Raw genomic sequence first — 57,671 nt, forward strand, 5'->3', positions numbered from 1 at the left:
TAGTGCCGCTTCTCCGTCTCGTACTCCACGTGGCTGATGTTGATCGTCAGCCCCCGCGCCTTCTCCTCCGGCGCATTGTCAATGTCGTAGTACCCCTTGGCCTCCGTCACCCCGATCCCCGCCAGCGCGTGCGTGATCGCCGCCGTCAGCGTCGTCTTCCCGTGGTCCACGTGCCCGATCGTCCCAATGTTCACGTGCGGCTTCGTCCGCTCAAACTTCGCCTTGGCCATTTCTGAAACTCCTCCACAGCCACCCGGCCGCTAGTCCAGGCTCTTCCACCCGGGGCGCCGGAGGCGATTTTCGCTGCCCGCGCTCACGTGCCAACCCACAGACGCGACCCCTCATGCCCTCGCCGCCGCGCCGGCCTTCATGCGGACCTCGTCCGCGATGCTGGTCGGCACCTCCTCGTAGTGGGACGGCTCCATGGTGTAGGTGGCCCGCCCCTGGGTGGCCGAGCGCAGGGCGGTGGCGTAGCCGAACATCTCGGCCAGCGGCACCAGGGCGCGGATCAGACGGGCGTTGCCCTGCTGCTCGATCCCCTCGATCCGGCCGCGCCGGGCGTTCAGGTCGCCGATGACGTCGCCCATGTACTGCTCGGGGGTGACCACTTCGACCTTCATCACCGGCTCCAGGAGCACCGGCTTGGCCCGCGCCGCCGCTTCCTTGAAGGCCAGCGATCCGGCGATCTTGAAGGCCATCTCCGAGCTGTCGACCTCGTGATAGCTGCCGTCCACCAGGCGAGCCCGGAAATCCACCACGGGATACCCGGCCAGGACGCCGGACTCCGCCGCCTCGCGAATGCCGGCCTCCACGGGCGGGATGAACTCCCGGGGAATGGCCCCGCCGGTGATCTCGTCGACAAACTCGATGCCGCTCCCGCGGGGCAGGGGCTCCAGGACGACCACGCAGTGGCCGTACTGACCGCGACCGCCGGTCTGGCGCACGTACCGTCCCACCGCCTCCGCGGCCTGACGGATCGTTTCCTTGTAGGCGACCTGAGGCCGACCGACGTTGGCCTGGACATTAAATTCGCGCAGCATGCGGTCGACGATGATCTCCAGATGCAGTTCACCCATCCCGGCGATCAGCGTCTGCCCCGTCTCCTGATCGAACCGCACTTTGAAGGTCGGGTCCTCCTCGGCGAGCTTGGCCAAGGCCGTGGCCAGCCGGTCCTCATCGGCCTTGGACTTAGGCTCCACGGCCACGGCGATCACGGGCTCGGGGAACTGCATCGCCTCCAGCACCAGGGGATGATCGGCATCGCACAGGGTGTCGCCGGTGGTCGTCTCGCGCAGCCCGACGCCGGCGACGACGTTTCCGGCCGTCACCTCCGGAATGTCTTCCCGGTGGTTGGCGTGCATTTGCAGGATGCGGCTGATCCGTTCCTTCCGGTCCTTGGTGGCGTTGTACAGGTAGGAGCCGGCGCGCAGCGTCCCGGAGTAGACCCGGAAGTAGGTGAGCTTCCCGACGTAGGGGTCGGTGACGATCTTGAACGCCAGGGCGGCGAAGGGCGCGGCCGGATCGGCCCGCCGCACCTCGCGGTCGCCGGTCCGGGGGTGCCGCCCCTCGACCGCCGGCACGTCCACCGGCGAGGGGAGGTAGTCCACCACCGCATCCAGCAACGGCTGCACCCCTTTGTTGCGGAAAGAGCTCCCGGCCAGCACCGGGACGATCCGGTAGGAGAGCGTGCCCAGACGCAGGCCCCGGCGGATCTCCTCTTCGCTCAGGGTGTGCCCCTCCAGGTACTTGTGCATCAGGTCGTCGTCCATCTCGGCCACGGCCTCGACCAGCGCCTCGCGCGCCGCCTCGGCCTGCTCCCGCAGGTCGGCGGGGATGTCGGTTTCGTCCGAGCGGGTGCCCAGGTCGTCCAGATAGATGATGGACTTCATCCGGATCAGGTCCACGACGCCCTGAAAATCGTCCTCCGCTCCGATAGGCAGTTGCACGGGCACGGCGTTGGCCCCCAGCCGCTCGCGGACCATGCGCACCGTGCGCATGAAGTCGGCGCCGGTCCGGTCCATCTTGTTCACATAGAGCAGCCGGGGGACGCGATAGCGGTCGGCCTGGCGCCAGACGGTCTCGGACTGGGGCTGCACGCCCTCCACCGCGCTGAGCAGAACCACGGCGCCGTCCAGGACGCGCAGGGACCGCTCTACCTCCACCGTAAAGTCCACGTGCCCGGGAGTGTCGATGATGTTGATGCGGTGCTGGCGCCAGAAGCAGGTGGTGGCGGCGGAGGTGATGGTGATCCCCCGCTCCCGCTCCTGCACCATCCAATCCATCGTCGCCGATCCTTCGTCCACCTCGCCGAGGCGGTGCACCCGTCCCGTGTAGAACAGGATGCGCTCGGTGGTCGTCGTCTTGCCCGCGTCGATGTGGGCGACGATCCCGATGTTCCGGATTGTCCGAAGATCAATCCCAGCCATCGCTACTCTCGCAACTCTCCCCGCCGGACGCGGGGCTTCGCCCCGCGCCAACATCGATGCGCCGCTGACTCACCACCGGTAGTGGGCGAAGGCCTTGTTGGCCTCGGCCATCCGGTGGGTGTCCTCCCGCTTCTTGACCGCGCCGCCCTGGCCGTTGCTAGCGTCGAGGATCTCCGCCACCAGCCGCTCCGTCATCGTGCGCTTGTCCTTGCGCTGGCGGGCGTAGTCCACGAGCCAGCGCAGGCCGAGGGAGAGGCGCCGCTCCGGCCGGACCTCGATGGGTACCTGATAGGTCGCACCGCCGACCCGCCGGGGGCGCACCTCCAGCAGCGGCATCACGTTGTGTAGCGCCTTGTCCAGGACCTTGACCGAATCCTGGCCGCTGCGCTCCCTGACCTGATCCAGGGCGCTGTAGACGATCCGTTCGGCCAGGCTCTTCTTGCCGCGCATCATCACCGTATTCACCAGCCGGTGCACGATGACGCTGTGGTAGAGCGGATCGGGGGGGATCTCCCGACGGCTGACGGGACCCTTCCTCGGCATCGCCGCTCCTCCGCTCCTACGCCTGCTTGGGCCGCTTGGCCCCGTACTTGGACCGCCCCTGGCGCCGGTCGGTCACGCCCGCGGCATCGATGGTGCCGCGGATGATGTGGTAGCGGATGCCGGGCAGGTCGGGCACGCGGCCGCCGCGGATCAGCACCACGGAGTGCTCCTGCAGGTTGTGACCGATGCCCGGGATGTAGGCGGTCACCTCGTGCTGGTTGGTGAGCCGGACGCGGGCGATCTTGCGCAGCGCCGAGTTGGGCTTCTTGGGCGTCATCGTGCGCACCTGAAGGCACACCCCCCGCTTCTGGGGGTTGTGCTCCAGATGCGGCGACTTGGTCTTCGCGCGCATCCGGCGCCGCCCGTACCGCACGAGCTGGTTGATGGTCGGCATGGCCGTCCTCCTCACATCCTCCGCGTACACGCTCTCCCCGGCTCAGGCACAGACCACCCCGGGAGCCCGCCGGGGCGGGCCGGGGCGTCGGCGCGATCCGCGGCGCCTCAGGCGCCGGGTGTCGCTACTGATCTCCGCTGTTCAGTTGCGCTGCGCCATACGCGACACCGGAGGGTCGGTGTCCTGCGGCGCATAGGAGGGTCGCTCCGGGCGACCCCGATTGGCGGAAGCTACCCGCCGGTCTCTTCCGGCGGCCGCAACACTGCCGCCGCCGCCGCGCCGACGGCGATCCCGCAGGCGCGGCCCAACTCTTTCATCGACCCGACCTCGATCAGTTCGAGGCCCCGTTCCCGGCCGGCCGCGATCACGTCCGCCACCACCCGGCGGTCGGCGTCGGCCGCCACGAACACCACCTGCGCCCGCCCCCGCTGGATCGCTTTTGCCGTCTGGTGGGCGCCCACGGCCCGGTACTCCGCGGTCCTGAGGCGCTCCAGCGCATCGGCCGGCTGCATCATCGAAAAAAGACCCCGAAGGCCGTCCCTTCGGGCACCGTTGCATTCTAGCACCCGGTCTTCAGGAGTGTCAACGGAATGCCCCGCCTCCGCCGATGGATGGGGCACCCCCGGCCTCCGGCGCGGCCCCCGGCCCGTCAGCCGCCGGGGTCGCCGTCCGTCGTCTCCAGCAGCCGGTACAACTCGTCCAGGCGCCGTTGCGCAGCCTCGAATCGGGCCCGTGCCCCCTTCACGCGCTCGGCGTGACGGTAGAGCTCGGGGTCGGCCAAGGCCCGACCGGCAACCTCGAGTTCGTGCTCGGCCGCCGCGATCTCGGCGGCCACCTCATCGAAGGTCGGCCCGGCCCGCCGCACGACTCGGCCGGGGGCGGGTGGGACTCCGGCGGGGGCCCTGGTCGCCGCCGGGGGAGGGAGGGGGGCACGGGCCCGGCGTCGCCGAAGTTCCTCGTACGATCCGGGAAAGTCGGTGACCATACCGTCCCGGATCGTCAGGATCCGCGTGGCGATCCGGTCCAGCAGGTAGCGGTCGTGGGTCGCCACGACGATGGTCCCCTCGAACTCCCGGAGGGCGGCTTCCAGCGCCTCGCGGGACGGAATATCCAGGTGATTCGTAGGCTCGTCCAGCAGCAGCAGGTTCGGCTCGTCGAGCAGCATCTTGGCCAGGCTGAGGCGCTGGCGCTCGCCGCCGGAGAGGACGGCAACCTGCTTGAAGACGTCCTCCCCGGTGAAGAGGAACCGGCCGAGGTAGGTGCGCACCGCCTCCGGCGTCATTGGACGATCGGCGAGCACCTCGTCGAGGACGCGCTTCTCAGGGTCGAGCGACGCCGTCGGTTCCTGGGCGAAGTATGCCGGGCGCACATTGGTCCCAAAGGTGACGCGACCGGTGGTGGGCGGTTCGAGGGCGGCCAGGATCCGGAGCAGGGTCGTCTTTCCCGCGCCGTTGGGGCCGAGCAGGCCGATGCGCTCGCCGCGAAAGATCACCAGGTCCAGCTCCCGGAGGACGGACCGGTCCCCATACCGCTTGCTCACGCCCTTCAGGGTGGCGACCGACCGGCCCGACGCGCTCCCCGCAGAGGGCCGGGCCGCCATCGTCCGGTGTCTGCGGGGGGCCTTGAGGAGATGGGCCTGCACACGGCTGAGCCGCTTCTCGCGACTCCTGGCCATGGTGGCGCGTTGGCCGGCCTTGTAGCGTCGGATGTAGGCCTCGAGTCTGGCGATCTCCTCTTGCTGCCGCCCGACGAGCTTGCGCTGTCGTTCCTCCCGCTCGGCCTTGAGGCGCGCGTAGACGGAGTACGCCCCGGGATACGACGTGATCCGCCGGTCCTCCAACTCCAGCGTGCGCGACGTCACCGCATCGATGAGGTGACGATCGTGACTCACGACGATCGCCGCACCCGGGTATCCCTGCAGGTAGTCCTCCAGCCACTCCAGCGCCTCGAGGTCCAGGTGGTTCGTCGGCTCATCCAGCAGCAGGAGGTCGGGCTCGGACAACAGGATGCGGGCCAGTTCGGCGCGCACGCGCCACCCGCCGCTCAGCGTTCCCAGCGGTTGCCGGCGATCGGCCTCGGAGAAGCCCAGGCCGGACAGCACCATCCCCGCGCGGGCTTCGAGGGTGAATCCGCCGGCATGCTCGAAGTGCGCGTGCACCGTGCCGTACTCGTCCATGACCGCCCGCAGGCGCGCCGGATCGTCGTGGATCTCAGGCCTGGCCATCTGCGCTTCGAGCACTCGCAGGCGTGCTTCGAGGGCCCGGACGTCGGCGGCTCCGGTGAGCACGTGCGCCCACACGGTCATGTCCCCAGACCCTTCCGGGATCTGTGCCAGGTAGGCGGCCCGGGCCCAGGAGGCCAGGCTGACCGCGCCGCGGTCGGCATCCAGCAGCCCGCCCGCGATGCGCAGCAGCGTGGTCTTACCCGTGCCGTTGCGGCCGACGAGCGCCACCTTCTCCTTCGGCTCGACGCTGAAGGTCACAGCGTCCAGTAGCACTTCGCCGCCGTAGGTCTTCGTTACGTCGGAAACGGTCAGGATCGGCATCCCGAGACAGTCTGCTGGATGGTCCCCTCAAAGTCGTGGGGCCGTGGCGGAGCCAGTCGTCCAGGGCAAGAGGAGCGGCCTCCGAACTGCGGAGCGGGGGACCGCCCGGGCGGTCCCCCGCGGACTAGACTTCGACGCTGATCTTGATCCCGCGGTACCGCTGCATCCCCGTGCCGGCAGGGATGAGCTTGCCGATGATCACGTTCTCCTTGAGGCCGATCAGCGGGTCGATCTTCCCCTTCGTCGCAGCGTCGGTGAGCACGCGCGCCGTCTCCTGGAAGGAGGCCGCGGACAGGAAGCTCTCCGTAGCCAGTGAGGCCTTGGTGATGCCGAGGAGCACCGGCCGGGCCTTGGCCGGTTCCAGCCCTTCGGCCAGGGCCTTGGCATTCTCCTCCTCGAACTGGAATTTGTCCACCAGTTCCCCCGGCAGGAACTCGGTGTCGCCCGGCTCCTCCACCTTCACCCGCCGCAGCATCTGGCGCACGATAATCTCGATGTGCTTGTCGTTGATGTCCACGCCCTGGGAGCGGTAGACGGACTGGATCTCCTCCACCAGGTACCGCTGCAGGGCATGGAGGCCGCGGATGCGCAGGATGTCGTGGGGGTTGACCGCGCCCTCGGTAAGTGGGTCGCCGGCGTTGACCCGGTCGCCGTCCTGCACGCGCAGGCGCAGCCCGGCCGGCACGGCCACGGGCACGTCCTCCCCGTCCCGGGCGACGATGAATACCTTGCGGGCGCCCTTCACGTCGGCGATCTTCACGCGGCCCGAGACCTCGGCAATGGCCGCGGTATGCCGGCTGCGCCGGGCCTCGAACAGCTCCTCCACCCGCGGCAGGCCCTGGGTGATGTCGAAGCCGGCCACGCCCCCGGTGTGGAAGGTCCGCATCGTCAGCTGCGTCCCGGGTTCGCCGATGGACTGGGCGGCGATGATCCCCACGGCCTCGCCGATCTCCACCGGCTTCCCCGTGGCCAGGTTCCGCCCGTAGCACTTGGCGCACACCCCGTAGCGGGTCTTGCAGTTGAGCACCGAGCGCACGAGCACCTCCTCGATGCCGGCCTGCTCGATGGCCTCGGCCGCCTCCTCCGTGATCTCCTGATCGGCCTCCACGATCACCTTGCGCGTGCGCGGGGCCACCACGTCCTCGGCCGCGGTCCGTCCGACGATGCGCTCCTTGAGCGGGACGACGACTTCGTTCCCTTCCTTGATCGCCCCGATCTCCACCCCCTCGGTGGTCTTGCAGTCCTCCTCGCGGATGATCACGTCCTGGGCCACATCCACCAGGCGGCGGGTCAGGTAGCCCGACTCCGAGGTCCGGATGGCCGTATCGGCCAGCCCTTTGCGCTGGCCGTGGGTGGAGATGAAGTACTCCAGCACGGTGAGCCCTTCGCGGAAGTTGGCCTTGATGGGCAGCTCGATAATGCTGCCCGACGGGTCGGTCATCAGCCCTCGCATCCCGGCCAGCTGGCGGATCTGCTGGATGTTGCCCCGCGCTCCGGACTGGGCCATCATGTACAGCGGGTTGAAGGCGTCGAAGTTCTGCAGCATGGCCTGGGTGATCTCCTCGGTGGCTTTGGTCCACACCGAGATCACCAGCGCCTTCTTCTCCTCGGGCGTGATCAGTCCGCGGCGGTACTGACTCTCGATCTCCTGCACCCGCTTCTCGGCCGCCCCGAGGATCTTCTCCTTCTGGTCCGGCACGGCGATGTCGTCGATGGCAATGCCGGAGCCGCTCTTCGTCGCGTATTTGAAGCCCAGATCCTTCAGGGCATCCAGCAGCTGCACCGTCTTCGTCGAGCCCAGCCGGTTGTAGGCCTCGGAGACGATCTGGGAGAGGACCTTGCGGTCGGCCACGTCGTTGATGAAGCGGAGCTCCTCGGGAATGGCCTCATTGAAGATGACGCGTCCGATAGTGGTCTCGATGGGCTCACCGTCATGGGTCAGGCGCACCTTGATCCTGGCGTGGAGCTCCACCGCGCCACTCTCGTAGGCCAGGATGGCCTCGTTGGGCGTGCTGAACACCTTCCCCTCCCCCTTGGCCCCGCTCTTCTCCTGAGTCAGGTAGTAGCAGCCGAGCACGATGTCGCGGGTGGGGCTGGTGATCGCCTTCCCGTAGGCCGGCGAGAGGATGTTGTAGGCGGAGAGCATCAAGAGGCGCGCCTCGGCCTGCGCCGCGGCGGAGAGGGGGACATGGGCGGCCATCTGATCGCCGTCGAAGTCGGCGTTGTAGGCGGTGCAGACCAGGGGGTGCACCTGGATCGCCTTACCCTCGATCAGCACCGGCTCGAAGGCCTGGATGCCCAGGCGATGCAGGGTCGGCGCGCGGTTCAGCAGCACCGGGTGCTCGCGGACCACCTCCTCCAACACGCTCCACACCTCGGGACGGACCCGCTCCACCATGCGCTTGGCGGACTTGATGTTCTGGGCCAGCTGCTTGTCCACCAGGCGCTTCATAACGAAGGGTTTGAACAGCTCCAGGGCCATCTCGCGCGGCAGACCGCACTGGTGGAGCTTCAGCTTCGGGCCGACGACGATCACGGAGCGGCCGGAGTAATCGACCCGCTTGCCCAGCAGGTTCTGGCGGAACCGCCCCTGCTTGCCCTTGAGCATGTCGGACAGCGACTTCAGCGGCCGGTTGTTGGGCCCGGTCACGGGACGGCCGCGGCGGCCGTTGTCGATCAGGGCGTCCACCGCCTCCTGCAGCATGCGCTTCTCGTTGCGCACGATGATCTCCGGCGCCCCCAGGTCCAGCAGGCGCTTCAGCCGGTTGTTGCGGTTGATCACCCGGCGGTAGAGGTCGTTGAGGTCGCTGGTGGCGAAGCGTCCGCCGTCCAGCTGGACCATGGGGCGCAGGTCGGGCGGGATGACCGGCACGACATCCAGGATCATCCACTCCGGCCGGTTCCCGCTCTTGCGGAAGGCCTCCACCACCTCCAGACGCTTCAGGATCTTCATCCGCTTCTGGCCCGAGGACTCGCGCAGTTCGGCGCGCAACTGCCGGCTGAGCTTCTCCAGGTCAATCTCCAGGAGCAGCTCCTTCACCGCCTCCGCGCCCATGCCGGCCCGAAATTGGGCCCCATACTTCTCCCGGTACTCGCGAAACTCGTTCTCGGTGAGCAGCTGCTTCTTGGTCAGCGGCGTGGCGCCCGGGTCGATCACGATGTAGGAGGCGAAGTAGACCACGCGCTCCAGAGCCCGCGGGGAGATGTCCAGGAGCAGGCCGATGCGGCTGGGCACGCCCTTCAGGTACCAGATATGGCAGACCGGGGCGGCCAGCTCGATGTGGCCCATCCGCTCGCGGCGGACTTTGGCCCGGGTGACCTCCACCCCGCAGCGGTCGCAAATGATGCCCTTGAAGCGGATGCGCTTGTACTTGCCGCAGTGGCACTCCCAGTCCTTCTGCGGACCGAAGATCCGCTCGCAGAACAGGCCGTCGCGCTCCGGCTTGAGCGTCCGATAGTTGATGGTTTCCGGCTTCTTGACCTCGCCGTGGGACCAGAGCCGGATCTGCTCCGGGGAGGCCAGGCCGATCTTCACCGCGTCGAAGTTGTTGACGTCCTGCATCAGTAGTCCTCCACCAGCGCTTCCTCACCCTCGAGGTTGATGCCCAGGGCCCGGGCCGTCTCGGCGATGTCCTCCTCGATCTCCTTGAGCTCGATCTCCTTCTTGTCCTCGCTGAGGACCTTGACATCCAGGCACAGGGACTGCAGTTCCTTGACCAGGACCTTGAAGGACTCGGGCACGCCGGGCTCCTGGATATTCTCCCCCTTGACGATCGCCTCGTAGGTCTTGACGCGACCCACCACGTCGTCGCTCTTGACGGTGAGCAACTCCTGCAGGGTGCTGGCGGCACCATAGGCCTCCAGGGCCCAGACCTCCATCTCGCCGAAGCGCTGCCCGCCGAACTGCGCCTTCCCCCCCAGCGGTTGCTGGGTGATCAGGCTGTAGGGCCCCGTGGAGCGGGCGTGGATCTTGTCCTCCACCAGATGCAGCAGCTTCATCATGTAGATCCACCCCACGGTGACCCTGGTGTCGAAGGGTTCGCCGGTCCGGCCGTCCCGCAGGGCGACCTTGCCGTCCTGGGGCAGCCCGGCCTCGGCCAGCATGCGCTTGATTTCATCCTCCTTGGGGCCGTCGAACACGGGCGCCTCCGCCCACAGGTTCATCTGGTTGGCGGCCCAGCCCAGGTGCGTCTCCAGGACCTGGCCGACGTTCATCCGGCTGGGGACCCCCAGCGGGTTCAGGATGAGGTCCACCGGGGTGCCGTCCGGCAGCATCGGCATGTCTTCCTCGGGGAGGATGACGGAGATGACGCCCTTGTTGCCGTGCCGGCCGGCCATCTTGTCCCCCACGGTGATCTTGCGCTTCTGCGCCACATAGACGCGCACCAGCGTATTCACGCCGGGGGGCAGCTCATCGCCGGTCTCGCGGCTGAACACCTTCACCGCGACGACCTTGCCCTTTTCTCCGTGGGGCACCTTGAGCGAGGTGTCGCGCACCTCCCGCGCCTTCTCGCCGAAGATCGCCCGCAGCAGGCGCTCCTCCGCGGTCAGCTCGGTCTCGCCCTTCGGGGTGACCTTGCCGACCAGGATGTCCCCCGCCCGGACCTCGGCGCCGATGCGGACGATCCCGCGGTCGTCGAGGTCGCGCAGGGCCTCCTCGCCGACGTTGGGGATATCGCGCGTGATCTCCTCGGGGCCCAGCTTGGTGTCGCGGGCCTCCACCTCGTACTCCTCGATGTGGATCGAGGTGAAGAGGTCCTCCTTCACCAGGCGCTCGCTGATGACGATGGCGTCCTCGTAGTTGTAGCCCTCCCAGGGCATAAAGGCCACCAGGACGTTGCGGCCCAGGGCCAGTTCGCCCTGGTCGGTGCAGGGACCGTCGGCGATGACCTCGCCCTCCTGGACCTGGTCTCCCGTGCGCACCAGCGGGATCTGGTTGATGCACGTCCCCTGGTTGCTGCGCTGGAACTTGGTCAACCGGTAGACGTCGCGCGTCCGGCCGGAGTTGACCACGATCTCGTCCCCCGTGACCGACTCCACCGTCCCCGCCCGGCGGGCCACGACCACCGCTCCGGAGTCCACGGCCGCGCGCAGCTCCATCCCCGTCCCGACCAGCGGCGCCTCCGAGGCCAGCAGGGGGACGGCCTGCCGCTGCATGTTGGACCCCATCAGGGCGCGGTTGGCGTCGTCGTGCTCCAGGAAGGGGATGAGCGCCGTGGCCACCGAGACGGTCTGCTTGGGCGAGACGTCCATGAAGTCCACCCGGTCGGGCGGGACCAGGACGATCTCCGACCCGTGGCGGGCGGAAACGCGCGGCTCGATCAACCGTCCCTCCGCGTCGGTCTTGGCGTTGGCCTGGGCGATGATGTACTGGTCCTCCTGGTCCGCGGTGAGGTACTCCACCCGGCGGGTGACCCTGCCGTCCCGCACCACCCGGTAGGGAGTCTCGATGAAGCCCAGGTCGTTGACGCGCGCGTAGGTGGCCAGGGAGGAGATCAGGCCGATGTTCGGTCCCTCCGGCGTCTCGATGGGGCACATCCGGCCGTAGTGGCTGGTGTGCACGTCCCGGACCTCGAACCCGGCCCGCTCCCGGGACAGCCCCCCGGGGCCGAGGGCGGAGAGGCGGCGTTTATGGGTCAGTTCGGCCAGGGGGTTGGTCTGGTCCATGAACTGGCTGAGCTGGGAACTGCCGAAGAACTCCTTGATCGCCGCCACCACGGGGCGGATGTTGATCAGGACCTGGGGCGTGATCTGTCCGGTCTCCTGAATCGTCATCCGCTCGCGGATCACCCGTTCCATGCGCAGCATGCCGATGCGGAACTGGTTCTGGAGCAGCTCCCCCACCGAGCGCACCCGGCGGTTGCCCAGGTGGTCGATGTCGTCCACCCCGAAGCCTGCCTCGCCATTGAACAACCCGATCAGATAGCGCACCACCTCGACGATGTCGTCGCGGACCTGCTGGCCGTGGCGCAGCCCCTCGCCAGCGACCAGGTAGAGGACCTCCTTGGTGGACGGGGTGAGGCCGAGCACGACGCGCGTGCCGCGGTCGATCTTCCGGATCTCGACCACCTCGCCGTCCACCTTGGCCAGGACGCGGGAGACCTGACCGGTGAACTCGCGCCCGTCCTTCAGGGTGAGGAGAAACTCCTTCTTGTCCTTCAGGAGCCTGACCTCATCCAGTTCTCCTCCGGTGGTCTGCACCAGGGTGCGGAACTCCAGCGGCACCTCCAGGCCGAGCTTGCGGTTCAGCTTGTAGCGGCCGACCTTGCCCAGATCGTAGCGCCGCGGATCGAAGAACAGGGTCTGCAGCAGTTGCCGGGCGCTGTCCACGGTCGGAGGGTCGCCCGGGCGAAGCCGGCGGTAGATTTCAATCAGCGCCTCCTCCACCGCTTTCTGCCCGCTGCGCTCCTTGACCGGATCCTTGGCCAGGGTGGCCTGAATGGCCTTGTCGTGGCCGTAGAGCTTGAGGATCTTCTCGTCGCTGTCGTACCCCAGGGCCCGCAGCAGCACCGTGACCGGGATCTTCCGGGTGCGGTCGATCCGCGTGGAGATCACGCCGTTGGCGTCCACCTCGAGTTCCAGCCAGGCCCCGCGGTGGGGGATGACCGTGGCCGCGGGCATGGGACGGCCCGAGGTATCGGGGACGTGGCTGTAGTAGACGCCGGGGGAGCGCACCAGCTGGCTCACCACCACCCGCTCCGCGCCGTTGATGATGAAGGTGCCGCGCCGGGTCATCAGCGGCAGGTCCCCCATGAAGACTTCCTGTTCCTTGATCTCGCCGGTCTCCTTGATCAGCAGGCGCACCTTAACCTTGAGGGCGGCGCTGTAGTTGTAGTCCCGGTCGCGGCACTCCTCCTCACTGTACTTCAGCCGCTCCAGACGGTAGCCGCCGAAGTCCAGCACAGGGTCGTCGTCAAAGACCGCCGGCATGGGGGGGCGCTTGCCGCGCCCTTCCACGGCAAAGTGGAGCTCGAGGTTCCCCGTGAAGTCCTGAATGGGGGAGACCTCCTCGAAGACCTCGCGGATGCCCTCCCGCAGGAACCACTCGTAGGATCGGCGCTGGACCTCGATAAGGTCGGGCACATCGAGAATCTCGGGAATCTTGGCGAAGCTGACCCGCGGCCGCCGCCCGCGGGTCACCAGCTGTCCGTTGACCGGGAGGCGGAACCGGGCGCCGCCCGTACGCCCCAGCGTCCTTCGGCTGCGCGTCTTCACGGGATGCACTTCACCTCCACTGAGGATTCAGGCGGGAAAAGCAACGAAAGCAAGGCGGTGACGGCCTCGCTTTCGAGTTGTCGGGTTCGGAGTCGTCAAACTCAGCGTCCTGACCCAAGATGCCGTAAAGACTATACTAGCGGGCTCAAAGCGGAGCGTCAAGCCCTCGGGGCAGGAATCCGGCTATTTGATCTCGACGGTCGCGCCTTCGGCCTCGAGCTTGCTCTTGATCTGCTCGGCCTCCTGCTTGCTCACCTTCTCCTTGACGGGCTTGGGGGCGCCGTCCACCAGATCCTTGGCCTCCTTCAGGCCGAGGCCGGTGAGCTCCCGGACGACCTTGATCACCTGGATCTTCTTCTCCCCGACGCTCTTGAGGATGACGTCGAACTCGGTCTGCTCCTCCACGGCGGCGGGCGCACCGGCGGCCGTCCCCCCCGCCATCGGCCCCGCCGCCACCGCCACCGGCGCCGCCGCGCTGACCCCGAACTTCTCCTCCAGGGCCTTCACCAGGTCGGCCAGTTCCAGGACGGTGAGGTTCCCGATGGCCTCGACGATTTCATCCTTCCCCAGTTTGGCTGCCACAGCCTCTCCCCCTTGTCCTGCGGCGGTCCGGCCCGCTGCTGACAGCGCTGGCCCTACGCCGCCGCTTCCTTCTGCTTCTGGATCTGGCTCAAGGCATACACCAGGTTCCGCTGGAGCCCGGTCAGCACTCCGACCAGACCGTACAGCGGCGCCTTCAGGGCGCCGACGGCGATCGCCCGCATCTGGGGCTTGGCCGGCATCTCGGCCAGGCTCTTGACCTCGTCCGCGGTGAGCACCCGGCCCTCGACGAAGGCGCCCTTCACCTCGAGCTTGCGCATCTGCCGGATGTACTCCTGGAGGACGCGGGCCGGGGTGACCGGATCGTCGGGACAGATCGCCACCGCCGTCGGTCCCTCCAGATAGGGCGCCAGGCCCGTGATCCCCAGGTCTTCCGCGGCCCGCGCCAGCAGGGTGTTCTTCACCACCTGGTACCGGGCGCCGGCGTCGCGCAGCCGGCCGCGCAACTGACCGATCTCCGCCACGTTCAGCCCGCGGTAGTCGGTGAGGATCACCCCGGCGGCCCGATGGAGCCACTCCCGGATGGCGGCCACCTGCGCGACCTTTTCGGGCCGGGCCTGTGTCCGCTCGCGATGTTCGTGCCTTCGGACCTGCGCCTCCATCGGTGGTGTGTCGCTCCTCGCCCCTGAAGCAAAATAGGCCCGCCGCTCGACAGGCCCACCTCGGTGAGCACCTCGGCAGGTGACCGATCCGGTCCTTCGGATCCCCGCGGGGATCGCCTGCGGTCTACGGCGCGGCGTATGCGATTGAGCGCCCGGACGATCCTGCCCGCCCGGGCGCGGTCAGTCTATCACGCGGTGGCGACCTTCGTCAACGCTTCGGCCTTCGAGGGATCGACCCGGACGCCCGGCCCCATGGTGGTGGAGAGGGTGATCGACCGCAGGTACTGCCCCTTGGCAGCGGCCGGCCGGGACCGCACCACGGCATCGACCAGGGCGGTGAAGTTCGCCAGCAACTGCTCCTCGGTGAAGGAGGCCTTGCCGATGGGGACGTGGATGATGCCGGCCTTCTCCGTCCGGTACTCGATCTTCCCCGCCTTGATCTCGCGCACCGCCCTGGCCAGGTCGAAGGTCACGGTCCCGGCCTTCGGATTCGGCATCAGCCCGCGGGGCCCGAGGATCCGCCCAAGGCGACCCACGGCGCCCATCATATCCGGGGTGGCCACGGCCACATCGAACTCCAGCCAGCCGCCTTGGATCTTTTCGATGTACTCCTCGGCGCCGACGTAATCCGCCCCGGCCGCCTCCGCCTCCTTGACCTTCTCGCCCTTGGCGAAGACCAGCACCCGCACCTGACGGCCGGTCCCGGCGGGGAGCGGCACCGTCCCCCGGACCTGCTGGTCGGCCTGCTTGGGATCGATCCCCAGGCGGATGGCGATCTCCACCGTTTCGTCGAACTTGGCCCGGGCCGTGGCCTTCACCAGGCGCACCGCCTCCCGGGGGTCGTACAGCGTCCCGGGGGCGACCATCTTCATCAGCTCACGGTACCGCCTGCCGCGGTTGCGCATCGGTCGCTCTCCGCCCTCTTCAGACGACCTGCAGGCCCATCGACCGCGCCGTCCCCTCGATCATGCGCATCGCCGCCTCGAGGTCGTTGGCGTTGAGATCCTTCATCTTCTGCTGGGCGATCTGCCGGATCTGCTCTCTGGTCACCTTGCCGACCTTGGTCTTGTTGGGCTCGCCCGACCCCTTCTCCACCCCCGCCGCCTGGCGCAGGAGCACCGCGGCCGGCGGGGTCTTGGTCACAAAGGTGAAGGTGCGGTCGGCGTAGACGGTGATCTCCACGGGCACGATGGTCCCCACCTGGGACGCCGTCCGCTCGTTGTAGGTCTTGCAGAACTCCATGATGTTCACGCCGTGCTGGCCCAGGGCCGGGCCCACCGGCGGGGCCGGGGTGGCCTTGCCCGCCGGGATCTGCAGCTTGACGACGGCGATGATCTTCTTGGCCATGACCTAGGTCTTCTCCACGTCTCCGAAGTTCAGCTCCACCGGCGTGGCCCGCCCGAAGATGGAGACGAGCACGCGCACCTTCTCCTTCTCCACCATCACCTCGTCCACGACGCCCGTGAAGTCGGCGAAGGGGCCGCTGGTGATCCGGACCGTGGAGCCCTTCTGGAAGGTGATGCGGTACTTGGGCGTCTCATCCCGCAGTTGCTTCAGCAGCTGACGGACCTCGGCGTCGTCCAGGGGGACGGGCCGCGCCCCGGAGCCGACGAACCCGGTCACGCCCGGCGTGTTCCGGACGACGTACCAGGAGTCGTCATCCATGATCATCTCGACCAGCACATAGCCGGGGTAGATCTTCCGATCGACTTCGCGCCGTTTCCCGCCTTTGATTTCCTTCTCTTTCTCCGTGGGCACCAGGACCTGCGCGATCTTGTCTCCGCCCTGAGCGCGCATGGACTGCCGGCGCCGCTCCAGATTGGACCGCACCTTGTTCTCGTACCCCGAGTAGGTGTGGATCACGTACCACTTGAGCCGGGGGTCTTTCGGCGCCTCCTCCGTCGGGGCCTCGGCCTCGGGAGCCTCCGTCGGCGCCGCCTCCTCCGTCCGGTCGGCGCGAGGCGCCTCCTCCTCGATGTCGGCGAAGATCGTCCGGGCCAGTTCCTCTTTCAGGCTCTCTTCCACCATGGCGACAGGTGTCAGCGGCCCAGGAGGCGCCGGAAGATCCAGGTAAAGAGGAGATCCCACAGCCCGAGGTACAACGCCATGGCCAGCAGGACCACCAGGACGACGATGGACATGGCCGTCAGCTCCTGCCGGCTGGGCCAATCTACCTTGGCCAGCTCGATCCGGACCTCCCGAAAGTACCGGGTGATGCGCTCGACGACGGGGAGACCTCCCCGCCGCACCGGCACCGCCCGGGCCATCGGCCGCTGGACTTTGGCGTCCGTCAGACGCGCCACAACTCCCCCAAAATAAAAAAGACTTTGAAGGCCGGACTCATTATAGGTTCGGCTCTGGGGAGTGTCAATCGCCGGGATCGACGGCGCCTTCCCCTGAGGGTCGCCCTCGGCGGAGAGAGCATCTCGTCGGGCTAACCGGCGTCGTGACGGTCAGAGTCGGCGGGAGGCAGGCGTTCGGCTCCGGCCAGTTTGCCGGCCAGTTGTTGTGGGTCGTGGATCAGAACCGGGAGGTGCTGCGAGCAGATCCAGAACGTCCGCCCGTGGTAGTGGACAGCCAGCAGCGGCACCGCATTGTCGTCACGGCCGCAGTGCACACAGCGCTCGGGGCTCCGGGTCATGCTCTGCCGCCCGCCCGGACCATCCTGGAGCGTCGCGCCCGGTCCACGGCGACCTCTTTCTACCGGCGCAACGGTGTCAATCGCAGGGGCCACCACATCAGCGTGATGTTCTTCTGACCGTTGCGATCCTCGTTCCCCCCGTCCCACACCGCGACGTTGAGGTGCGTGGTCTCCCCGGGCTGGAACTGCGCATCGGCTTCATCCGGCGTCCGCAGGGACCGGACCATGATCACCGTCCACCGGCCGGCCTTCCACCGGCCGACGGCCGCGACGTCCTGCCTGGGCTGCGTGGTAAGCGTCCCAAACCCCCACGCCACCAGGTCTTCAGCCGCGCTGGTGCGCGCCGTGGCGGATCGCAGGTTGCCGGCGGCGGCACCCGCGTTGAACCCCTGCCGGGCGCGCTCGGTCTTGGCCAGATGGACGTCATAGTAGTAGTCCACGGCCATCGCGGGATAGCTGCGACGGAGGTCGGCGGCGCGCGCCAGGTCCTCCTGCCAGGACGCCTTCCACTGCCAGATATTCACCGGATGCCGGGCATCGCCCATGAAGGGATTGGGCAGCGTCCCGGGCTGCACCGGAAACTGCAGCGCTACAGCGTCCGTGAACTCGCGCTGGCGCCGGTCGGCGGTATTCGCCGTCGCATCCGCCCAGGAAAGCTCGAGGAAGAGGGTCCTGCCGTCATGGAGGGCGCGGAGGCGGACCTCCTTCACCGTCCCGCCCCCGTGAGGGCGGATGATGGTCTGCGGCATCATCGGGATCGTGCGGGCCGGGGCCCGGGTGAAGACCGCGGCGGCGCGGTCCACATCGAGGGGCACCTTCGCCGCGGTGAACAGGACGTCGATGGGCGGCGGCTGAGGCTGGCCGGCGGCGGTGACCAGGTCCAACACGACCAGGAGGACACCCGCAACCACGGCCCCCGCGATCTGCCGCATCCTGCTCCCTCCCTCACGAACCGCTCAAGACTCCCTGCAGCGAGACGGCATAGCCCTCCACGCAGCGCGCGCACGCCTTAAGCCGGGGGTGCCAGTCCGGAAAGTCGGTGCGGATCCGCGCCGCCACCGCCTCCTCGATCGTCGTCGCCCACTCGTACGTGGGAAACCGGCACAGCGGGCAGCGCCCTCCGGCAGGCGGCGGAGGATCACCCTCCTCGACCGCCACCCCGGCAAAGGCCGCGAGTGCGGCCCGGTCGGACGCTAGGCGCAGCAGCATCGGGTACGTCGGTCGATCGCCGTCCCAGAGCCGGGTGACAATGGCCCGGGCGGCCGGGGCGGGCATCCAGGCGAATATCTGCACACCAGCCTCTTCGTACTCCGCCCGAGTGCGCCAGGGGGAGTTTCCGGCCCGAACGGCGCGGCCGTCGACGCTGCAGTCCCAGAGAAAGCGGAACTGCTCTCCCACGGGCCGCCCTGCGCCGGCGGGGTCGGGCAGCCCTTCCCCGTAGCCAAAGGTCTCATCGAGCACGTCGACGATGTGGCCGAACTCGTGGCGGAGGAACCGCGTCAGGTCGGCCGGAGCCTCGAAGCGCGCGGGGCGCAGACGCACCCCGACGGTCCGTCGGTCCCTGCCGAGGTCGGCCCCCTCCTCTGTCCGGCTCCAGGCACGCGACACGATGATCTCGTCGACCTGCGGAGGGAGCGCGCCCGCCGCGTCCGTCACCGGCCGGCCGCCGCCCAGGATCTCGAAGAAGCGGGCGGACAGCAGCCGGAACGCCTGGCGGCGATCCTCCGGTCGGACGTGCTGAACGTAGATGCGGTCGGCGGCGCGCCGGTACGGCTCGTAGAGTGCCGCGTCGCCGGCTTCCGCGCGCCGCCGCAGGAGCAGCTCGACCACCGCCTCCTGCAGGCCGGCCGTGTACCGGATGCGGGGAGCGGCATGGCTCATGGCGATGGCTCCAGGGGGCAGCGGTCGGCCCCGCACGGCGGCGTTGCCTCCCCGGGCTCCCCGAAGACTGGAAGCGCCGATTCGTCCTCTCCGTCGACGATGATGCCCAGCGCAGCGGCATCCGCTGTGATCACCGCCCGGGTGAGGTGCGCCAGCTCGCCGTAGAGGCCGTCATCCCTGGCGGTGACGAGGCGGGTGAAGGTGGGAACCCACCTGGCCACATGGTCCCGCAGGAAGGCCCGCCGGGCGTCCACGAAGGGCCAGACCTTCTCGGCCTCTTCGTGGACCGAGGCATGGGCTTCCCGAAACGCCAGCACGTGCAGAAACTCAAGCTCCAGGCTCAGGTGGTCGACGCGTTCACCTGCGCCGGCGGCCACTTCCAGACCGAAGGCCAGGTAGAACCCGGCGATATCCGCCAGCTGTTGCGCCTGCTGGAAGATGTGGCCGACCCCGTACTGCGTCTCGTGCAGCGGGCAGTCGCGGGAAATCTGGTGGCCGAAAAGTCGCCGGTAGGCGGCCTGCAGCCCGGCCGGCGCCGATGCCGTCAGCACCCCAACGACGCGCCGCGCCTGCTCCTGCGCCCGGACCCCGCCCATACGCTCCGCCGCCGCCGTCACCGCCTCCAGCACGGCCGGAGCGGTCCGCAGAGCGGCCAGCCCGTCCTCCGGCGGAGACCAGCCCAGTGAGAGGAACCGGTACAGCGTGCTGCGCGCCAGGGCGAGGGCGGGGTCGGGGATCTCGGTGACCGGGGGCGCCATGGCGGGCTCCTCAGATGGAGTTCAGGTGCTGGCGGGGCCGGGTGTAGATCGGTTCCTGGACGCTCAGGCGCACCACTTCTTTCCCGCTGCGGTCCAGCCCGATCACCGTGTCGTTGAACATCTCCCACTTCCGTCCGTTGATGGTCGTCTCGAACACCTTCGGCCCTTCCTCGATGCGATAGCCGAAGAGGATGCGCTGGGTGCTGCGGAACAGCTGGAGCACGGCGAGCAGCTCCCTGGGCGGCGCGGTGTACTGCTCGAGCGCATGGTCCACGCCGGGGCCGAACATCTGGCGCAGGTAGGCTCGGGGCACCCAGCGGGGGGGGATGTAGTAGATGTTGGGCTGCGTGCCAAACTGCGGGTACAGAGGTAGGGCCACCCGAGCCACCCGGACCAGGTAGTACAGGGGGTGCTGACGGTCCTCGGCCCACGAGCCGTCGGGAGCCAGGCGGATTAGCCCCTGCAAACGGATTTTCCCGACACAGGCCGCCATGCAGCGCGCCTCCATGGGACTGCCGCCGAACAGGGGGTCCCGGCCCTCGACGCGCGGGTAGCAGGCGATGCACTTCTCGCTCACCCGCGTGAAGGCGTTGAACATCGGCTTCTTGTAGGGGCAGGCTTCCACACACTTCCGATAGCCGCGGCAGCGCCGCTGGTCGATGAGGACGATGCCGTCTTCCGGCCGCTTGTAGATGGCGTTGCGGGGGCAGGCGGCCAGGCAGGCCGGATAGGTGCAGTGATTGCAGAGGCGCTGCAGGTGAAAGAACCAGGTCCGATGCTCCGGCAGCGTCTCCCCCGTCGGATGAAAGGTTCCCGGCGCACTGGGGTAAGGTGTCGAGGTGTCTTCGTAGAGGTTGGGCGCCCGCCACTCCTCATCGTCGGGGAGATAGCCCAATACCTCCTGGCCCGCGGCCGCCGCCTCGAAGATGGTCTTGCCCCGGAAGATCCCGTAGGGCGCCTTTTGGCCGTCGGGACTCTTTGCCTCCCAGACCTGACCGTCGGGGCTGGCCTGCTCCAGCAGTTGGAGCGTCTTGATATCCCAGAACTGCGGGTAGCCGCCGTAGGGTTTGGTCTCCACGTTGTTCCACCACATGAACTCCTGGCCCCGGCTGAAGGTCCAGGTACTCTTGCAGGCCATGGTGCAGGTCTGGCAGCCGATGCAGCGGTTGATGTTGAAGACCGCGGCGAACTGAAAGCGGGGATGCCGCTCGTCGAATCGATAGACCATCTTCCGGCCGAGCTGCCAGTTGTAGACCTCAGGCATCGCCGCTCTCCTCCCGGATCCAGCATCCCCTCCACCGGGCCGCTGTCTCGGTGACGAGCCGCCGCACGCAGTCCTCGCCCAGCTGTCGATGGATGACGTGGAGGGTCCGGTAGAAGGGGTTGCGGAACAGGGCCAGCAGCCGGTCCGCCTCCCATCCGGCGCGCACGTATTCCTCAACCAGACAGCGGGCCATCTCCTCCAGCGCCCCCGCGCCGGCAACCACCCCCACCCCGACCAGAACCATGGGGTCGTCCGGCTCGTAGGGCTTCGCCCTGCTCACCGCGTTCTGACCCGGACCAGCGCCCCGGCCAGGTAGCGCTTCATGAACTCGTTTTCCCGGCCGGGAGTGAAGCCCGTGCGGGCCGGCTCCCACAGCCCCTTCCCCCCGATGCCGCCGTCCTCGGCCTTGGTGATTTTCACCAGGGTCTCCTTGGGCACGGTGTTCACAGCGTGGTTGTCCGCTTCCCCGCCGAAGAGGAAGGCCACCGTCGCCTTCGCCTTGTGAAACAGCGTGTCGGTCTGATGCATCGGCATGAGCCAGTCGCGGGTCAGCGACTGCTGGCCGCCGTAGCGCAGGTTGGCCTGATAGCCGGTGTCCTCGGAGCGGGCCAGGCCGTCGGGACGGGTTTCGTGGGCCCGCACGGATTTCTCCGTGGCGATGAACGGCGCGTGTTTCATCATCAGCACGTTGTAGGGGTAGGCCGGATTGTATTTCACCCGCACCATGCAACGGGCCACCCGGTAGAAGGGATCGCCGGGCTTCCATCCGATGTACGGGCGGTCGGCGGCGTAGGCGTCCACGTACACGTAATCGCCGTCGTTGATGCCGAGATCCCTGGCCGCTTGGGGGTTGATGTGCATCTGGTGCTCGCCGACCCCCGGGGCCCGCCGGTCCAGCCGGTACGGATCGCCGAAGTTGCTGTCCCAGATCAGGTTCCAGTCCACAGCGCTCCAGCTCGAGTGCACCCGGTGACGGGTCTTGGGCGTGAGGAAGTAGAACCGGTAGCCCTGCGCCCACAGCGGGTTGGTCGTCCGCTTCACCTCCCGCCACGGGAGCTTCACATTGCGGACGGTGCGCTGGTCCCAGTGCAGCGCGTCCTGCGGGATGCCGTAGTCCTCGGGCCGCACCAGCGGGTTGCTGGTGACGATGACGTTGGGCAGGTACGGGGTGGCCTCCGGGCCTTCCCGGTGCACGATGAAGTTCTCACCGTACTCGATCGCCTCGGGCAGGTCGCAGTAACTGTTCAACCGGCCGGTGTCGGTGTAGAAGGGCTCGCTGTCATGAACCTGCTCGTAGAACGGCACGCGCGGATAGGTCCGGAAGAGCATCAGGGCCGCGCCGGGTTCGCCGTAGGCGCCCGCGAGGATCTCCTCCACCCGGTACCCGACCGTGGAGGTGGAGCTGTCCAGCAGCCGCTGGATGTAGACCTCGGGCCGCCGCTCCAGCAGGAACTTGAAGTACTCCCTGAACCGCCGGTCCTTGGTGAGGTCGGCCAGCTTGGCCGCCACCTCGGCGATGATCAGCCCGTCGTCCTTGGTGTCGTAGAGCGGGGTGATCCCGCCCTTCCAGATCTGCAGGAAGGGGTTGCTGCAGGACGCCGTGAGCTCGTAGGTCTCGAACTCAGCCCAGGAGTTCGCGGGGAGGATGACGTCCGCGTACTCGGCGCTGGCGGTCATTTCGATGTCCTGGTTGATGATCAGCTCCACGTTGGGGTTGACGTTCTTGATCACGCCGTAGGCCCACTTGGCGTTGTTGATCAGGTTGACGTTGTTGTACCAGATGACCTTGGTCGGGGTCGGCATGTGGGTCTGGCCGGTAAAGACCTTGCGACCGGTCTTGGGGGTGGTCACGATCAGCGGCATGTCGCCGTGGTCCCAGTACGCCGGTTCCTCATCCTTAACATACTTCTTCACCTTAATGTCCCGGCCGGAGACGTGAGGGTCGACCGCCGGATGGAACGGATCTTCAAAAAACCACCCCAGGATGCCCGGGCCGGTCCAGGGGGAGCCCTGGAAGAGGGCGGCTTTGTAGTTCCCTGCCCAGGTATGGCAGCCACCGCCGGGGATGCCGATATTCCCGGTGAGCATGAGGGGCAGGTAGAAGGCGCGGTTGGCCAGGGTGGCATGGAACCAGTGGTTGATCCCTTCGCCGATGTGGATGGCCGCCGGTTTGATCGTGGCGATGTCCCGGGCCAGGCGCGTAATCATCGCCTTGGGCACGTGGGTGATCTCGGCCACGGTGTCCAGGTCGTAGTCGCGCAGGTGGTCGCGATAGGCCTCCCAGATCGTGAGGCACTCCACTTCGGCGCCGTCCACGAGTTTCACCCTGCCCCGCCACCGCAGCTCCGGCTCCAGTCCGGCCCGGGCGAGACGGTCGCCCACGTCGTCCCGGGTAAGGGGCTTCAGCTGCCGGCTCTTCCGGTCGAAGATCACGAAATCTCCGAGTTTCCGGTACTGGTCCGGGGTGAGGTTCTGGCGGGTGAAGCTGGGGCCAGCAGGATCGAGCCCGGGCCTGTAGTGGGGAAAAACTTCCGCGGCCCGCAGCCGCTGCAGCGTGTCGGTCCTGATGAGCAGGGGGAAGTCGGTAAACCGCGTCACGAAGGCCGCATCGTACCAGCGGCGGTCCATCATCAGCCGGGTGATGCCCAAGAACAGCGCCGCATCGGTCTGGGGCCGGATCGGCATCCAGTAGTCGGCCTTCACCGCGGGCGGACCGTACTCGGGGGTGATGACGACGATGCGGGCCCCGCGTTCCATGAGCTCATTGAAGAAGTGGCTCTCCGGCATCTTGTTTTCGATCAGGTTCTTGCCGACCTGAATGTGCAGCCGGGCATGCCGCAGTTCATTGAAGTCCACGTCGGACGCCTGCAGGCCGTGCACAAAGGGCTGCCCCGGCGCCTGGTCGCCGTGCCAGGTGTAGTTGCTCCAGATGCGCGCCCCCAGGGCCTGATCGGAGGGCACCCGGCGCACGTGGACATCCAGCAGGGCCATGGCGTTGGCCATGCGGTAGAGGCCGTACTTGCCGATCACCCCGGTCAGCCCCATCCCGCCGCGGAACTTGAAGGTGCGCACGCCCGCCCCGTGCATCGCCTCCACCATCTCCGGTGCATAGCCCTGGGCCAGCAGACGCCTCGCACCCGCCTCGCCGCTATAGCGTCGGGCGACGGCGAGGAAGGCCTGCGCGATGTAGGTGTAGGCCTGCTCCCAGCTGATCCGCTCGAAGGTATCCAGGCCGCGGCGGTCAAAGCGATACCGGCTCTTCACCTCGGGCGTCAGCTCGGGGAAGCCGGCGTCGGCCCACTGCTTCCACCCCAGGCGGACCATGGGGTACTTCAGGCGGTACGGTCCATAGACCCGGCGGTGGAAGGTGTACCCTTTCAGGCACCCCCGGGGGTTCCAGTGGGGGGTGGCCCGATTCCCGTACAGGTCCCTGTAGCGATGGACGTCATAGTTCTGCTCGATGCGCATGATCACGCCGTTGCGCGCATAGGCCCGCAGCCGGCAGTGGTGGGTGTCGTTGGGCGAGCAGACGAAGGTGAAGGTGCGGTCGTAGCGGTACTGGTCGCGGTAGACCTTTTCCCAGTCCCTGGCCGGATAGAAACCCAGCGGGTTCTCGATCGTGGCCAGGGGTCTCAGCAGCCGCAGCGGGAGCGCCTGAGCCAGGAGGAGCCCGCCGACACTCAGGCCGGCCGTCTCGAGAAACTCCCGGCGGGTCAGCCGGAGGGCATCGGGAAGCTCGGTCTCCCCAGCCGTCGGACCGTCCAGGCCGTCGCTCACGCCGCCGCCCTCCCTTCTCTGCCCTGTCCGTCTTCCTGACCCGTTGCTGCAGAGGGAACCCCGGATGGACGGCGTTCCGGAGCGGCCAGCACAAACACACAGCGGGGATCGCCCCGCAGGACGGACTCCCGCTGCACCACCTCCGTGCCCACCAGCAGGGCCAGCAGGCCCCGGGCGATGGCGCAGATCTCGCGGAAATCCCGAGCAAGGTCAGCAAGCCGGCAGCCGCCAAGGCTCACCTCGTACCCTCCATTCATCCGCCGCAGTTCGGCCGGCGGCAAGGCGTCGAACAAGACACCAAGCGCCGCTCTGATCCGCACCTCGGGGTCCGGAATCTGCGCAACCTCCGGGTGCTCCGCCGCCAGGCGCTCGGCCGCCGCCTGAATGGTCCGCCGCATCTGGTCCGGCCCCTGCGTCCTGATCCCCCTGAGGAGAGAGGCCAGCAGGGTCGCGTAGGTCTCAGGGGTCGGCGGCTCAGGGACCGGCGGCCTCTGCGGCGTGGCAGCGTAGACGATGGGGGGGCGACCGGGCCGGCCCCTGATCACCTGTCTGGAGATGAGACCGTCCCGCTCCAGGAGCATCAGGTGCTGACGCAGGGCAGACGGTGACAGGCCCGTGGCGGCTACGAGGTCCTTCAGGGTGGAGGGCCCGGAAGCGGTCAGGTAGCGGAGCATCTCGGTGCGGGCGGGGTAGGCGCGAGAGATCCTGGAACCCGGCTCCCGCTCGGGGGAGGAACCAGCGGCCGGTTTCAACGGTTTCAACGCCTCCTCCGATTACTCTGCACGGTAGCGGGAGATCGCGTGGGCGACAATCGGGCGGGGAGAGTATTTTTCAGCCCGACCGGCCAGCCCCCTACGCCCGGAGATATCAACTACATCGCATTGGACCTGCACAACAACACCCGATGTCGCGGCGGTGCCGATGGCCTGTGTCAGTTGCAGGCAAGGTGGCAGGGGCGGAGGGATTCGAACCCCCAACATCCGGTTTTGGAGACCGGCGCTCTGCCCGTTAGAGCTACGCCCCTGGGAACGGCTGGACGGCGAAGGCCACGGCCGCCGCGGTGCCCTCCAGGAACTCATCGGGAGGCAGAGGTAGCAAGCCGCGGAGGTCGTTCTAGCGCGAGGTGCCACCAGTCCCTCATATCGGAGACATCGAGGCGGCCCGGCAGTCCTGGCAGTACCGGGCGATGACATCCCGCGCCCTGGCATGCTGATCGCCCAGCAGGACCCCGATCCGCTGCAGCATCGTTTCGGGAGCGATCGGAGCGCCGCACGCCGCGCACCGACGCTGGCGGCTCCGCCGCACCTCGGTCCGCCCGGCGGCGAGGCGACCGAGATCCGCCACCTGCCCCAGGTGTAGCACGTCAGGCTCTGGGCAGGCCGGCAGGCACTGCCCGCAGGCGACGCACCTGGCGGGATCGACGATCAAAATCTCGTCTTCGTCACGCTGCAGTGCGAGCGCCCCCGTGGGGCAGACGGCGGCACAGGCGCCGCAGAGGGTACACCCGTCGCGGACGTCGAGAACCCCGAACGGGGAGAAAGGGTGGGACACCGCAACGGTCTCCGCATCATAGGCGCGGGCCAGGTGCTGGAGCAGCTGCGCGGCAGCGCCCGCGGCGAAGGCGCCGGGCAACGCCGGATCGCCCGGGCCTGGACCGGGCAGGGGCTGCCGGAGAACCCGGGCGAGGGCTGCCGGCTCCGCGGGAAGCGTTAGGATCCGCGGCTCCGACTCCCCCATGCGCGCCAGCAGCTGCCGGCAGAAGGCCACCCGCCCCTCGATCCGCCCCGGCCCACCGGTCCGGCAGCCGTTCGGACAGGGCACAACTCCCACCGCCGCCGCGCCGCGGGCCAGAAAGGCGAGAAGCCATCGGGCAGGAACCATCTCGGCGCACGGGACTTCCAAGGGCAGCCAGGATGCCGGGATCGGGTGAATCCCTCCGGCCAGGGCAGGTAGAGCAGGACTCCCGGCGCAGCTCAAGAGGATCGCCCGGGGCTGAAGCGGGCTGATCAACGGGTCCAGGAGCGCCCGTGTCCGCGCGTCCATCTCCGCGGCCGTAAATCCGGGAAACTCCATGGCATCGTGCGGACAGGCGGTGACGCATACGGCACAGCTCGTGCAGCGGAGTTTGAGCAGCCGAATCTCGCCGCCTGTGGCTTCCAGGGCCTGGTGGGGGCAGGCCAGCACACACAGCGCACACCCGGCGTCCGCCCGGCACCGGTCTGCCCGGGCCGCCGGCACCACCTGGTATTCGAGCCACGAGAGGGCAAACAGTGACCTGCGGCTGACGGCCGGGGGCAGGACGGGGCGAAGATGCTGCGGCCGGCTGCCGGAGAAGGCCTCGACTCGCGCCGCCGCCGCGGCCGTCAGGATCACGGCCCTCTCGACCGCCAGAGAGGCGGGGACCGCCCGGGCAAGAAGGCCCAGAGCAACAATCTCGACGCCCAGGGGATCGAGCCCGGCCCGGCGCATCGCCGCCTGGAGCGGCGCCAGCGACGTCATCGGGCGGCACAGGCCCAGCACCGCTGCCGACCCTCTACCCGTGAGGTGACGGGCAGTCCGCTCGGTGCGCGTGCACAGGTCGGGAACCACCTGGACGGAGGCGGAAGGCATGTACGCCGCGAGCCGTCGGGCCACGGCCTGCGGGTCGATCCCGGCAGGGGAGGACGCCAGATCTCCGCACAACAGCACCCACGTGCCCCCGGGAACGCCGGCATGAGGGACCGGACCCGCCGGCATCACCGATCCCTCGCGCGGGCAGCCTCTCCGCCGGAGCCGACGGCAATCAGCCGGGACAGCAGGTCGATGAGATCCTGATCGTGGTGGACGAAGCCGTCCGCCGCAGCCGTCGCCTGCGCGTAGAACCCGCTCTGAGCAGCCGCACCGACCGCCCGGGCGAGGGAGGGAAACCACCGGCCGAGATGCCGGCTGAGGAATTGCCGCTCCCGGGACAGGATCGACACCCCCGCCTCTGACGAAACCTGAAGCCAGGCCGCAGCCTCCAGGCCGCAGAGCGCGGACATGAACTCCAGCTCCACGGCCGCATGGTCGGGCGGCTCCCCCGATGGTCCCGCGGCGGCAAGCCCCTGCGCCGCATACTCCCGCTCGACGGCCAGGACGACCGCTGCCGCCAGTCTGGGGTCTTCCACGAGGAAGGCGGACTCGGTCGGCGCGGGACCGCCAGCACCGTCCAGGCCGAACAGGCGAACGTACTCCGTCTGCAGCCCTTCGCCCTGGTGGTGCGGCAGACGCCGCAGGGTGTCCAGGAACGCCCACCACGGGAGACCCACAGCCAGCCCGGACAGCAGTGCGCGCTGCCGCAACAGCCCGGAGGCCATCGTCTGGAGAGAGCGCACCCTCCGCGGCTCGGGATACAGGAACACCTGGGACAGCAACCGATAGGCCCCGGCCCGGAACCGGGCCAGGCGGGCGAGTGTCTGTTCAGGCACGGTGTCGCCTACCGCGGCCGCAGTTCGCGTCTGCCGGAGGGGCCCTGGCGACTCGCCGGGTCGGGCAGGAGTTCGTACACCGCGGCCGCGGTGAACATCAGCATGATGCCTGCGATGAAGGCCACGGGCAGGTAGGGGATCGGCTGTCCCAGGGCCAGCGCAAGACCACTGCGCACCGGCAGGCCGGGAATCCTCAGCGGCAGGGCCAGGCTGAAGCTCGCCGCCGCGAGCGCGAATCCCGCCATGATGATCAGCCTCGTCACCGCCGTGCGCGCGGACATCAACCATCGCCTCCGTCTTCCTCTGGCAACTCGATAATCGGAAAGACCTTGACGAACAGGACGTAGAGGAGGATGCCCAGAGATACCAGGCCCCCGATGATGCTGTATTCCACCCACGTCGGGCTGTAGGTGCCCGGCGGGTATGGCAACAGCGCCCCATGCGTCTGCGAGGGCACGACGATCAGCAGGCGTTTGCCCACCGCGGCCACGTTCACGAGGATCCCCGACAGGACGATGACGGGAATGCTGGTGTGGCCGGTGAGGAACTGCCGCAGCAGCAGGTAGAAGGCGAGGAGCAGAGCGGCGACCGAGGCCCAGTAGATCCGGGCGTACCGGCCGAAGAAGATCGCCTGGGTGACACGGCTCTCGTGCAACGGCGCGGCGTAGGTGGCGGTCAGCCAGTCCACGAGCATGAAATAAATGTAGGCCGCGGTTAGCACCATCAGAAAATTGCCGAGCCAGCGGAACACGTCGGGGGGGAGGCGATCCTGCGCCGCCAGCGTGCGCCTCACCACCGCGGCGATGACGATCAACAAGCCGACCCCGGAGACGCCGGCCAGGATGACGAACGCCGGCGCCTGCAGCGCGCTGAACCAGCCCGGCCGACCGACCTGCAGACCGAAGACGAAGCCCAGTGTGGAGTGGGCGATGACCAGCAAGGGGAGGATGGCCAGGGACAGCCAGAAGCTGACCCGCTGGTGACGCTCCCGCTCGGCCGGCGTGTCCCGGTACCCCGACGCCCACAGGCGGTAGAACCATTGCAGCCGTCCCGGTCTCCGGGCGCAGAGGGCGGCGTCGCGGCGGCCGTCCAGGAAAAAGTACACCAGGCTGGCAAACAGATAACCCGCAATGACCATGGTGAAGGTCCCGAAGAACGGCGATTGGGGACGGGCGTATTTGAGCAGGTGAAAAATGCCGCGCAGCGGCTGCCCCAGGTCCGGCAGGACGCTGAAGGCGGCCAGGATCAGCGAGATGATGGTCAGCACCTCCGCCATGCGGGACACCGCCCGCAGGTGCCGCAGGTTCAGCAACCGCACCAGCGCTGCCGTGGTGATCCCGGCGAAGCTCACCCCGACGAAGTAGACGTCGAAGGCGATGTACAGCCCCCACGAAGACCCGCCCATCGTGCCGATGTCGCGCAGGCCCGTGACCACCAGTCCCTCGGTCAGCTGGGTGTACAGCGCGTTGACGCCCTGGGCGAGGACACCGAGCAGCACCGCTATGGCGAGCCAAACGCGCGCCGACATCTGCCCGACGCCGTAGGGAATCCGATCCATCCGCAGGACCACGGGCTACACCCTCGCCTTCACCGTCTCGATCTGCCGGACCTCGTGCCCCGGCGCCCTGCCGCCCAGGTAGTACACGCGGGGCTCTGTGCCGGCATACTCCAGCAGTCGAAAATGCGCCCGGCGCCTGAGCAGCTGGGAAACCTTGCTCGCGGGATCGTCCAGATCGCCAAAATGCAGGGCGAACAGCGGGCAGTTGGCCACGCAGGCCGGGAGCAGGCCCTTCTCCACCCGGTGCACACAGAAGGTGCACTTCTCGATGACCCCCTTGAGGTGGCCGCCGCCAGCGGTGCGTCGGCGCTCTGGGCCCTGGGGGAGGTCCAGGTCCGGATTCTTGTACGGCGGAACCGCCCCGCCGGTCACTCCGGCCAGGGCTTCCACGGCCTCCCGGTCCATCCAGTCGAGGTACTGGTTCCGCTCCGGCCGCTTCCAGTTGAAGTAGTTGACGCCGTAGGGACAGGCCACTTCGCAGTACCGACAGCCGATGCACCGGTCGAAGTCGGTGGCCACCAGGCCGTCCGGCCGCTTGTAGCGGGCGCCCACCGGGCAGACCTTGACGCACGGGGCGTTGTCGCAGTGCATGCACGGCCGCGGCATGAACCACACCCGCGTATTGGGATACTCGCCTTCCTCAAACCGGAAGACGTACATCCAGAAGTTGGCCTGCGGGGTGTTGTTCTCCACTTTGCAGGCCTCCATGCACGCCCGACAGCCGGTGCAGCGGTCCAGGTCGATGACCATGGCATAGCGCGCCATCAGGAGGACTCCTTGAACACCCGGACCTTCACGTGGAAGGACTGGTCGGCGGTGTTAGCCACGTAGCCCTCGCCGGTGAAGAAGAGGGCGTTTGGGGTCGGCCCCTGCCCCTTCGCCCACGGGTGACTCCACAGGCCGTAGTGGTGGGGCAGGCCGACGGTGTCGGGGCGGATGGCCTCGGTGAAGTGGACGCGCACCCTGACCTTCCGGGTCTCGCCGGTGAGGGCGTTGTGCGACTCCACCCACACCTCCTCCCCGTCGCGGATGCCGCGCTCCCGGGCCGTCCTGGGATTGATGTCCAGGCGCTGGCGGGGAGCCAGTTCGGCCAGCAGCGGGATGAAGCTGCTGCGGGATTGCTTGAACTCGATCATCTTGTAGCTGATGAGGTAGAGATCATAGCGCTCCGGGGACGCATCCATCGTCGGCCGCCGCCAGGTGGGCAGGGGCGTGTAGTCCCGCCAGTAGACCTCGGCCGCGCCCCTGGCCCGCATCGTCTCCCGGTAGCGGAGCAATGCCTCTCCGTACAACCGGTGGCGCACGCCCCCGAAGGGCGGATCGGTCGCGTACCCGTAGGCGGCCGAGGGCGGAATCGGCCCCTTCACCTTGACGCCGTGCTTCTCGAAGTAAGCGACCCCCGCGACAATTCCCTCCGACTTCGCCCACCGATCGAAGATCTCGCGCACGGACGGCTTGCGGTCCAGGGGCAGCCGATACGGCTCCTTCAGCGCAAGCGCTTCGTTCAGCCGGTCCAGGTAGCCCCCCCGGCCGTAGAGAATGCCCGCCTTCTCGCACAGGTCGAGGTAGATGTCGATGTCTCCCCGGGACTGGAACAACGGCTTCATGGGCGGCAGGCGGAGCGCCACGCCGTCCAGGTATTGATCGCTGGCCTTGCTGGGTCCCTCGTACTTCTCGATGGTGGCCGCCGGCAGGACGACGTCGGCGAAGTAATCCGCGGTCTCCGACAGCCAGGGGTCAATGGCGGCAACGAACTTGAAGCGTTTGTAGGCTTCGATGAGGTCCGGCTGGGAGGCGAAGGCCACCAGGGGATTGCTCATATGCACCAACAGGACCTCCGGCCGGTCCTGAACCCCGTAGCGCTCGGGGTGCTGCAGCACCCGCGCCACCACCGATGAGTTGTTGCTGTTGATGGGGAAGTAGATGCTGTCCTTCAGGTAGATGTTGTACGGCGGATCCTTGATCTCGATGCGGTCGAGTTTCTCGAAGTTCTCGTGGATCGTCCACCTCCCGACGTCCGTACGCTGCCCGCCGGCGGCGCCCACGGCGCCCAGGAGCATCATCACGGTCAGCATGGCCCGGACCGCCTGGAAGCCCAGTTCCTGCTGCGCCATGTGGTAGGCCATGATGGCCACCGGACGGTACGGCAGCGTGACGCCGTCGAGAACGATGCGGCTGCCGATCCGCGCCTGCTCTCCCAGCTCCTGCGCCACGCGGGTGATGGACTCCGCCGGCAGCCCGCACACGCCGGCCGCCCACTCCGGCGTGTATCGGGCCACGTGGTCCTTGAAAACCTGGAAGGCGGGCCGGACCGTCACGCCCCCGACGCGGAATTCGCCCTCCAGCGCGGGCTCGACGCCGGCGGCGTCGTAGGGACGGACCGCCCCCCGCGCGCTGTCCCAGATCTGCTCCTTGCCGTCGATGCGGAGGAAGAAGCCGTCGGGCCCGACAAGAAAGGGGGCGTTGGTGTAGCGGAGCAGGTAGTCGCGGTCGATGGTGCCTTGAGCGATCAATCGGTGGCACAGGGCCAGCGCCAGGGCCAGGTCTGTCCCCGGGCGGATGGGCAGCCACTCATCGACGAAGGGCCCGGCTCCCCGCAGCCGGGGGTCGACGACCACGACCTTCAGCCCCCGCTCCTTCGCCGCCGCCAGCTGCTGGGGCCAGGTGATCCAGCACAGCTGGTTGCCGCCGGCGTTGGTGATATTCCAGCCCCAGGCCAGCAGATACCGCGTGTGCCGGAAGTCCGGGTGCAGCACGCCCGACGTCCCGATGGTGTACTCGCTGGCCCGGTACCCCGCGTCGGAGCAAAAGGCGCCGTGGTGAAGTTTGGTCGCCCCGCTGGCCTTGACGAAGGCTTCGTCGTAGAACGCCTTGCCCTTGCTGCGGCCCTTCTGCCAGACCAGGAGGCGAGGATCCCTGGCCCGCGCTTCTTTGATCTTGTCCGCCACCAGCGCCAGCGCCTCGTCCCACGAGGCCCGGCGCCACTGCCCCGGAACCCCCTTGGCGTTGGTCCGGACCAGCGGCGTCTTCACGCGATGGGGATCGTAGATGGCCATGATCTGGGCCACGCCCTTGGGACACAGCGTGCCGGCGTTGAGCGGGTTACCGGGGTGACCCTCCAGCTTCACCAGCCGACCGTTGATGCGTCGGGCCAGAAGGCCGCAGTCCTGCTTGCCGATCCAGCAGGTGGTGGGGACCCACTCCTCCTCCCCGGAAGTCGCTGGTGCGGCGCCGCTTCGAACAAGAGTCTGGAGACCGCCAGGGAGGAACCGGGAGGCGGCCAGGATCCCCCCGACGGCCGCCGAGCCCTTAACAAACGTGCGTCGGGTGACCCTCACCGCTCCGCCACAGGGGGATTCGAGCTCGGCTGGGGAAATCGGCAGCGGCCTCCCCGCTCTCCTTTCGAAGGGGTCACAGGAGACACTCTGGGTAAGCATATAGCACGAAGGAACTAGCCGCGCATCGGGCGGCGACCTGATGCCTCACCGATTGGTGCGTTCCCTGGGGGGTCCTGCCGGCCGGAGGAGGAGAGAAGGCCTGGATCTTTTCCTGGCAGGGGCGGAGGGATTCGAACCCCCAACATCCGGTTTTGGAGACCGGCGCTCTGCCAGTTAGAGCTACGCCCCTGCGGACAACCGAACTGCTCTACCTCTCACTATAGCCAAAGAGCGAAACGCTGACGAGAGGGAAACCCCATCCCGGGCGCTACCGGGTCTCGCGGTGCGTCGTGTGCTTCCGGCACCACGGGCAGTACTTCTCCAGCTCGAGCCGGTCGGGGTCGTTCTTCTTGTTCTTCGTCGTGGTGTAGTTCCGCCGCTTGCACACCGAGCAGGCCAGGGTGATGATCTCGCGGACCATGGGCTACTCCACCACCTTGGTCACCACGCCGGCCCCCACGGTGTGCCCGCCTTCCCGAATCGCAAACCGCAGCCCCTCCTCCAGCGCCACCGGGGTGATCAGCCGAACCTCCATCGTGATGTTGTCCCCCGGCATCACCATCTCCACGCCCTCCGGCAACGTGATGTCCCCCGTCACGTCCGTCGTCCGAAAGTAAAACTGCGGCCGGTACCCCGTGAAGAACGGCGTGTGCCGCCCCCCCTCCTCCTTCGTCAGCACGTACACCTCCGAGCGAAACTTCGTGTGCGGCTTGATCGACCCCGGCTTCGCCAGCACCATCCCCCGCTCCACTTCGTCCTTCTCTACCCCCCGCAGCAGCACCCCGACGTTGTCCCCCGCCACCGCCTCGTCCAACGTCTTCCGGAACATCTCGATCCCCGTCACCACCGTCTTCTTCGCCTGCTCCCGCAGCCCGACAATCTCTACCTCTTCCCCCACCCGCAGCTTCCCCCGCTCCACCCGCCCCGTCGCCACCGTCCCCCGCCCCGTGATCGTGAAGATGTCCTCCACCGCCATCAGAAACGGCTTGTCTACCTCCCGCTGCGGCGTCGGAATGTAACTGTCCACCGCGTCCATCAACGCCCAGATCCGGTCCACCCACTCGTTCTGCCCCCGCTTGATCGCCCCCGGCGCCTGCTCCAACACCTCCAGCGCCTTCGTCGCCGACCCCCGCACCACCGGCACCTTCTCCCCCGGAAACTGGTACCGCGTCAGCAACTCCCGCACTTCGACCTCCACCAGGTCCAGCAGCTCCGGATCGTCCACCATGTCCACCTTGTTCAAAAACACCACGATGTACGGCACGTTCACCTGCCGCGCCAGCAGCACGTGCTCCCGCGTCTGCGGCATCGGCCCGTCCGCCGCCGACACCACCAGAATCGCCCCGTCCATCTGCGCCGCCCCCGTGATCATGTTCTTGATGTAGTCCGCATGCCCCGGGGCGTCAATGTGCGCGTAGTGCCGCTTCTCCGTCTCGTACTCCACGTGGCTGATGTTGATCGTCAGCCCCCGCGCCTTCTCCTCCGGCGCATTGTCAATGTCGTAGTACCCCTTGGCCTCCGTCACCCCGATCCCCGCCAGCGTGTGCGTGATCGCCGCCGTCAGCGTCGTCTTCCCGTGGTCCACGTGTCCGATCGTCCCAATGTTCACGTGCGGCTTCGTCCGCTCAAACTTCGCCTTGGCCATCGTCCGCCCCCGACAATCGGTCTATTTTCGTGATAATGACTCGTCCCCCGCAGGCCCCTGGGCGGCCGGCGGGTGACGAGTCACACCGGTGGAGCCCACGACCGGATTCGAACCGGTGACCTTGTCCTTACCAAGGACACGCTCTGCCACCTGAGCTACGTGGGCGTTACGCAGGTATTATAGGGGCGCCCCCATACCGTTTCAAGCCTCGGGAACCAGGCCTAGGCAGGAGTCGGCGCGGGCATACCGAAGGGGAGGACGATTCAACACAGGAGGGAGGGAGGACACATTGGACTGGGTCTGGTGGGTCGTCGCACTGGCGCTGATCTGGTTCCTCTTCTTCCGCAGCAAGTAGTCGGTTGCGGCTCCTGGTGTTGATGGTCGATGACCAAGCCCCGGTTGCCGCCGGGGCTTTCTTCTCTTCCGGAGCCTCAGTATAATGGAGGCCGAGCGGGCGGGAGTAGCTCAGAGGTAGAGCGTCTCCTTGCCAAGGAGAAGGTCGCGGGTTCAAGTCCCGTCTCCCGCTCCAGCCTGTGCCGGGCGGCGTAGCCAAGAGGCAAGGCAGGGGTCTGCAAAACCCCCATTCCCCGGTTCGAATCCGGGCGCCGCCTCCAGAATCCGGAAGATGGGGCGGTCCATCGGAGTGGTGCCCAGGGTGGGAGTCGAACCCACACGGCCCTGGCGGGCCAGGAGAGTTTAAGTCTCCAGCGGCTGCCGGTTACGCCACCTGGGCGCGGTCACCAGGCATTGTAGCACAGGGTCAGGACCAGAAGGTGCGCCGGCGCTGGGTGCGCAGCAGATAGAGGAAGAACGGCGCGCCGAGCGCCGCCGTCACGATCCCGACGGGGATCTCTCCCGGGGCGGCGGCAGCCCGGGCGACCGCGTCGGCGACCAGCATCGTGCACCCCCCGGCCAGCGCCGCGGCCGGCAGCAGACGCCGGTGGTCGGGTCCCACCACCAGCCGCAAAAGGTGCGGCACCACCAGTCCGACGAAGCCGATCAGGCCGCTCGCGGCCACCGCCGCCGCGGCCATCAGGGAGGCGGCCGCGATCAGGGCGGCACGCGCCTGTCCGGGCTGCGCCCCCAGCGAGCGGGCCGTCTCATCGCCCAGGACCAGCAGGTTCAGGTCACGGGCCCGCGTCCAGGCGATCAGATAGCCCGCGGCGACGTAGGGCGCCGTCAGTAGCACGTGGGGCCAGGACCGTCCGCCGAATCCGCCCATCAGCCAGAAGATCACCTGCTGCAGGCTCTCGCCGCCGAGCAGCTGCATCGCGGAGATGACCGCGGCGAGAAAGGCGCCGACGGCCACCCCGGCCAGCAGGAGGTGCTCGACCACCACCTCGCCCCGGAACCAGGCCAGCCGGTAGACGAGGAGGGTGACGAGCACGGCTCCGGCGAACGCCGCCAGGCTCACGCCGCCGACGCCGAGCAGCGGGATGGTGAAGCCGAAGACGATGGCCGCCGTGGCCCCGAGGGCCGCCCCCGCGGAGACGCCGATGATGTACGGGTCGGCCATCGGATTGCGGAACACTCCCTGCAGTACCGTCCCCGAGGCGGCCAGCGCCACCCCCACCACGGCGGCCAGCGCGATCCGGGGCAGCCGCACCTGCAGGACGATGGTGCGTGTGACCTCGTCCGCGGCCGGGCCCACCCCGAGCGCCCCGAGGACCGCCGCCGGGGGAAGGCGCACCGACCCGACGGCGGCGCTGCCGACGGCGAAAAGGACCAGCGCCGTGCCCAGGACGGCCAGAACCGGCCACGTCGCCCCGGGCCGCTCACCCGCCGCCTGTATCCGGCGCGCGCCCTCCACCCGGGCCATCGATGCTAGCGCTTTCCCTCCACGATCGAGAAGAACTCGGCCCGCGTGCGTGCATCCTCGCGGAAGAGGCCGCGCGTCGCGGAGGTGACGACGAGGCTACCCGGCTTTCTCACCCCGCGCATCGTCATGCAGGTATGGGTGGCTTCGATGACGACCGCGGCCCCGCGGGCCTTCAACCCTCCCTCGCACAGGAAGTCCGCGATCTGCGAGGTGAGCCGTTCCTGCACCTGGGGCCGCCGGGCCAGGATCTCCACGAGGCGCGCCACCTTGCTCACGCCCAGGAGGCGCCCCTGGGGGATGTAGCCGACGTGCGCCAGGCCGTGGAAGGGCAGGAAGTGATGCTCGCAGAGGGAGTCAAAGGGAATGTCTTTGACCACGACCATCTCGTGATGGTTTTCGTCGTCGAACCCGACCTCGAGCAACTCGCCGGGATCCTGCCCCAGTCCGCTGAACAACTCCCCGTACATCTCGGCGATGCGCCGGGGGGTATCCCGCAGCCCCTCGCGGCCGGGATCCTCGCCGATGGCGACGATGATATCCCGCACCGCCCGTTCAATGACCGATTTGTCCATGCTGACCAGCCTCCTCGGGAGTCGGGACCCTGCGGTGACCGAGGAAGAACTCCATCATCCGGGCCACGCGCACCATGACCTGCACATCGTGCACCCGGAGCATGTTGGCGCCCTGGGCCGCGGCGAACGCCACGGCCGCCGCGGTGCCCTCCAGCAGCTCGTCGGGATGCAGTCGCAGCAGGTCGCGGATGTAGTCCTTGCGCGAGGTGGCGACGAAGATGGGACAGCCCAGGCTGCGCAGTTCGGGCAGCCGCCGCATCAGCTCCAGATCGCGGGCCGGATGCTTGCCGAAGTTCAGCCCGGGATCGACCAGCAGGCGGTCCCGGGGCACCCCGCGGGCGACGAGGTCGTCGATCCGCCGCGCCAGGAACGCCGCCACCCAGTCCATCATCGACGGCACGGGCACATCTTCGTAGTGCTGCTTGGGGCGGCCGTGGAGGTGCATGATCACCAGCCCCGCCCCGCCCGCCCTGACGACCTCCGCCATCCGCGGGTCGTTCGCCCCGCTGATGTCGTTGATCAGGACCGCCCCGGCGTCGATCGCGGCCCGGGCCACCTCGGCCTTGTAGGTGTCCACGGCCACCGGCAGCGGGAAGCGTCGGGTCAGTTCCCGCACCAGGGGGGCGACGCGGCCGATCTCCTCGGCCGCCGGCAACGGGACGCCCTGCTGCGCCGACTCTCCGCCGACCTCGATGAGATCGGCGCCCTGGCGCACGATCTCCTCCGCCCGCCGCAGCGCCGCATCCATCCCGAAATCCCGGCCGCGGTCAAAGAAGGAGTCCGGGGTGTTGTTCAGGATGCCGGCGATATAGAGGCGCGCGGCGAAGTCGAAGGTGAAGGAGCCGAGCGTCATCCTGGGCGGCGGAGTCCCGATCCTGGCCAGGACCTCGCGCAGGGCGGCCCCCACCGCCCCCCCGGCGCGAGCGGCCAGGCGATCGAGTTGACTGAGCGTCCCGGCCAGGACGAGCGCCCACTGGCCGTCGTCGGCGACCCCGGCCGGCCCCACCGGCGACGACCATCCGGACTCGGCGCGGAAGGATGCCGCGGCGGCGCGGAGCGCATCCTCCGGACCGATCAGGCGGATCTTCTGAAAGGTCGTCTCGCGGGGCTCACCCGGCCTCGCCAGCGGGGCGAGCGCCCAGGCCCGGACGGCACGGTGGATCACGCCGGTCACAACGCCATCATAACAGAGGGCTATTCCGGCACCGACCCGGCGCGGGGATCAGTGCTGGCCGAGCGATCCGTCCAGCCGGCTGCGATACTCGAGCCGCCGCAGCATTCCCAGCCCGGCCACGACCATTAGCACCATGAACAGTCCGCCCACCGCGGCCTGCAGGGGCAGCGGAAGAATCGGCGTGGTTCCAAGCAGCAGGGCCCGGATGCCGTCGTAGCCGTAGGTCAGCGGCAGGACCAGCGACAGCAGCACCATCGGCCGGGGGAGGACGAAGATCGGGTAATCGCGACCACTCAGCAGGCCGAGGGTGAAGTGGCTCACATCGATCAGGGTGTCGGCGTCGCGCAGGCGGAGGACGATCCCGGCAAGCATGAAGCCCAGTCCGCAGAGCCCGACCACCACGGGCAGGGCGAATCCCACCGCCGGCAGGATCTGACCGCGGAGCGACAGGCCGAAGATCCACATCGCCAGCACGGCGAATCCGGCGGCGGTGCACGTCGTCACGGCGAGGCTGGCCAGGGTCCGGCCCACGAGCAGCACGGCCGGCGAGGCGGGCGCGACCCAGTTGGCCTCCAGCACGCCCTGGTCCATCTCCGTCTTCAACGAAAACCCCATGCCCCACATCACGGCCGAGACGTAGGCGGAGAGCATCCATCCGACGACGACAAACGCCATGTCGTCACCGGTGCCCGTCCATGCCGCGAATCCCGGCGCGGACCCGCCTTGGGAGAACGTCCGGCTGAGGGAGTACACCGGCAGCAGCCAGCCGACGGGCTCGACCACGCGAGAGATAGATTGAGTCAGCGCCAGGACCGCCAGCGCCCCCCCGTAGTCCGCGGAAAACCGGATCCCCAGCACGAGGGAGAACTCCATGAGGCTGATGGCCAGAAAGGCCAGGGCCAGGACGGCATGGCTCGCGGCGATGCCGAGGAGCAGCGCGAAGCGTGGGGCCGGCGTCAGCCAGTTCGACTCCAGCACCCCCGGAGCTGATCCAGGCGCAGGCTCGTCCCCACGCCCCACAGCGTGATATTCAGCCACATCCAGGCCCAGATTGTGACGAGGTCATTCCGCATGGTGGGGGATCACCCTGAGGGATCGCACCGGCGACAGCAGGACCCACAGGAACGCGAGGGCCCCGGCCCACAGCGAGCGCCCGGCGGGCGTCCCGGCCTCGGCCATGTGGCCTCCGATCTAGTCGCGGAGTCGCCGCCCGGTCAGGGCGATAAACACATCCTCCAGCGAGGTCTCCACCATCTGCAGGTACCGCACCTGGCCGCCGCTCCGGGTGATGGTGTCCACCGCCCGCGGCAGCGCGCTGGCGGAGTCGCTCAGGCGCAGGATGAGCTCCCGCGCGCCGTCCGCGTTCGCCCCGCCCAGCGACACCGCCGTCACGCCGGGCAGACTTCGCAACGTCGGCTCCAGGTCGTCGCGCCAACCCTGCACTTCACACCGCAGCACCGGCCCCTGCCCCAGGGACCGCTTCAGGGACTGGGGTGTGTCCAGGGCGATGATCCGGCCGTGGTCGATGATCCCGATACGCTCGCTGAGCTGGTCGGCCTCTTCCATGTAGTGCGTCGTGAGGATGATCGTCTTGCCCGAGGCGTGGAGTTGCCGAATCAGGTCGCGGATGTTGCGCGCGGCCTGCGGGTCCAGCCCCGTCGTCGGTTCGTCCAGCAGGAGCACCGGGGGGTCGTGCACCATGGCCTTGATCAGCGCCAGCCGCTGGCGCATGCCGGTGCTGTAGCGCTCGACGAGGTCGTCGGCCCGGGCGGCGAGACCGACCCGGTCCAGCAGATCGGCGATCCTCCTCCGGGCCACAGCCCGCGGGACCTGATAGAGGGCGGCGAAATACTCGAGGTTCTCGCGCCCGGTGAGTTTCCAGTACACGGACCGCTCGCCGGTGAGGACCACGCCGAGGTGCCGGCGGACCTCCTCGGGGTGGGCGACGACGTCGATGCCCCAGACGCGGGCCCGCCCCGCCGTCGGGAGGAGGAGCGTGCAGAGCATACGGATGGTCGTGGTCTTGCCGGCGCCGTTGGGCCCGAGCAGGCCGAACAGCTCGCCGCGACGGATCTGCAGGTCGATCCCGTCCACGGCCCGGATCTCGGACTGCACGGGGCGGCGGCGCGCGCCGTTCTCGCGTACGCTGCGCACGGGGAAGCGCTTCGTCAGGTGCTCCAGCTCCACCGCGAACTCAGGTGGGGTCATTCCACGATAACCTCCACCACCGTCCCCCCCGCGTCCTTGATATCCACGAGGGGCCCGCGCGAGGTCCCCTGCTGGACGGCTCTGAGGACTCCCTCCAGGTCGATGCCCCGGGCCAGGAGGCGGGCCCGAACCTTCTCCGGGACCATGGCGCCGATCGACACGGCCAATCGGGCGGGCAGCGCCACCTGCAGCTTGCTGCCTCCGGCATCCCGGATGTTCACCCGGACCGTCCGGGACAGATCTCCGGCCGGCGGCCCGTCCAGCTCCTCCAGCAGCCGCACGCCGTCCTCCGGCGTGATCTTGCCGTCGCGGACCATCTCCAGAATGCGGAGCCGGTCCTCCGCCGTCATCGCCCCCGCACCACCACGTCTCCGCTCGTCGCCAGCAGACGCACCGTGGCCCCGGGCCCGTTCAGCACGCCCCGCAGGCTGCGGACGCCGGCGGTCTGCTCGGTCAGGGGAAGCCCGACCGAGACGCTGCCCGAACGCGTGGAGGCGTCGATCGTCGCCCGGGAATCGGCCGGCACGGCCAGCGTGATGTCTCCGCTGATGGTCTCGACGACCACGGCCCCCTGGACCAGTTCCTCCAGGTCGATCTCGACCTCCCCCGCGAGGGTGCGGACGTTCACCTCCGTGCTGCGGGAGTGGACCAGCCTGACATCGCCGCTTTTCGTCGTCACCGCCACCGGTCCCGCCACGCGCCGCAGGTCCACATCGCCGTTGACGAGGTCCAGCGCGGCCCCCCGGCTCTCCTGGATCGCCACGTCGCCGTTGAGGATGCGGCCCTCCACCCGGCCGCGGATATCCGAGGCGGCCACATCGCCGCTCTTGATGTCCACCCGGACGTCGCCCTCGACCCGGCGGATCTCGAGGTCGCCGCTGACGACATCGGCCCGCAGCGCTCCCTCCAGGCCGGCCACCCGCACATCTCCCCGCGCCACGTGGAGCTCCGCGCCGGCGACTCGATCCAGCGACAGATCGCCTTTGGCCACATCAATCCGGGCCCCGACGCCTCTCGGCACGGTGATCTCAAAATCCACCCTGGCCCGTCGCCCGGCGGGGCGCGGCACGTGCACGACCACACTGGACCCGTCGCGACGGACCTCCACCGGGAGCGCCTCGGCCTCCCGCCGGGCCTCCTCCGCGGTGAGGGCCCACACGCGCTTGACCGCCCGGAGCCGCATCGGGCCCTCGTCCGCGGCGCTGATGCGGACGTCCCCCCAGGCATGGCGCAGGTCCAGCGTTTCCCCCGGGCGCATCGCCTCCTCCGCCGTGGTCTCCGCGCGTCCCTCCGTCAACCCCCGCAGCCCGCGCAGCACCTCGACGAAGGTGGGACGGAAGACCTCGCGGGTGCGGCGAATCTCATCCATCACCTCTCTGGGGATGGACTCTGTGAGCTCTTTGAGCACGCGGCGCAGCTCCACCCGCACATCCACGCCTTCCAAATCCTCACCCGGGCGGGATGCGGCGCGGCCTTCTTCCCGCCCGCCTTCCGGCGCCTCTTTCGACTGATCGGCGAGCTCCTGCAGCAGGGCGTCGGCCTCCTCGACGGAGATCTTGCCCTCTTTCAGCATGCGCAGCACCATCTCACGCTCTTCGTCCATCGGGGACCTCCGTCATCGGCGCTCGCGCAGCAGGCGCAGCGCCTCTTCCGCCGAGATTTTTCCGGCGTCCAGGGCGTCGAGGATCTCGCGACGCTTCGTCAATTCCGCCCGGCGGTCGGGCTCCACGGCGTAGCCCAGCGCGGCCAGCAGAGCATCCAGCCGGGCGCGCACGGTGGGATAGGACAGGCCGAGTTCGCGCTCGACCTCCTTGATGTTCCCCCGGGCCTTCAGGAACAGCTCCAGGAAGGCCAGCTGCTCGGGGGTCAGCCGGGTGAACTTGGACAGCTCGAAGTGCCCTTCCACCGCCGTTCCGCACGAGGCGCACTGCAGCCGGATGACCTCGAGGTCGGATCCGCAGACGGGGCACTTCCCGGGAGCCTGTGGCATCAGCGAGGTTCGCCCGGCGCGACCACAACGACCTCCGGGCCGCCCCTGACCCAGGTCAGCACCCGCTTCCACAGGGGGCGCTGCTCCTCGCGAGGCTCTACCGACCGGACGAGCCGCTCCCGCTCGGCCGCCTGATACATCTCCGCGAGCCGCTGCCGTCCCAGCATTTCGCTGACGAACCGGTTCTGCATCAGACTCTCCCAAGTCGCTTTTTAATGAGAATAAGCAACCTGAGAGAATGCTAGCACAAGGTTTCTATTCTGTCAACTCCATGGTGTAGATTATTAAGAAAGCGGTCATACGTTCGTATATTGGAGCATCGGTCAGGCGATACGGAGGTGATTCACATCGACCCCCTCACGGGCCAACAGCTGCTGCTTGAAGGCGGGCCCACCGCGCAGGGAGTATCCTCCCAGCCCGCCGTCGCTGCGCACCACGCGGTGACAGGGGATGATCAGGGGCACCGGATTCCTGGCGCAGGCGGTGCCCACCGCCCGGGTGGCGCCGGGCTGGCCGATCGCGCGGGCGATGTCGCGGTAGGTCCGGATCTGCCCTCTGGGGATCCGGCGCAGCTGCTCGAGCACGCGGCGCTGGAAGGGACCAACCAGCGAGAGGTCCACGGGACCGCGGAAGGGCTTGAAGTCCGTGAAGAACTCGCGCAGCAGCGTGACCAGCTTTCGGGGCGGATGGGGATCGCGGGTTACCTCCGCGCCGAAGCGCCGGCGAAAGGTCCGGCGAAACGCCTCATCGCCGGGCGCCAGGTCGACACAGGAGACGCCACGGGCGGAGTAGGCCACGTACACCTCGCCGAACGAGGTCGACAGGGAGGTGAATCGCCACGGCCCCCGCGCCCCTCCGGTCTCCCCACCCCTGCCCGCGTGCTTGAGGATGAATTCGGCCAGCTCCCCCTCCGTGAGCCGGGTGATCGCCGCGGCCGGCTTGCCGTGCAGGGTGACGATGACCGGCTCCCCCGCGACGACATCGCGCAGCAGTTCGTTGGTGCGGTTCTTCAGTTCCACGGTGTTGACCACGCGCATGACCCGCCCCTCGAAGAATAGCCATTTTAATAGCTATTCTATCACGAGGGCTCCGGCCGTCAAGCGGGCGGGCGGCGTCCAGAGGCCGTGATCAGGCCGGTCGCCCGGCGAAGGGGGCGTCGAACTCCGACGCCGTCACCGGGACTCCTGCACCGCTTCGTCCCGGTACCGGACGTCCGGGTGCGCCTGCAGGTAGTCGAAGACCTTCTGCGCGGTCTTCGCGCCCACCACCTCGGCGATCTGCTCCACGGTGGCCTGGCGGATGGCGCGCACCGAGCCGAAGCGGCGGATCAGGTCGCGCTTGCGCTTCTCCCCGATCCCCCGGATTTCATCCAGGACCGAGAAGACCACCCGCCGTTCTCGGAGCCGGCGGTGGTAGGCGTTGGCGAAGCGGTGCGCCTCGTCGCGGAGGCGCTGCAGCAGCTGCAGCGAGTGGGAATCCCGCGGCAGCTGCAGGGGATCGGGGTGGGCCGCGGTCACGACGAGCTCTTCCTGCTTGGCCAGCGCCACGGCCGGGATGGCGTGGTTGTACTCGAAGAGCACCTCGCGCGCCGCGTTCAGTTGCCCCCGCCCGCCGTCGATGAGGATGAGGTCGGGCAGCACCGACCACTTCACCCGGACCGGCTCGTCGCGGTCCAGGCGCTCCTGCTCCTCGCGGCCGGCGGCGAACCGCCGCCGCAGCATCTCCTGGAGCATGGCGTAGTCGTTGGGCCCCTCGGTCCACTTCATCCGGAAGCGCCGGTAATCGCGCTTAAGGGGCCGTCCGCCCTCGAAGACCACCATCGACCCCACGGACTCGCCGGACTGGAAGTTGCTGATGTCGTAGGCCTCGATCCGGAAGGGCGGGGTCTCCAGACCGAGGACCTCCTGGAGCTCCTTGACCGCCGCGCCCTCCAGCCCGGTCCGCCGGGCCCGTTCGTGCTGCAGGAACAGCGCGGCGTTCTCCGCCGCCATCTCCACGAGCCGTCGGCGATCCCCGCGCTGGGGGACCACCACCTGGACCCGACCGCCCCGCCGGTCGCCGAGCCAGGTGGCGATGAGCTCGGCGTCCTCCACCGCTTCCTGGAGCACGACCTCCGGCGGCAGCGAGGGGGCATCCTGGTAGTACTGTTTGATGAACTCGGAGAGGATCTCGCCGGTGGTGGCGCCGCCCGCGCCTTCCAGAATGAAGTGTTCCTGCCCCTGCAGGCGGCCGCCCCGGATGAAGAAGGCCTGGACGCAGGCCAGCTGGCCCGCCTGGGCCAGGGCAAAGACATCCCGGTCTTCCAGACCCGCGGTGGCGATGCGCTGCCGCTCGTAGACCGCCTCCATGGCCTGGATCTGATCGCGCAGCTGGGCGGCGCGCTCGAAGGCCATGGCCTCCGCCGCACGGGTCATCTCCTGACGCAGTTCGTCCAAGAGCGCGGAGGCCTTCCCCTCCAGGAACAGCGCCGCCTGTCGCACCTGCTCGGCGTAGGCCTCCGGCCCGGGGCCCCAGGCCACGCACGGGGCGGTGCACTGCCCGATGTAGTAGTCCAGGCAGGGCCGCGGCAGGTCCCGCGTGATGTCGATGTCGCAGGAACGCAGCTTGAACAGCTTTCGGATGGTGCGGATCGTCCGGCGGACGAGTTTGGGTTCGTGATAGGGGTACGGGCCGAAGTAGCGCGCGCCGTCGCGGAGCACCCGCCGGGTCATGAGGATCTTGGGAAAGGCCTCGTTGGTGATCTTCACGTAGGGAAAGGCCTTGTCGTCGGCCATCCGCACGTTGTACAGGGGGCGGTGCCGCTTGATCAGGTTGGTCTCCAGGATCAGCGCTTCGACCTCGTTCTCGCAGGCGATCACCTCGAAGTCGGCGATCCGGCTCATCAGATGGCGGATCCGGGGGCTCTCCAGATGGCCGCTGTCCTGGAAGTACTGGCGGACCCGCTGGCGCAGGACGGCGGCCTTGCCCACGTAGATCACCCGGCCGGCTCCGTCCTTCATCAGGTAGACGCCGGGCCGGGCGGGGACGAGCTTCAGTTTGTCCTCGAGGTTGGCCACGGCCATGAGGCGCCGTCCTTCAGAGCCCCCGGAGCAGGGCCGCGGTGCGGGCCAGGCCTTCCTCCAGGGTCCGTCGTTCCATGCCAAAGCCGATCCGCAGGTAGCCGTCCATCTGGAAGTGGTCGCCGGGGACGACGAGGACATCCTGCTCCCGCCGCAGCCGCTCCGCCAGTACGGTGGAGTTGATCGCGGCGCGGTACTGGACGAAGGCGATGGCGCCGGCCTGCGGCGGGTGCCAGGAGAGCTCCTCGGCCAGGCCCTCCATCCAGGACGACAGCACCCCGAAGTTCTCCGTGAGGATCCGGCGCGTGCGCGCCTGCAAACGCTGTCGGGTGCGGGGCAGCAGGGCCATGAGGGCCAGCCGATCGCTCAGCACGGCGGGGGCGATGGTGGTGAAGTCGTGGTAGGCCCAGCAGGTGTGCACCACGTCGGGCGGAGCGACGATCCACCCGATGCGCAGTCCGGGCAGTCCGTAGGCCTTGGACAGCCCACCGGTAACCACGGTGCGCGGGTACCGCCCCCAGAAAGACGGCGTGGCAGGACCGTCGCGCTCTGCGCCGCGGTACACTTCGTCGGCCACGACCCAGGCCCCGACCCGGTCCGCCACCGCGCAGACGGCGTTCAGCGTCTCGACGGAGAACACCGCCCCGGTGGGGTTGTTGGGATGGCAGAGGAAGATCGCCTTGGTCCGCGGCGTCACCGCGCCGGCCAGCTCGTCCACGTCGGCGACCCACCCTCCATCCGTTCGGTGCAGCCACCACTCCCGCACGAGGCCGCTCCAGGCTTGGGCCAGCAGGGGCAACTGCATGTAGTTGGGCAACATGACCACGGCCTCGTCGCCGGGATCCAGCAGGGACCAGGCCACCAGGAAGTTGGCCTCCGCCGTGCCCGCCGTCACCAGGACATTCTCCGGGCCCGCTCCGTGGTAGAGGCCGGCGATCTCGCCGCGCAGTTCCGGGCTGCCGTTGGTGTGGCCGTAGCCGAGCGGCTGGTGGGCCAGGACCTCCTGCACCCAGGTGTGATCGACCAGGGCGGCCAGGGAGAGGGGCTGGATCCCGCTCTCGGAGAGGTTGTAGGCGACGGTGGTCTCCCACGTGGACTGGAACCGCTCCATCTCGAAGCGCGCGATCTTCATCGGCAGCGTCTCCCGGCGATCGCTACCGCCGGCGCCCCGCGACACGGCCGTTGCGCCGCCGACCGTTCCCGGCCAGCACCAGCTCCGGGGTCGAGGCCAGCACCCGCCGCAGGAACTGCCCCGTGTAGGAGTGGGGCACCTCGGCCACGGCCTCCGGCGGGCCCTCCGCGATCACCTGCCCGCCCAGATCCCCGCCCTCGGGACCGAGGTCGATGACCCAGTCCGCGGTCTTGATCACGTCGAGGTTGTGCTCGATGACCACCACCGTGTTGCCCGCGTCCACCAGCCGGTGGAGCACCTGCAGCAGGCGCTCCACATCGGCAAAGTGCAACCCCACCGTGGGTTCGTCCAGGATGTAGAAGGTCTTCCCCGTGTCGCGGCGGGACAGCTCCGCGGCCAGCTTCACCCGCTGCGCCTCGCCGCCAGACAGCGTGGTCGCCGGCTGCCCGAGCTTGATGTAGCCGAGGCCCACGTCGAACAGAGTCTGGAGCTTCCGGCGGAGGCGCGGGATGTGCTCGAAAAACTGCAGCGCTTCGGCCACCGTCATCTCCAGGACGTCGGCGATGCTCTTGCCCTTGAAGAGCACCTCCAGCGTCTCACGGTTGTACCGGCTGCCCTTGCACACCTCGCAGGGCACGTAGACGTCGGGCAGGAAGTGCATCTCGATGCGGACGATGCCGTCCCCCTCGCAGGCCTCGCACCGTCCGCCGCGCACGTTGAAGGAGAACCGCCCCGGCCCGAAGCCGCGCATCCTGGCGTCCGGGGTCTGGGCGAACAGCTCGCGGATCAGATCGAAGGTCTTCGTGTAGGTGGCCGGGTTGCTGCGCGGGGTGCGGCCGATGGGGGACTGGTCGATGTTGATGACCTTGTCCAGGTGTTCCACGCCCTCCAGCCGCAGGTGCGCCCCGGGACGGAGGCGGGCGCCGTGCAGCCGGGCGGCAAGGGCCCGGTAGAGGATCTCGTCCACCAGCGTGGACTTCCCCGACCCCGAGACCCCGGTGACGGCGATGAAGACGCCGAGGGGGAAGCGGACGTCGATGTTCTTGAGGTTGTGCTCCCGGGCGCCCCGGACGACGAGGGCGTTGCCGTTGGAGGTGCGGCGGCGCGGCGGGATGGGGATGACGCGGCGGCCGGAGAGGTACTGCCCGGTGAGGGACTGGGGATGGGCGGCGATCGCCTCCGGCGGTCCGGTGACCACGATGTGGCCGCCCTGCGCTCCGGCCCCCGGACCGATGTCCACGACCCAGTCCGCGGAGCGGATCGTCTCCTCGTCGTGCTCCACGACCAGGATGGTGTTCCCCAGATCGCGGAGGGACATCAGCGTGTCGATCAGCCGCCGGTTGTCCCGCTGGTGCAGACCGATGCTCGGTTCGTCCAGGACGTAGAGCACGCCCATCAATCCGGAGCCGATCTGGGTGGCCAGCCGGATCCGCTGCGCCTCGCCCCCGGAGAGGGTGGTGGCCGTGCGGTCCAGGGTCAGGTAGTCCAGGCCCACGTTGACCAGGAACCCCAGCCGGGCCTTGATCTCCTTGAGGATCTGGTGGGCGATCAGTCGCTCGCGCTCGGAAAGCGTCAGCGCGTGGAAGAAGTCCAGGGCCTGCCGCACCGTCAACGCCGTCAGCTCGGCGATGTTCTTCCCGCCGACCCGCACACTGAGGGACTCCTTCTTCAGCCGCGCGCCCCGGCAGCTCGGGCACGGCAGCGTGGTCATGTACTGCTCGTACTCCTCGCGCAGATACTCGGAGTCGGTCTCCCGGTAGCGCCGCTCCAGCTGGCGCAGCACCCCCTCGAACCTGGTCTCGTAGACGCGCAGCGCGCCCCACCGGTTGTGGTAGCGGACGCGGAACTCCTGGGCGCTGCCGTGGAGGAGCACGTCGATGAAGGCGCGGGGCAGCCGCCGCAGCGGTGTCTTCATATCCACCTTGTAGTGGGCGGCCAGCGACTGCAGCAGCTCGTAGTAGTACTCGCTGGTGGAGTTGGCCCAGGGCACCACCGCACCGTCGCTCAACGACTTGTCCCAGTCCAGGACCAGATCGGCGTCGAACTCCTGCCGGAAACCCAACCCGCTGCAGGTGGGGCAGGCCCCGTAGGGGCTGTTGAAGGAGAAGACCCGCGGCTCGATCTCCGGCAGGACCGACCCGTGTTCGGGACAGGCGAAGAGCTGGCTGAAGATCATCAACCCCTCGGTGGGATCCTCGTGGGCCCGCCGGGGCCGGCCCTTCCGCTCCTCTCCCCCGGGATGCTCCTCCAAAACATCGACGTAGACCATCCCCTGCCCGAGTTTCAACGCCGTCTCCAGGGAGTCGGCCAGGCGCGCCTTGACGTCGGGCCGGACGACGATGCGATCCACGACGACCTCGATCCAGTGCTTCTTGTTCTTGTCCAGCGGAATCTCTTCGCCCAGCTCGTAGACGATGCCGTCCACGCGGACGCGGGCAAAGCCCTGGCGGCGGAGGTCCTCGAAGAGCTGCCGGTACTCCCCTTTACGGCCCCGCACCACCGGGCCCAGGACCTGGATCCGCGCGCCCTCGGGCAGAGCCAGGATCCGCTCCACGATCTGCTCCCGCGACTGGCGGCTGATCAGGCGGTCGCAGACGGGACAGTGGGGCTGGCCGATCCGGGCGTAGAGCAGGCGCAGGTAGTCGTAGATCTCGGTCACGGTGCCGACGGTGGAGCGGGGGTTGCGCGGCGCTCCCTTCTGGTCGATGGAGACCGCCGGCGACAGCCCGTCGATGTGGTCCACGTCGGGCTTCTCCATCAACCCCAGGAACTGCCGGGCATAAGCGGAGAGCGACTCGACGTACTTCCGCTGCCCCTCGGCGTAGATCGTGTCGAACGCCAGCGACGACTTCCCCGAGCCCGAGATGCCCGTCAGCACCACGAACTTGTCCCGCGGGATCTCCACGGTGATGTTCTTCAGGTTATGCTCGCGGGCGCCGCGAACGACGATCTTGTCCAGAGGCATACTGTCCGACCCCGTGTCCTCAGTAGGTCCGGCCCGGGCGCAGCCGTCCCCGTCCCCGGCGCAGCCCGCCCCGCCGGCCGCCGGCCCCCCGTCCGCCCCGGGCTCCGGCGAAGAAGGGCTCGCCCAGCCCCTTCTTCAGCTCGCTGATCTGGTCGCGCAGCACCGCCGCCTTCTCGAACTGGAGCTCGGCCGCGGCCCGGCGCATCTCCCGCTCCAGCGAGGCAATGGTCTGCTCCAGTTCCTGGGGGGAGAGCATCAGCAGGCGCGCGATGTCCCAGGGCACTTTGGCCCGCTGCGTCTCGGCCAGCGTGATCAGCTCTTTCGCCGTGAGGACTTCCTGCTCGGGCTGGTAGGCGGCGACCTCTTCCGCCACCTCGGCCAGGTCAATGAGGTCGCGGATGGGCTTGACCACGGACTGCGGCGTGATCCCGTGCTCCTCGTTGAACCTGATCTGGATCTCGCGCCGGCGGTTCGTCTCGGCGATGGCGCGCCGCATCGAATCCGTGACCTCATCGGCGTAGAGCAGCACCCGCCCGCCGATGTGGCGGGCGGCGCGCCCCATGGTCTGGATGAGGGCGGTCTCCGAGCGGAGGTAGCCTTCGCGGTCGGCGTCGAGGATGGCCACCAGCGAGACTTCCGGCAGATCCAGGCCCTCGCGGAGCAGGTTGATCCCCACCAGAACGTCATAGGTCCCCAGGCGCAGGTCCTTCAGGATCTGGACGCGGTCCAGGGTCTCCACTTCGGAGTGCAGGTAGTGGACCTTCAGGCCCATCTCCTGGAGATAGGCGGTGAGGTCCTCGGCCATCCGCTTGGTCAGCGTGGTGACCAGGGTGCGCTCGCCCTTCTCCACCTGCGCTTTGATCTCCGCCAGCAGGTCGTCGATCTGCCCCCGGGCCGGGCGCACCTCCACGTAGGGGTCGACCAGCCCGGTGGGGCGGACGATCTGCTCCACAATGGTCTGGCTGACCCGCCGCTCGTACTCCGCGGGCGTGGCCGAGACGAAGACCACCTGGTGGATCAGAGTTTCGAACTCCTCCCAGGACAGCGGCCGGTTGTCGTAGGCGCTGGGCAGCCGGAAGCCGAATTCAACAAGGTTCTGCTTGCGTGAACGATCGCCCTCCAGCATGCCGTGCACCTGCGGCACCGTGACGTGGCTCTCGTCGATGAACATCAGGTAGTCCCGGGGGAAGTAATCCAGCAGGCAGCCCGGCCGCTCGCCCGGCCGCCGCCCGTCCAGGTGGCGGGAGTAGTTTTCGATGCCCGGGCAGTAGCCGACCTCGCGCAGCAGTTCCAGGTCGTACTTGGTCCGAAACTCCAGGCGCTGCGCTTCCAGCAGCTTCCCCTGCGCCCGGAACCACGCCACCCGTTCCCGCAGCTCGGCCTCGATGCTCTCCAGCGCCCGCGCCAGCCGCTCCTCCGTGGTCACCCAGTGCTTGGCCGGCCAGATGGCCACGGCCGTCTTCTCCTCGAGGATCTCCCCGGTGACGGGGTGGAGTTCCATGATCCGATCCACCTCGTCGCCGAACAGCTCGATGCGCACGGCGCGGTCCTCGTAGGCCGGATGGACCTCGATGACGTCCCCGCGCACCCGGAAGCGACCGCGGGCAAAGTCGATGTCGTTGCGCTCGTACTGGATGTCGACCAGCCGGCGCAGGAGCTCCTCCCGGCTGCGGCGCTCGCCCTTGCGGACAAACAGCATGACCTCCTTGTAGTCCTCAGGCCGACCCAGGCCGTAGATGCAGGAGACCGAGGCGACGACGATGACATCCCGCCGCTCCATCAGCGCCTTGGTCGCCGCGTGCCGGAGCCGGTCGATCTCGTCGTTGATCGAGGCGTCCTTGGCAATGTAGAGGTCGGTCTGGGGGACGTAGGCCTCCGGCTGGTAGTAGTCGTAGTAGGAGACGAAGTAGCGGACGGCGTTGTGGGGGAAGAACTGACGGAACTCGCCGTAGAGCTGCGCGGCCAGGGTCTTGTTGTGGGCCAGGACCAGGGTGGGCCGCTGGATCTGCTCGATGACCTTGGCCATGGTGTACGTCTTCCCGGATCCCGTGACCCCGAGCAGCGTCTGGTAGCGGTGGCCCTTCCGGATGCTCTCCACGAGCCGGGCGATCGCCTGGGGCTGATCGCCGCGGGGGGGCATCTCGGTCACCATCTCAAACTGCGGCACGGCGAAGCACCCTCCGGCAACAGAGCATAAAAAAAGTATAGCATCGGGTCGAAAGGGCGGTCCACCCGGCCCCTGCAGCCGCCGCGGGCCATGGCGGCCAGCACGAGGGCCGCGGCGCACCGCCGGGAAGCGATCAGGTGTTCGCGGCCGTCAGCCGCCGCCAGAGGGCTTCGACCTGGGCGCGCGTCTCAGCCACGGTCCCGGAGTTGTCGATGACCCAGTCCGCTTCGGCGGCCTTGAGCGCCACCGGGCGCTGCGCCTCGAGCCGGCGCTGCGCCTCCGCCTGGGTCAGCCCGTCGCGGCGCATCACCCGATGGATCTGCTGCTCGGGGGTGGCCGTGACCACGATGACGCCGTCCAGATCGAAGGCCTCCGGCCCCACGGTGTCCAGGAGCAGCGGGAGGTCCACGACGACGACCGCGTCCGGCCTCGCTCCACGAATCTCTGCGATGCGCTCCCGGAGGCGGCGGCGGATGGCGGGGTGGGTGATGGCGTTGAGCCGGGTCCGGGCCGCCGGATCGCCGAAGACGATCCGGCCGAGCCGGCGGCGGTCCAGCGCGCCGTCGGGACCCACCACCTCGGGGCCGAAGGCCTCCACGATGGCCCGATAGACCTCCGACCCCGGGCGGACCACCTCGCGGGACACTTCGTCGGCCTCCACGACGACGGCGCCCAGATCCCCGAACATCCGGGCGACCAGGGTCACCCCGGTGGCGATACCGCCGGTGATGCCCAACACCTTCACAGCGGACTCATGTCGGCCCAGTTCGGGCCCAGGCGCAGGTCGGCACGGAGGGGCACGCGCAGGGGGAAGGCCCCTTCCATCGTCCGCTTGACCTCGGGGGCCAGGGCGCGCAGCTCAGCTTCCGGCGCCTCAAAGAGCAGCTCGTCGTGCACATGCAGGGTCATCATCGCCCGGGGAAACCGCGGCAGGACGTCGCGGGCCAGATCGACCATCGCCTTTTTGATGATGTCGGCGGTGCCCCCCTGGATGGGGGTGTTGATGGCGGTGCGCTCGGCCGCTTCGCGAATGGGACGGTTGCGGGTGAGGATCTCGGGAATGTACCGGCGGCGGTTCATGAGGGTGGTGACGTACCCGTCCCGCCGGCACTGCTCGACGATCTCCACCATGTACTGGCGCACCTTCGGATAGCGGGCATAGTAGCGCTCGATGTAGGCCCGGGCCTCGTCCTTGCCGATCCCCAGCTGGGCGGCCACGCCGAACTCCGTCATCCCGTAGGCCACCCCGAAGACGATGACCTTGGCCCGCCGGCGCAGCTCGGGTGTCACCGCCTCCCGCGGCACGCCGAAGATCTCCGCGGCGGTAACGCTGTGAATGTCCTCGCCGCGCGCGAAGGCCTCCAGCAACCCGGGGTCGCCGGTGACGTGGGCCATGACGCGCAGATCGATCTGGGAGTAGTCTGCGGCGAGCAGCAGATGGCCCGGACCGGCCACGATGGCCCGGCGGATCTTTCGGCCTTCCTCGGTGCGGATCGGGATATTCTGCAGGTTGGGGTCGGTGGTGATGATCCGGCCCGTCGCGGCCACGGTCTGGTTGAAGACGGCGTGGACACGGCCGGTCCGGGGGTTGATCGCCGCCGGCAGGACGTCCACGTAGGTCTGCTTCAGCTTGCTCAGCTCGCGGTGCATGAGGATCTTGGCCACGATCTCGTGCTGGGGGGCCAGCTGCTCCAGGACGTCGGCGTCGGTGGAATACCCGGTCTTGGTGCGCTTGAGCGCCGGCAGCTGCAGCTTCTGGAAGAGGACGAAGCTGAGCTGTTTCGTCGACCCGATGTTGAACTCGGTCCCCGCCAGCCGGTAGATCTCCTCGCTGAGATCGGCCAGCCGGCGGTCCAGCTCCGCGGAGAGCTCCTGCAGGTACGGAACATCCACGGCCACGCCGGCCGCCTCCATGTCGGCCAGGACGGCCGCCAGGGGCATCTCGATGGTGCGGAACAACTCGAAGACCTCGCGCTCCTGCATGCGCTCGGTCAGGACGCCCCGCAGGCGCGCCAGGACGTCGGCCTGCTCGCACGCCTCCGCCGCCACATCCCGGCTCAGGCCGAGCCCGCCCTCCGCGGCGTCGGGCCGCTCCGCCTCCGAGCGCAGCCGCCACCCCAGGAACTCCCAGGAGGCCGTCCCCAGGGTGTGCGTCCGGCGGCCGGGGTTCATCAGGTAGGAGGCCAGAACCACGTCGAAATCCAGTCCGCGGGGCCGGAGGCCGAAGCGGCGCAGGGTTAAGAGGTCGGCCTTCACGTCCGCGCTCGTCTTGGCCACATCGGACTCGATCAGCGGGCGGAGCTCTTCGGGAAAGGCATCCTCAACCGGCAGGTACCGGGCCTCACCGGGGGCCCTGGAGAGGGCGATGCCGTCGAGTCGTGCCGTCAGCGGGTGTCCCTCTCCTCGCACCAGCACCACGCCCACCGGCCCCGCACCACCCACCCACCGGGCCAGCTCCCCGGCCGACGCCGCCTTCGCGTAGACCCCTTCCGGCCGCGGCTCGGGAACCACGCCGACCCGATCGATCAAGCTCCTGAACTCGAGCGCGGTAAACAGCTCCCGCACCCGCGTCCGGTCCGGTGGGCGGCGGCGGAGGTCGTCCCACCTCCAGGCCATCGGCACATCCGTGACGATCGTCGCCAGGTGCTTGCTCTGCAGGATCTGCTCGGCGGCCTGGCCGATCGCCTGCCTCAATTTGGGCGGCAGTTGATCGAGGTGCTCCAGGAGGTGTTCCACCTCGCCGAACTGCCGGATGAGCTGGCTGGCCGTCTTCTCCCCCACCCCCGGAACGCCGGGCAGGTTGTCGGTGGCGTCCCCCTTGAGGCCCTTGTAGTCCGGCAGCCGCGCCGGGTCGAAACCGAAGCGCTCCCGGACCCTGGTCCCGTCGTAGATGACCGTCTCCGTGATGCCGCGGCTGGTCATCATTACCCGGATCTTCGTGTCCACCAGCTGCAGACAGTCCAGGTCGCCGGTGACGATGAGGACATCGAAGCCTTCGGCCGCCGCCTTCCGCGCCATGGTGCCCAGGATGTCGTCGGCCTCGTAGCCCGCGACCTCGTAGACGGGGATGGCCAGGGCCTCCAGGATCTCCTTGGCCGCAGCCAGCTGCGGCCGCAGGTCATCCGGCATGCGCTGGCGCGTGGCCTTGTAGTCCTTGAACGTCGCGTGGCGGAAGGTGGGCGCGGCCTTGTCGAAGGCCGCGGCGATGTAGTCGGGCCGCTCCTCCTCCAGGATCTTCAGGAGCATGGTTGTGAAGCCGTAGACGGCGTTCGTCGGCCGGCCGTCGGCCGTGGTCATGTAGGGCAGGGCGAAAAAGGCCCGGTAGACCAGGCCGTTGGCATCGATCAGCACGAGCTTGCGACTGGGGGAATCGCCGGTCGTCATCTGGTATATTCTAGTACCTGCCTATTCCTGATGCGACCCGATCTCCGCCAGTCTGACGACCCGTACCGGACTGCGCACCGGAGAGGCGGCGTTGGCCGAATCGGGGATGGCGTCTTGGCCTGGTGCCGGGGGCGGGAGTCGAACCCGCACGGACCTTGCGGCCCAGCGGCTTTTGAGGCCGCCGCGAATGCCAGTTCCGCCACCCCGGCGTGAGCGCGCCTACGGAGATTATACGGTGGGCTGCACCTGAACCGCAAACGATCCGGCCGAAGGAGCCTCATCGTGCCTCAGATCCCGCTGCTGCGCGCCGTTCCGCGGACTGGCCCTGCGTCGATCCGCTTTGACCGCAACGAGCTGGCCGGCGCCTTCGGCGACATCGGTACCGACCTGCCGCTGATCGTCGGGATGATCCTGGCCGCGGGGCTGGACAGCGCCAGCGTGCTGACCATGTTCGGCATCATGCAGATTGCCACCGGACTCATCTACCGCATGCCGATGCCGGCGCAGCCCCTCAAGGCCATGGCCGCCATCGTCATCAGCCGGAAGCTCGCCGCGGGCGTCCTCTACGGCGGAGGTCTGGCCGTGGGCCTCATCATGCTCCTGCTGGTCGCCACCGGCCTGCTGACCTGGCTGGCCCGCGTCATCCCCCTGACGGTGATCCGCGGGATCCAGTTCGGGCTGGGACTCCAGCTCGCGTCCCTCGCCCTGCGCGACTACGTGCTGGCCGAAGGCCTCCCCGGCTACCTCCTGGCCGCGGCGGCCTTTCTGATCGTGGTGCTGCTCCTCGGGAACCGCCGGTTCCCGGCGGCGTTGTTCGTCATCGCCTGCGGAGTCGTCTACGCCTTCGGGTTCACCCTGGATGCGGGGACGGTCGCCCGAAGCGTCGGATTTCGTCTGCCGGCCGTGCACCTCCCCGCGACGGGCGAGGTGCTGACGGGGTTGGTCCTCCTCGCCCTGCCGCAGATTCCCCTGTCGCTGGGGAACTCGGTGCTGGCCACCTGGCAGACCGCGCGGGACCTCATGCCGGAGCGGCCGATCACCCTGCGCAAGATCGGGGCAACCTACGCGGCGATGAACCTCCTCAACCCCTTCCTGAGCGGGATTCCGACCTGCCACGGCTCCGGCGGGCTTGTCGGCCACTACACCTTCGGGGCGCGCACGGGCGGGTCGGTCGTCATGTACGGCCTGCTCTACGTGATCCTGGGACTGTTCTTTAGCGGCGGCTTCGACCGACTCATCCACGTCTTCCCCCTGCCGATGCTCGGGGTGCTGCTGCTGTTCGAGGGGCTCGGGCTGATGGCCCTGGTGGGACGGCTTGACGACGGACGCGGCCAACTCCGCCTGGCCCTGCTCCTCGGGCTGATCGCGGGGTGGCTGCCGTACGGGTATCTCCTGGCCCTGGGGATCGGACCGCTGCTGGTGGCGCTCGACCGCTATCGGGGCGCGGGAGGCGGACCGGCGAAGACGCCGAGATAGCGGCGCATGAAGCCGGCCAGGGGGCCGGGCCGGGAGAGCATGGCCGCGGCCGCGCCGGTCAGGCGCAGGGGCAGGAGCAGCAGCGCCGCGTTGGCCCAGGTCAGCGCGAGGAAGGTTCCCCGGGCCGCGCCGGTAAAGGCCTCGTAGGCCCGCGCCGCCGCGGCGAGGGAGGAGGTGCCGTCCAGCACCTCCTGGAGCAGCTGGCCCGCCTTCCACCCGGCCAGGACGGCGGTGCGGATCCCTTCACCGGTAAGCGGCAGGCACTGCCCCGCGGCGTCCCCGACGACGAAGACCTCATCGACCACGGGTGAGGTCAGTCCGGAGGCCAGATACCCGCCGTGCAGCGCACCCGGCCGCAGGCCAAACCGGGCCAGGAAGGCGGTGAGACCGTCCGCCAGGCGCGTGCGGCCCAGGTAGCTCAACACCCCGAAGCGGACGGTCTCCCGGCAGGGAAACGCCCAGGCATATCCGTCGCGCACCTCCGGAAGGAAGTAGAAATGGAGTCCCGGCGGAAACGGGGTCGCAAGCTCCGTCTCGATCCCGAAGGCCCTCAGGCGTCGCCTCACGGCGTGGCTGGCTAGGGCCGCCCGCCACCCGGTGGCGTCGATCAGGAGCCGGCCGGCCACCGCGCCGTCCCGGGTCAGCACCGTTCGGCCGTGCCGCCGCAGGACCGCGCTCTGACGGAAGACGGCCACGGTGCGGGCGAAGGCCTGCTGGCAGAACCCCGCATAGTCGAAGGTACAGAACGGCTCGGGCAGCGGCCACACCGTCTCCCGGCGGGGGGTATGCAGGACGAGGGCGTCGTGCACCTGGAGGACGGCGGCCTCCGCGCCCATGGCCCGGACGATCCCTACCGGCGCGGCGCAGGCCGAGGTCTGCCCGGCGCCCAGGGGAGACCGGTCCAGCAGCAGGACCCGGCCCCGCAGCCGCTGCGCCGCGGCCAGGCCGCCGAAACTGGCCCCGGCGATGACGGCGTCCCAGATCATTCCACGG

Annotated in this window: 49 protein-coding genes and 7 tRNA genes (1 of these 56 running past the window's edge); 3 read left to right on the top strand and 53 right to left on the bottom strand. The window is 68.7% G+C overall.

The window, feature by feature from the left end:
* The 33 genes from QN141_02710 to QN141_02870 all read right to left on the bottom strand — a co-directional run.
* Positions 1-230: GTP-binding protein (locus tag QN141_02710; protein MDR7557381.1), on the bottom strand; the 230-nt coding region annotated here is incomplete at its 3' end.
* 111 nt (positions 231-341) lie between these two features.
* Positions 342-2,426: an elongation factor G gene (gene fusA / locus QN141_02715; protein MDR7557382.1), complete on the bottom strand. Its 2,085-nt coding sequence runs from the start codon at positions 2,424-2,426 to the stop codon at positions 342-344.
* Positions 2,427-2,495: 69 nt separating this feature from the next.
* Positions 2,496-2,969, bottom strand: coding sequence for a 30S ribosomal protein S7 (rpsG, locus tag QN141_02720; GenBank protein ID MDR7557383.1), 474 nt, complete (start codon positions 2,967-2,969; stop codon positions 2,496-2,498).
* A 16-nt stretch (positions 2,970-2,985) separates the two neighbouring features.
* Complete coding sequence (gene rpsL / locus QN141_02725) at positions 2,986-3,363, bottom strand: 30S ribosomal protein S12 (protein MDR7557384.1); 378 nt, start codon at positions 3,361-3,363, stop codon at positions 2,986-2,988.
* 230 nt (positions 3,364-3,593) lie between these two features.
* A complete protein-coding gene (locus QN141_02730; GenBank protein ID MDR7557385.1) occupies positions 3,594-3,878 on the bottom strand; it encodes a ribosomal L7Ae/L30e/S12e/Gadd45 family protein in 285 nt (94 codons plus the stop codon).
* Positions 3,879-4,012: 134 nt separating this feature from the next.
* Positions 4,013-5,908, bottom strand: coding sequence for an ABC-F family ATP-binding cassette domain-containing protein (locus QN141_02735; protein ID MDR7557386.1), 1,896 nt, complete (start codon positions 5,906-5,908; stop codon positions 4,013-4,015).
* A gap of 124 nt (positions 5,909-6,032) precedes the next feature.
* On the bottom strand, positions 6,033-9,470 hold the full coding sequence (gene rpoC / locus QN141_02740; GenBank protein MDR7557387.1) for a DNA-directed RNA polymerase subunit beta': 3,438 nt from the start codon (positions 9,468-9,470) through the stop codon (positions 6,033-6,035).
* Complete coding sequence (gene rpoB, locus QN141_02745) at positions 9,470-13,048, bottom strand: DNA-directed RNA polymerase subunit beta (protein ID MDR7557388.1); 3,579 nt, start codon at positions 13,046-13,048, stop codon at positions 9,470-9,472. The genes rpoC and rpoB overlap by 1 nt, the downstream gene beginning before the upstream one ends.
* Positions 13,049-13,306: 258 nt before the next feature.
* Positions 13,307-13,693 carry a 50S ribosomal protein L7/L12 gene (gene rplL, locus QN141_02750; protein ID MDR7557389.1) on the bottom strand — a complete coding sequence of 129 codons (387 nt, stop codon included), beginning with the start codon at positions 13,691-13,693 and terminating at the stop codon, positions 13,307-13,309.
* A gap of 65 nt (positions 13,694-13,758) precedes the next feature.
* Positions 13,759-14,325 (bottom strand): 50S ribosomal protein L10, encoded by a 567-nt coding sequence (rplJ, locus tag QN141_02755; GenBank protein MDR7557390.1) that lies wholly within the window; start codon positions 14,323-14,325, stop codon positions 13,759-13,761.
* A 188-nt stretch (positions 14,326-14,513) separates the two neighbouring features.
* Positions 14,514-15,230, bottom strand: coding sequence for a 50S ribosomal protein L1 (rplA, locus tag QN141_02760; protein ID MDR7557391.1), 717 nt, complete (start codon positions 15,228-15,230; stop codon positions 14,514-14,516).
* Positions 15,231-15,249: 19 nt separating this feature from the next.
* Positions 15,250-15,672 carry a 50S ribosomal protein L11 gene (gene rplK / locus QN141_02765; protein ID MDR7557392.1) on the bottom strand — a complete coding sequence of 141 codons (423 nt, stop codon included), beginning with the start codon at positions 15,670-15,672 and terminating at the stop codon, positions 15,250-15,252.
* 3 nt (positions 15,673-15,675) lie between these two features.
* Positions 15,676-16,353: a transcription termination/antitermination protein NusG gene (gene nusG, locus QN141_02770; GenBank protein MDR7557393.1), complete on the bottom strand. Its 678-nt coding sequence runs from the start codon at positions 16,351-16,353 to the stop codon at positions 15,676-15,678.
* Between the two features lie 11 nt (positions 16,354-16,364).
* Positions 16,365-16,628 carry a preprotein translocase subunit SecE gene (gene secE / locus QN141_02775; protein ID MDR7557394.1) on the bottom strand — a complete coding sequence of 88 codons (264 nt, stop codon included), beginning with the start codon at positions 16,626-16,628 and terminating at the stop codon, positions 16,365-16,367.
* Positions 16,629-16,759: 131 nt separating this feature from the next.
* Positions 16,760-16,966 carry a hypothetical protein gene (locus tag QN141_02780; GenBank protein MDR7557395.1) on the bottom strand — a complete coding sequence of 69 codons (207 nt, stop codon included), beginning with the start codon at positions 16,964-16,966 and terminating at the stop codon, positions 16,760-16,762.
* A 59-nt stretch (positions 16,967-17,025) separates the two neighbouring features.
* Positions 17,026-17,898, bottom strand: a complete 873-nt coding sequence (locus QN141_02785) for an ethylbenzene dehydrogenase-related protein (GenBank protein MDR7557396.1) — start codon at positions 17,896-17,898, stop codon at positions 17,026-17,028.
* Positions 17,899-17,911: 13 nt separating this feature from the next.
* Positions 17,912-18,847 carry a hypothetical protein gene (locus QN141_02790; protein MDR7557397.1) on the bottom strand — a complete coding sequence of 312 codons (936 nt, stop codon included), beginning with the start codon at positions 18,845-18,847 and terminating at the stop codon, positions 17,912-17,914.
* Positions 18,844-19,605, bottom strand: a complete 762-nt coding sequence (locus QN141_02795) for a molecular chaperone TorD family protein (protein MDR7557398.1) — start codon at positions 19,603-19,605, stop codon at positions 18,844-18,846. The genes QN141_02790 and QN141_02795 overlap by 4 nt, the downstream gene beginning before the upstream one ends.
* A gap of 10 nt (positions 19,606-19,615) precedes the next feature.
* Complete coding sequence (locus QN141_02800; GenBank protein ID MDR7557399.1) at positions 19,616-20,869, bottom strand: 4Fe-4S dicluster domain-containing protein; 1,254 nt, start codon at positions 20,867-20,869, stop codon at positions 19,616-19,618.
* A complete protein-coding gene (locus tag QN141_02805) occupies positions 20,862-21,149 on the bottom strand; it encodes a hypothetical protein (GenBank protein ID MDR7557400.1) in 288 nt (95 codons plus the stop codon). Before QN141_02805 ends, QN141_02800 begins: the two co-directional genes overlap by 8 nt.
* A complete protein-coding gene (locus tag QN141_02810; GenBank protein MDR7557401.1) occupies positions 21,146-24,646 on the bottom strand; it encodes a molybdopterin-dependent oxidoreductase in 3,501 nt (1,166 codons plus the stop codon). Before QN141_02810 ends, QN141_02805 begins: the two co-directional genes overlap by 4 nt.
* Entirely contained in the window at positions 24,643-25,398 is a 756-nt protein-coding gene (locus tag QN141_02815; protein ID MDR7557402.1) for an ArsR family transcriptional regulator, read from the bottom strand. The genes QN141_02810 and QN141_02815 overlap by 4 nt, the downstream gene beginning before the upstream one ends.
* Before the next feature lie 195 nt (positions 25,399-25,593).
* Positions 25,594-25,670, bottom strand: a tRNA-Trp gene (locus tag QN141_02820).
* Positions 25,671-25,783: 113 nt separating this feature from the next.
* On the bottom strand, positions 25,784-27,382 hold the full coding sequence (locus QN141_02825; protein MDR7557403.1) for a 4Fe-4S binding protein: 1,599 nt from the start codon (positions 27,380-27,382) through the stop codon (positions 25,784-25,786).
* The gene (locus tag QN141_02830) at positions 27,382-28,092 is read right to left on the bottom strand and encodes a molecular chaperone TorD family protein (protein ID MDR7557404.1); all 711 of its coding nucleotides are present in this window, start codon (positions 28,090-28,092) and stop codon (positions 27,382-27,384) included. Before QN141_02830 ends, QN141_02825 begins: the two co-directional genes overlap by 1 nt.
* 8 nt (positions 28,093-28,100) lie before the next feature.
* Positions 28,101-28,373, bottom strand: a complete 273-nt coding sequence (locus tag QN141_02835; protein ID MDR7557405.1) for a hypothetical protein — start codon at positions 28,371-28,373, stop codon at positions 28,101-28,103.
* Positions 28,373-29,662 carry an NrfD/PsrC family molybdoenzyme membrane anchor subunit gene (nrfD, locus tag QN141_02840; GenBank protein ID MDR7557406.1) on the bottom strand — a complete coding sequence of 430 codons (1,290 nt, stop codon included), beginning with the start codon at positions 29,660-29,662 and terminating at the stop codon, positions 28,373-28,375. Before nrfD ends, QN141_02835 begins: the two co-directional genes overlap by 1 nt.
* A 3-nt stretch (positions 29,663-29,665) precedes the next feature.
* A complete protein-coding gene (locus QN141_02845) occupies positions 29,666-30,415 on the bottom strand; it encodes a 4Fe-4S dicluster domain-containing protein (GenBank protein ID MDR7557407.1) in 750 nt (249 codons plus the stop codon).
* Positions 30,415-32,988, bottom strand: a complete 2,574-nt coding sequence (locus QN141_02850; protein ID MDR7557408.1) for a molybdopterin-dependent oxidoreductase — start codon at positions 32,986-32,988, stop codon at positions 30,415-30,417. Before QN141_02850 ends, QN141_02845 begins: the two co-directional genes overlap by 1 nt.
* A 212-nt stretch (positions 32,989-33,200) precedes the next feature.
* Positions 33,201-33,277 (bottom strand) — tRNA-Trp (locus tag QN141_02855).
* Between the two features lie 78 nt (positions 33,278-33,355).
* Positions 33,356-33,508 (bottom strand): 50S ribosomal protein L33, encoded by a 153-nt coding sequence (gene rpmG / locus QN141_02860; protein ID MDR7557409.1) that lies wholly within the window; start codon positions 33,506-33,508, stop codon positions 33,356-33,358.
* 3 nt (positions 33,509-33,511) lie between these two features.
* Positions 33,512-34,732: an elongation factor Tu gene (tuf, locus tag QN141_02865; protein MDR7557410.1), complete on the bottom strand. Its 1,221-nt coding sequence runs from the start codon at positions 34,730-34,732 to the stop codon at positions 33,512-33,514.
* An 89-nt stretch (positions 34,733-34,821) separates the two neighbouring features.
* Positions 34,822-34,897, bottom strand: a tRNA-Thr gene (locus tag QN141_02870).
* Positions 34,898-35,186: 289 nt separating this feature from the next.
* Here QN141_02870 and QN141_02875 point away from each other — a divergent pair.
* Together QN141_02875 and QN141_02880 are read left to right on the top strand one after the other, a co-directional pair.
* Positions 35,187-35,261, top strand: a tRNA-Gly gene (locus QN141_02875).
* A gap of 10 nt (positions 35,262-35,271) precedes the next feature.
* Positions 35,272-35,346 (top strand) — tRNA-Cys (locus QN141_02880).
* 30 nt (positions 35,347-35,376) lie between these two features.
* Here QN141_02880 and QN141_02885 read toward each other — a convergent pair.
* From QN141_02885 to QN141_02970, 18 genes are all read right to left on the bottom strand, one after another.
* Positions 35,377-35,465, bottom strand: a tRNA-Leu gene (locus QN141_02885).
* 27 nt (positions 35,466-35,492) lie between these two features.
* Entirely contained in the window at positions 35,493-36,551 is a 1,059-nt protein-coding gene (locus QN141_02890; protein ID MDR7557411.1) for an iron chelate uptake ABC transporter family permease subunit, read from the bottom strand.
* A 5-nt stretch (positions 36,552-36,556) separates the two neighbouring features.
* Entirely contained in the window at positions 36,557-37,123 is a 567-nt protein-coding gene (folE, locus tag QN141_02895) for a GTP cyclohydrolase I FolE (GenBank protein MDR7557412.1), read from the bottom strand.
* On the bottom strand, positions 37,104-38,297 hold the full coding sequence (gene folP, locus QN141_02900) for a dihydropteroate synthase (GenBank protein MDR7557413.1): 1,194 nt from the start codon (positions 38,295-38,297) through the stop codon (positions 37,104-37,106). The genes folE and folP overlap by 20 nt, the downstream gene beginning before the upstream one ends.
* A 48-nt stretch (positions 38,298-38,345) precedes the next feature.
* A complete protein-coding gene (locus QN141_02905) occupies positions 38,346-39,275 on the bottom strand; it encodes an ABC transporter permease (protein ID MDR7557414.1) in 930 nt (309 codons plus the stop codon).
* Positions 39,276-39,488: 213 nt separating this feature from the next.
* The gene (locus tag QN141_02910) at positions 39,489-40,505 is read right to left on the bottom strand and encodes an ATP-binding cassette domain-containing protein (protein ID MDR7557415.1); all 1,017 of its coding nucleotides are present in this window, start codon (positions 40,503-40,505) and stop codon (positions 39,489-39,491) included.
* The gene (locus tag QN141_02915; GenBank protein ID MDR7557416.1) at positions 40,502-40,855 is read right to left on the bottom strand and encodes a hypothetical protein; all 354 of its coding nucleotides are present in this window, start codon (positions 40,853-40,855) and stop codon (positions 40,502-40,504) included. Before QN141_02915 ends, QN141_02910 begins: the two co-directional genes overlap by 4 nt.
* Positions 40,852-42,108, bottom strand: a complete 1,257-nt coding sequence (locus QN141_02920; protein ID MDR7557417.1) for a DUF4097 family beta strand repeat-containing protein — start codon at positions 42,106-42,108, stop codon at positions 40,852-40,854. Before QN141_02920 ends, QN141_02915 begins: the two co-directional genes overlap by 4 nt.
* Before the next feature lie 12 nt (positions 42,109-42,120).
* Positions 42,121-42,495: a DUF2089 domain-containing protein gene (locus QN141_02925; GenBank protein MDR7557418.1), complete on the bottom strand. Its 375-nt coding sequence runs from the start codon at positions 42,493-42,495 to the stop codon at positions 42,121-42,123.
* The gene (locus tag QN141_02930) at positions 42,495-42,686 is read right to left on the bottom strand and encodes a hypothetical protein (GenBank protein ID MDR7557419.1); all 192 of its coding nucleotides are present in this window, start codon (positions 42,684-42,686) and stop codon (positions 42,495-42,497) included. The genes QN141_02925 and QN141_02930 overlap by 1 nt, the downstream gene beginning before the upstream one ends.
* Positions 42,687-42,818: 132 nt before the next feature.
* Positions 42,819-43,532, bottom strand: coding sequence for a type II toxin-antitoxin system prevent-host-death family antitoxin (locus tag QN141_02935; protein MDR7557420.1), 714 nt, complete (start codon positions 43,530-43,532; stop codon positions 42,819-42,821).
* 135 nt (positions 43,533-43,667) lie between these two features.
* The gene (gene uvrC / locus QN141_02940) at positions 43,668-45,557 is read right to left on the bottom strand and encodes an excinuclease ABC subunit UvrC (protein ID MDR7557421.1); all 1,890 of its coding nucleotides are present in this window, start codon (positions 45,555-45,557) and stop codon (positions 43,668-43,670) included.
* Between the two features lie 13 nt (positions 45,558-45,570).
* Positions 45,571-46,686 carry an aminotransferase class I/II-fold pyridoxal phosphate-dependent enzyme gene (locus QN141_02945; protein MDR7557422.1) on the bottom strand — a complete coding sequence of 372 codons (1,116 nt, stop codon included), beginning with the start codon at positions 46,684-46,686 and terminating at the stop codon, positions 45,571-45,573.
* 22 nt (positions 46,687-46,708) lie between these two features.
* Positions 46,709-49,651: an excinuclease ABC subunit UvrA gene (gene uvrA / locus QN141_02950; protein MDR7557423.1), complete on the bottom strand. Its 2,943-nt coding sequence runs from the start codon at positions 49,649-49,651 to the stop codon at positions 46,709-46,711.
* 19 nt (positions 49,652-49,670) lie between these two features.
* Positions 49,671-51,818 (bottom strand): excinuclease ABC subunit UvrB, encoded by a 2,148-nt coding sequence (gene uvrB / locus QN141_02955; protein MDR7557424.1) that lies wholly within the window; start codon positions 51,816-51,818, stop codon positions 49,671-49,673.
* Between the two features lie 133 nt (positions 51,819-51,951).
* Entirely contained in the window at positions 51,952-52,563 is a 612-nt protein-coding gene (coaE, locus tag QN141_02960) for a dephospho-CoA kinase (GenBank protein ID MDR7557425.1), read from the bottom strand.
* On the bottom strand, positions 52,560-55,202 hold the full coding sequence (gene polA / locus QN141_02965) for a DNA polymerase I (GenBank protein ID MDR7557426.1): 2,643 nt from the start codon (positions 55,200-55,202) through the stop codon (positions 52,560-52,562). Before polA ends, coaE begins: the two co-directional genes overlap by 4 nt.
* Before the next feature lie 120 nt (positions 55,203-55,322).
* A tRNA-Leu gene (locus tag QN141_02970) sits at positions 55,323-55,411 on the bottom strand.
* Between the two features lie 73 nt (positions 55,412-55,484).
* Between QN141_02970 and QN141_02975 the strand changes: the two genes are divergently transcribed.
* Entirely contained in the window at positions 55,485-56,678 is a 1,194-nt protein-coding gene (locus QN141_02975; protein MDR7557427.1) for a putative sulfate/molybdate transporter, read from the top strand.
* Here QN141_02975 and QN141_02980 read toward each other — a convergent pair.
* Positions 56,636-57,664, bottom strand: coding sequence for a hypothetical protein (locus QN141_02980; GenBank protein ID MDR7557428.1), 1,029 nt, complete (start codon positions 57,662-57,664; stop codon positions 56,636-56,638). The two genes, QN141_02975 and QN141_02980, sit on opposite strands and share 43 nt — an antisense overlap.
* On the bottom strand, positions 57,661-57,671 hold the end of the coding sequence (locus QN141_02985) for a DUF881 domain-containing protein (GenBank protein ID MDR7557429.1). 712 nt of this gene lie beyond the right edge of the window; the window shows 11 of its 723 coding nt (coding positions 713-723); its start codon lies beyond the right edge, outside the window; its stop codon occupies positions 57,661-57,663. The genes QN141_02980 and QN141_02985 overlap by 4 nt, the downstream gene beginning before the upstream one ends.

The organism is Armatimonadota bacterium, from assembly GCA_031459765.1.
GTDB classification, from domain to species: domain Bacteria; phylum Sysuimicrobiota; class Sysuimicrobiia; order Sysuimicrobiales; family Kaftiobacteriaceae; genus Kaftiobacterium; species Kaftiobacterium secundum.

Excerpts from the sequence above, each read along its gene's own strand:
- QN141_02945 (MDR7557422.1), bottom strand. The coding sequence starts at position 46,686 with ATGAAGATCGCGCGCTTCGAGATGGAGCGGTTCCAGTCCACGTGGGAG.
- rpmG (MDR7557409.1), bottom strand. The coding sequence starts at position 33,508 with ATGGTCCGCGAGATCATCACCCTGGCCTGCTCGGTGTGCAAGCGGCGG.
- QN141_02835 (MDR7557405.1), bottom strand. The coding sequence starts at position 28,373 with ATGTCCGCGCGCACGGCGGTGACGAGGCTGATCATCATGGCGGGATTC.
- QN141_02795 (MDR7557398.1), bottom strand. The coding sequence starts at position 19,605 with ATGGCGCCCCCGGTCACCGAGATCCCCGACCCCGCCCTCGCCCTGGCG.
- QN141_02730 (MDR7557385.1), bottom strand. The coding sequence starts at position 3,878 with ATGATGCAGCCGGCCGATGCGCTGGAGCGCCTCAGGACCGCGGAGTAC.
- rplJ (MDR7557390.1), bottom strand. The coding sequence starts at position 14,325 with ATGGAGGCGCAGGTCCGAAGGCACGAACATCGCGAGCGGACACAGGCC.
- QN141_02935 (MDR7557420.1), bottom strand. The coding sequence starts at position 43,532 with ATGCGCGTGGTCAACACCGTGGAACTGAAGAACCGCACCAACGAACTG.
- QN141_02930 (MDR7557419.1), bottom strand. The coding sequence starts at position 42,686 with ATGCAGAACCGGTTCGTCAGCGAAATGCTGGGACGGCAGCGGCTCGCG.
- uvrA (MDR7557423.1), bottom strand. The coding sequence starts at position 49,651 with ATGCCTCTGGACAAGATCGTCGTTCGCGGCGCCCGCGAGCATAACCTG.
- uvrC (MDR7557421.1), bottom strand. The coding sequence starts at position 45,557 with ATGGCCGTGGCCAACCTCGAGGACAAACTGAAGCTCGTCCCCGCCCGG.
- rplA (MDR7557391.1), bottom strand. The coding sequence starts at position 15,230 with ATGCGCAACCGCGGCAGGCGGTACCGTGAGCTGATGAAGATGGTCGCC.
- QN141_02910 (MDR7557415.1), bottom strand. The coding sequence starts at position 40,505 with ATGACCCCACCTGAGTTCGCGGTGGAGCTGGAGCACCTGACGAAGCGC.
- fusA (MDR7557382.1), bottom strand. The coding sequence starts at position 2,426 with ATGGCTGGGATTGATCTTCGGACAATCCGGAACATCGGGATCGTCGCC.
- QN141_02920 (MDR7557417.1), bottom strand. The coding sequence starts at position 42,108 with ATGGACGAAGAGCGTGAGATGGTGCTGCGCATGCTGAAAGAGGGCAAG.
- QN141_02780 (MDR7557395.1), bottom strand. The coding sequence starts at position 16,966 with ATGACCCGGAGCCCCGAGCGCTGTGTGCACTGCGGCCGTGACGACAAT.
- folE (MDR7557412.1), bottom strand. The coding sequence starts at position 37,123 with ATGGACAAATCGGTCATTGAACGGGCGGTGCGGGATATCATCGTCGCC.
- polA (MDR7557426.1), bottom strand. The coding sequence starts at position 55,202 with ATGACGACCGGCGATTCCCCCAGTCGCAAGCTCGTGCTGATCGATGCC.
- tuf (MDR7557410.1), bottom strand. The coding sequence starts at position 34,732 with ATGGCCAAGGCGAAGTTTGAGCGGACGAAGCCGCACGTGAACATTGGG.
- QN141_02890 (MDR7557411.1), bottom strand. The coding sequence starts at position 36,551 with ATGGCCCGGGTGGAGGGCGCGCGCCGGATACAGGCGGCGGGTGAGCGG.
- rplK (MDR7557392.1), bottom strand. The coding sequence starts at position 15,672 with ATGGCCAAGAAGATCATCGCCGTCGTCAAGCTGCAGATCCCGGCGGGC.
- rpoC (MDR7557387.1), bottom strand. The coding sequence starts at position 9,470 with ATGCAGGACGTCAACAACTTCGACGCGGTGAAGATCGGCCTGGCCTCC.
- nusG (MDR7557393.1), bottom strand. The coding sequence starts at position 16,353 with ATGGTGGAAGAGAGCCTGAAAGAGGAACTGGCCCGGACGATCTTCGCC.
- rpsL (MDR7557384.1), bottom strand. The coding sequence starts at position 3,363 with ATGCCGACCATCAACCAGCTCGTGCGGTACGGGCGGCGCCGGATGCGC.
- QN141_02915 (MDR7557416.1), bottom strand. The coding sequence starts at position 40,855 with ATGACGGCGGAGGACCGGCTCCGCATTCTGGAGATGGTCCGCGACGGC.
- QN141_02790 (MDR7557397.1), bottom strand. The coding sequence starts at position 18,847 with ATGAGCCATGCCGCTCCCCGCATCCGGTACACGGCCGGCCTGCAGGAG.
- QN141_02980 (MDR7557428.1), bottom strand. The coding sequence starts at position 57,664 with ATGATCTGGGACGCCGTCATCGCCGGGGCCAGTTTCGGCGGCCTGGCC.
- QN141_02800 (MDR7557399.1), bottom strand. The coding sequence starts at position 20,869 with ATGCCTGAGGTCTACAACTGGCAGCTCGGCCGGAAGATGGTCTATCGA.
- QN141_02825 (MDR7557403.1), bottom strand. The coding sequence starts at position 27,382 with ATGCCGGCGGGTCCGGTCCCTCATGCCGGCGTTCCCGGGGGCACGTGG.
- rpsG (MDR7557383.1), bottom strand. The coding sequence starts at position 2,969 with ATGCCGAGGAAGGGTCCCGTCAGCCGTCGGGAGATCCCCCCCGATCCG.
- QN141_02845 (MDR7557407.1), bottom strand. The coding sequence starts at position 30,415 with ATGGCGCGCTATGCCATGGTCATCGACCTGGACCGCTGCACCGGCTGT.
- QN141_02925 (MDR7557418.1), bottom strand. The coding sequence starts at position 42,495 with ATGCCACAGGCTCCCGGGAAGTGCCCCGTCTGCGGATCCGACCTCGAG.
- QN141_02735 (MDR7557386.1), bottom strand. The coding sequence starts at position 5,908 with ATGCCGATCCTGACCGTTTCCGACGTAACGAAGACCTACGGCGGCGAA.
- QN141_02785 (MDR7557396.1), bottom strand. The coding sequence starts at position 17,898 with ATGCGGCAGATCGCGGGGGCCGTGGTTGCGGGTGTCCTCCTGGTCGTG.